Below are 56343 nucleotides of genomic sequence, written 5' to 3'. Positions count from 1 at the left end.
GGCGGACGCGCTGCAGGAGGCCGAGGGCATCCAGCGCAAAGGCGTCGTGCTGACGACGCTGATGCGGCTCAAGCAGATCTGCAACCATCCCTCGCAGTGGCTCGGCGACAACGCCTGGGCCGAGGAGGACAGCGGCAAATGGGCCCGCCTGCGGGAGATCGCTTCGGTGGTGGCAGCCCGCCAGGAGAAGATGCTGGTGTTCACCCAGTTCCGCGAGGTGACGGCGCCGCTGGCGTCGTTCCTGGGCGGGGTGTTCGGGCGACCCGGACTGGTGCTGCACGGCGATACGGCGGTGAAGAACCGCAAGGCGCTGGTCGACACCTTTCAGAAGGACGAGACGATCCCATTCTTCATCCTGTCGCTAAAGGCCGGCGGTTCGGGCCTAACGCTGACGGCGGCATCGCACGTCGTGCATTTCGACCGCTGGTGGAACCCGGCGGTGGAGAACCAGGCGACCGACCGGGCCTTCCGCATTGGCCAAAAGAAGAACGTGCTGGTCCACAAGTTCGTCTGCCAGGGCACGGTCGAGGAGCGGATCGAGGCCTTGATCGAATCGAAGAAGCGGCTGTCGGATGATCTCCTCGCTGGCTCGGACGAGATCGTTCTTACCGAGATGGCAAATGAGGACCTGCTGCGGCTGGTGGCCCTTGATCTGAACGCCGCGACGAGGGAGTGACGCCGATGGGATATGGGTATGGAGGATGGGCGCCGTATGTCCCGGTCGCCGAACGCCGTCGACGGGCGGAGCGCGAGATGGCAAAACTGCGCAAGAAGGGGCATCCGGTTTCACCGGTGCGGATCGAGGGGCGCACCATCGCCCGGACCTTCTGGGGCAAGGCGTGGTGCGATAACCTGGAGAGCTATCGCGACTACGAGAATCGCCTGCTTCGCGGCCGCACCTATGTGCGCAACGGCTCGGTGGTTGATCTGCAGATCGCGCCACGGCAGGTGAAGGCGATGGTCAGCGGCTCGAAGATCTACACGGTCACCATCAGCATCACGACACTGCCGGAAGCCCGGTGGCGGTCACTGTGCCAGGGATGCGCCGGCGGGATCGACACCCTGGTCGAATTGCTCCAGGGGCGGTTTTCCAAAGCGGTGATGGAGCGGATCTGCCGTCAGGAAACTGGGCTGTTCCCCACGCCCTCGGAAATCCGGTTCTCGTGCACTTGCCCTGACGCGGCGTGGATGTGTAAGCACGTCGCGGCGACCCTCTATGGCGTCGGGGCGCGGCTGGATGAAACGCCCGAGCTTTTGTTCCGGCTGCGTGATGTGGACGAGAAGGACCTGCTGGCCAGCGTGGATCCGGCAGTGCCCTTGACCAGCGTCGAGCCTGTGGCTGCGAACATTCTTGCGGATGAGGATCTTTCGGTGCTTTTTGGCCTCGACATGGCTGGAGGGGAAAGCCTGCCACCGCTGGGCGGAGATGCGTCGGCGTCCAAGCCGCGTGCGACGAGGCGGCGCCGGGACAGTGGTGCGCCGGCAATGGCGGTTTCGGACGCGGTGTCACCGCAGGACGCCGCCAAGAAGGTTAGGTCGCGCAGGAAGGCCAAGGAGGTGCCAGCGGCATCGGGGGCACCTGCGGCGCCGCAGGCCGATCAGCGCCCCCGACGCCGCAAACGAGGGGCCGTGTGGGACCCCGCGGACATCTACGAGCCGTGACCGTGGTGTCGAGGCGGCCGGTGGCGGTGCATCCGATGCGATCGCCCATCGCAACAGAGGTGGCACCGCGAGGTTGGCCTCCAGGATCGCTCTAGTGAGCGGACTGGTCGAGGGACCAACCGGCGATCTGGCCCGGGTAGGTTCGCAGGTTCAAGTCTGGGTTGGAATGTCGGCCGCCTTTGTCTCCTACCAAGCGGTGAAATCGTCTGCTTTGCGCCAGAAGCGGACATTCGCATCACCGAATTTGAGTGACCGCGTTGGGTCAGAAGCCGAACTGTCCAAAAATGGTCATCGGCGATCTGGCCTGCATTTTCTCGGGTTCTACCAAAATTTCTTTGTAAGCATCATGGCGTCTGTTGATCCTTAGCATGAATTTATCAAGCTAATGGGGCAAAAAAGGAAGATTACAATGTATATGCTCGGTAATATTCCAATTTATTAGGTCGCCCTCAGTGAGATTAACTCAACGGTTGGCTGAGTAATATTGTGTGCGATAGCTCGAGCGCGATTGAGCAGCCAGTCAAACCCTACAATGCGTATATGGTTTCGGTTATTGTTTGCGTCGCTAAGCGCCTGCTTCTGGCTCTTTTTAAGGGTTCGTTCAAGGCCAATCACAACTAGACAGTCGGGCTCCTGAAATTCTATAAAATGCTTTTCCATTTCTGAGAAATGTTTGATTAGATATCGGCGATAGTCTGCTGCTTGAGATTCGGCATGGGTGACATCAGCAGTGAGGTGCCCGCCAGTTGTGACCAGCCCCTTGGCGGGACATTCAATCTCGACAACCATGTAAGTCCCATCGGCCCTTTGAACTATATAATCGGGCTCCTTGAAGCCGAACAGGTTGGGTTGCGGCCACACCCGAATCGCGAGCGGATCGAGGATCTGGGGATGAGCGGTGAGGAAAACTTGAAACGCTGGCTCGTTGCTCGGATCGTTTTGTATAAGCGCATCGAAGCTGTCGAGAACCGGGGCGCTAACTGTAGGGGCCCGAGATCATCGGCGACCGGACCCGAGATTCTAAGCGATTCCGGGACCGGATTGGCTGAGACGGGACGCAGGCTCAGGCCCACATTCGGTGAGACAGGGCCCGCAGTGTTTGAGACCGACCCGAGATCATGGGCTCCGGCCCACAATCCGTGAGACAAGATCGGTCAGAGCGGAAGTCCGGCCGCCTGCATCTGCTGGGTCAATTCCTGCGCCCGGACACCGCTCAGCTCACCTCGCAGGAACTGACGGATCTCCGCCGGCTTGACGCTGAACTGGTCGGCCAGGGAGCGTACGCTGTAGCCATGGCGGGTCAGCCGCGGTTCCAGATCATCGAGCTGACGTGACAAGATGCTCTCGACCACCTGGGCCGTGACCGGCCGGTCTCCGATCCGGTACGCTTCCTCGAACGCAAGGGTCAGGTGCTGCACGATCTGGAGCGGGGTCTTTAGCCGCTTGGCCAGCAACTCCACGGCCGCCGTCTCGATCAGCTCGTCAATGTCGATGCCCTCGCCGGCACAGCGTGCGAGAAGCCAGCGGATGTAGGCAAGCTGGTTGCCTGCCATGCCGTCGAACTCGAACACCACCGACCGGTAGCCGATCTCCTCCATGGTCGGACGCCGAAGGTCGTTCCGGAGCTTGGGGTGCCCCACCAGCACGACGGAGAGCATGCCGCCGCCATCGGCCACCACCTCCATCAGCCGCTTCAGACCGATCAGTGTCTTGCCGTGCAGATCGTGCGCTTCGTCCACGAACAGGGCCACCGGCTTACGGCCGCGCCGTACGAGTTGTTGCAGTTCGCGCTCCCGCTTCTCGCCCAGGGTCGGGATCTTCGGATCCTTGTCTGGAGAGAGGTCATGGAACAGCGCGGTGATGAGGGTGGGGATGGTGGTGCGGTCCTTGTCCACCGACAGACTCTTCGACACCGTAACGCGCCCGTCGCGGGTCAGTTCGTCCTGAATGCGGCGAAGCAGCACTGTCTTGCCGCTGCCGACGACGCCGGCGACCGCCACCAAGCGTCCCGCCAGGATGGACGCTTTCACGTCCTTGATGAGCTGGCGGTGATGGTCAGTCTCGTAATACCCGGCCATCAGCAGGTCCCGCTCCAATTTGAAATGCTCCATGACTTCCGTCAGCATGCCCCGCCCCCTCCCGTCCGCTGCCTGAAGTACGCCCGCACCTTCGTCAGCACCTCATCCTTGGCCAAGGTCTCCCGCACCAGCGCGTCGATCCAGGTCCGGTCCTCAACCGGCAGCTTCGCCAACGCCAAGCCGATCTCCCCGGCAATCGCGCGCTTGGCCGCGATGATGTCGGGAAAGGTCAAGGTGCGGTAGGGGTCCGGATCGGCGAAGGCCACCTTGGGAGCCGGTGCCGTGACGGGGGGTAGCAGGGGCGAGGTCCCGCCGTCCAGGGCAGCGCGCGGCAGGCCGATGCGCTCCGCCAGTTCAGCCACCCGGTCGGCCCGCTCCTCGGCTCTGGTCTTCTGATGCTTGCGGTACTTGTGCAGCGGGATGGGGCCACAGACCGGGCCGTAGGGCCCATACCGCCGCTCGCCGTGCTCGACATAGAGCTCCTGGTCAAACAACCCCCACCAGAGCACCGCCTCCTCGCCGGCCAAGTCCGGATCGACCTCGTAGACTACCCCTTCAACGGTGATGCGGGTATCGATGCCGACCTTGCGTCGTTCCGGCTCTCGCGCGAAGGCGCAGAACCGATCCCAGGCGCACATCTCGCGGTAGCCCTTCTCCGGCAGGTGCCGCACCCAGTCCTCAATGCGGCTGTGCGGCTCCGACCGGTGATCCTGGGCGTTGTAGCGGACGAGGTAGCGGCGCAGCCACAGATTCGCCTCCGCCTCGTCCTGCGGTTCATGGAAATGGTAGAGCGTCTCATGGACGTCCTTGACGGTGCGGAACGGCCGCTCGACCTTGCCCTTCGACCGGGCGGTGGTGCGCCGGCCGTCGCTCTCTGCCGGCAGGTGGGTCATCACCTTGACGCCCAGGCAGGCCATGACGTTCTGGAACACGCGCGAGCGGGTGACCGGGCCGTTGTCCATGTAGATCGCCTCGGGGATGCCTTGGAAGGGCATGTCCTCCTCTGGCTTGGGCGCCATGGCGTTGTAGAGAAAGCGCAGGGCCGACTCCGCGTCCTCGCCGTAAACGCACCTGTACTCCTGGTAGACGGTGCCGCTGCGATCGTCGGCGACGCTGAACAGCATCAGGGTAGGCGCTCCCCGGCCGGGCTCGATCCAGAGCGGTTGCTTGACGTGTTTCAGGTCCGACGGGCTCATGTCGAACTGCCACAGCTCGTTCGACTGCCGGGCTTGAAACCGCACGGCCGCCGGCGCGCGGGTCACCCTGGCATAGTCCAGTCCCCAAGCACGCAGATATCGGTTGACCGTGGTTTTGTGCAGCGTGCCCGGCGCCGGCTGCACCAAGCCCTCCGGGGCCTCGACCCCATGCTCCTCCATCAGCCGTATCGCCTGCACCGTCGACAGGTGGCGGCCCTTCTTGTTGGTGGTCCGCAGCTTCAGGGCGGCGACGATCTCGCAATAGCGCTCCATCTCCGTGGCAGGCATCTTCCGCGGCTTTCCCCGGTCGGCCCGACGAAGGGCCTTGGGCCGAAGGGATTGTTGAAGAGCCCGGTAAAGGGTGGCGCGGGACACGCCGTAGAGTTCCCTGGCCGACCGCAGGATCTCGGCACGGTCGGGATGACGGGGTGGCAGCGTGTCCAGCCGCCGGCGCAGCTGCACCAGCGCCTCGGCCGGGATCCGCCGCCCGTCACTCACCGGCCATCTCCTCGATGTAGGCGTACAGTGTCGGCTTGGAGATCCCCATGAGCCGGCAAATCTCCATCACCGTGTGCTTGCGTTCCTGATAGAGCTCGACGGCGAGCCGGCGTTTGTCAGGGTCCAGTACCTTGCGGCGCCCGCCCAGCCGGCCACGGGCCCTGGCCGCGCTGAGCCCGGCCTGGGTGCGTTCCCGCACGAGGTTGCGCTCGAACTCAGCGAGGGCCCCGAACATGTGGAAGACCAGCCGTCCACCGCTCGACCCGGTGTCGATGGCGTCGTGTAGGCTGCGCAGCCCGACGCCGGCGGCATCGAGCCGCTCAGCCAGCTCGATGAGGTCCTTCAGGGACCGACCCAGCCGATCGAGCCGCCAGACGACCAGCGTGTCGCCCCGGCGGACCACGTCGAGCGCGGCGGCAAGACCGGGACGGTCAGTCCTGGCACCGCTGCGGCGATCCTCGAAGATCCTCTCGCATCCAGCCGCGCCGAGTGCATCCCGCTGAAGGTGCAGGTTCTGATCGTCGGTCGATACCCGTGCGTAGCCGATCAACATGGGCCAAGCCCCCAGCTGGGCAGGAAACCCGTGGTGCGCGCTCGATACCAGACGATGAAAGACTGACCTGATTTCTTTACCACATCGGCGGCTACACGACGAGGCGCCCGCGACGACGAAGGTGGAGTAAAGCAAACGGCCGTTTGCCTGCCTTAACTCTGCGGTATCAGGGGTGCCCGGACTGATCGAATTCCGGCGACACGAACGGCGGACGAGGTGCATTCCGATCCGGGAGGGGGCTGCTCGCGTCGGGCCCCCTCGTAGGTTCGTCCATCGAACCGGACGGCACAGGAGCCGGAAGCTCCGGACCGCGCCGTGGAATCAAAGGTCATAGAATTCAACGGGCTGCGGGCGGGTCGCGGTCGGTCGGCACTCCAGCCAGTAATCGATAGAAAGCGACGGCGCAATTCACATAGGATCGCTCATGCCCGCCAGCGAGGCGGCCTGCCCCAACCCCGACCCGGAACACCCCGTAATAGGCCCACGTGTCCCATGATCGACGTTCCAAGGAATGGAAGGATTGAAGATCGCTCGGTCCGAACAGGATGATCACGAACAAGGCGATCGGGCTGACATTCTCGACGGTGAACCGGACCGCATCGGGCCCGGCTTCTAGCACACGGATGCGGAAGGTCACGGGGCCGGAGGAGCGGTTGACCGTGTTGTCGCCCGCCCTTGTTCTACTCGGCCTCCGCGTTCCCGGGTGGCTCGACTGAGCCCCGTCGTTGCAGCCATCGGGCAATAGCCCAGCACAGAAGCGCCCAAGCCGCCCCCATGCACCAGCCTGCCAGGACGTCGGTTGGCCAGTGAACACCCAGATAGACCCGACTGATGCCGATGACCAGGGTCAGGCCGACCGCCGCCGCCATGACATACCGCTTGGCCCGGCGACCCAATTGCAGGCGGGTGAGCAGAGCGCCGAGCGTCAGGTAGGTGACGGCCGATAGCATGGCGTGGCCGCTCGGAAAGCTCGCCGTGACGACTTGCGCCAGATGCGGCACCAGGTCGGGTCGGGGGCGTTCGAACATCATCTTCAGGGCACTGCTCACCAGCATGCCGCCGCCGACCGAGGCGGCGAGCAGCACCGCTGCTCCGCGGGCGCGCGCCACAACAAGAAAGCCGATCACCAGCAGCGTGACGACGGTCAGATCCGTAATGCTGCCCAGACTGGTCAGGTCCTGCGCCATTCGTTCGACCCAGCCGGGTCCAATCGGGTCGGCCGGATTGCCCGGAACCCGCATGGACAGCAGTATCGTCCGATCGAAGGCGCGGGTGTCGCCTTCCAAGGCTTCGCCGCCTAGCCAGAGGACGGCGAGGGTGCCACCCGCCACACCCAGCAACGCCAGCAGCAACCTCACCTCGGGTCGGGCGAGACTCTGCCGCAGGCTGGTTGGTATGCCCATGTTGCGCATCGTGGCGGACTAATCTTCGGTGTGATCGCTGGACTGCCGATGCAACAACAACGCACCACCGCGATTGTTGTGCCCGAGCCCCGTTGCGATGACCGCGCCGGTGCCCCATCCGACATTTCCCAAAGATCCAAGCCGATCCTATGATGTTTCTGACCCATGGCCCAATTGCCGATCTCGTAGCGACCTACGGCTACTGGCTGATCGCAGGCATTGTCGCGCTTGAAAGCACAGGACTGCCCGTACCGGGCGAGGCGGTGCTCATCGCCGGAGCCGTTCTCGCTGGAACAGCTGCGCAACTGCAGATCGAGTCCATCAAAGTCGAATGCGCAGATTGTCCGGGATGTCGGAACGCGGCGTGAACGTAGGCTTGGCCGCGCTCAACTTCCTTTACACCACAGATTTCGAACCCGGGATGGCCGTCGATGCGTCGGTGTGATCTCCCCGTCGGCCGCTTCCGAGTTCGTCCAGAACATGTTGGTATTCGCCCGGAGGCAGGGCGCGCGCATCCTCGGCCATGTGCCGTAAGGCAGCGAGGCCGGCCTCGGTAAACCGAGCCCGCAGCCAATGGCCACCGTCATCCCGCAACTCCAGCAGCCCACGGTCCAGCATCCCCTGAATGACCGTTCCCGGCTTTGGCTGCCCCTTGTTCGGCCCGGTGGCCCACCGCTTCACCAGGATGCCGCTCTCCAGCCGCGGTGCCTGCCCAAAGCGCACCATGAATTCGTTGCGGATCAGAGCCCGCTCCCGCGGCGTCAAGGTCGTGTCACTCACCAGCTCATCTCCCTCAGTCCTCTCCCCGCGATACGCGGAACCAGTGCTCAGCATACTGCCGACACAGTTCAGCCTCGACGCCGTCTCCGGTGCGTTCGGCATCGGCCGCGCGGGCAAGCCACTGAGCCTGCTTCTGAAGCGCTGATCCGTTCACACGGGCGGGTGCTGGTCGAACCCCGGTCGAGGTGGCAGTAGGTGGGCGAGGTTTGATGAAATCCGGTCGCGGCACTGGGACGCGGGGCCTGGAGGGTGGCATGAGGCTTACTGACTTCCTTGGATAGAGTGGAGGGTCATTCTTCGGCCTGACAGAGTCTACGCCGCGCAAGGCCACGATGCGCAGGAATTTTCCGGTGTCGCAGTGGCGCCGACGGCTGCCGGCGTGCTGCCTGACATCGGGGAAGCGACCGTTCGGCGGGGCCGGTAGCCAGTAGCCTGATCGGCGCTGTCGGCGCCGGCGAGATGGCCAAACGCCCTTTTCGCGACAGCTGCCGGGCAGCAGGGCCGCTTGGTGTGAAACAGCACGCTGGCAGGCCCCCCAAGGGACCTCATACTTTCAGCAAGTTATTGTGGCGATCGGCGTCGAAACCCCATACTGATACACACTCAACAGCCGCCGTACCCATACTGAGACGGCACCCGTGGAATTCGCCAACAGTGTCAGCAACGGAGCGGAAAACCCAGGTAAGCGGCGCGCTTAGGGCTTGTAGGCGACGAGCAGTGCGCCGGCGGCGATCAGTACGACCCCGGCCCAATTGGGAGTGGACAGCTTCTCGCCGAGGAACAGGACACCGAAGACTGCCACCATCACAACGCTCATCTTATCGATGGGCGCTACTTGGGAGGCGCTGCCAAGCTTCAGGGCGCGGAAGTAGCACAGCCAGGAGCCGCCAGTGGCCAGCCCGGACAACACCAAGAAGGCGTAGGTCCGGGGCGCCACCGAATCCAGCGCCTGAAACTGACCTGTGCCGAGCAGGATCGCGCCGAGGGTGAGCAGGATGACAATGGTGCGGATGAAGGTGGCGAAGTCCGAATTAACGTTCTCGATCCCGATCTTCGCGAAGATCGCCGTCAGGGCCGCGAAGGCGGCGGAAAGCAATGCCCAGAACGACCAAGCCGACAGCAGGGTTTTCATCTGCATAGTCTCCGATTCATGATGGGGAGTCCGACCCCGGTCGGCTCTCGTCCTGCATGTTTTTATCCAGGTCCAGTTCTGTCTGCCCCTGCGGGAAAATCGAAGAGCCGGCCGGCCCCCTGGGGAATGGGAAGACAGCCGGTCGGCCCCCGGTCAGGCGGTGATGTTCAGAGTACGACCGCGGTTGGGATCCGCGGGAAGCGCAGGCGCGCTCGCTGCGCCCTTTTCCGGAGCCCCATTGTCGTAGTCTCCGTCCTTGTCCAGCTTGAGAGACGGACCTTTCGCCGCAACCTGCACCGGCGGCGCCGAAAAAGGAAGCGAGCTTGAACCAATATAGCCAATTGACATGATCTGTTCTCCAGAAATGTCACGCACAGCTGCATGTCCCAGGAACTGTGGTGCTCCGGCTCCTAAAACTTCCATAACTTACAACCCATCGAAACATTAAGTTTTAGTAAGGTGAAAATCCGTTCATGGACGCTTGAATTATTCGCCTTCTCTTACTCCGGGACAGCGAGTTCCAAGCGTCTCTCAGCGAGATTTGTTGCCGGTGTGACGGCCATCCAGGCTGAATTCCACATTCTGAATCATGGCCTTGAACGCATGGACAGCGAACGGCACGGTGGCCGTAAGCCAGCAGAGTTACGCCGTCCTTTCCCGGAAGATTCATTACGAAGTCGTATAGTCAGCCCCGTTGGACCAAAACGCGTTTACTGGCATCTTGCTTCCCAACCGCTCACAGCCCTCCAAGCGGCGGGAAGCAGAATAGCCGCTCGGAACACACCATGAGTGTCTGTCCGCAGAGATCACGCGCTGCCCCCCTGGGGCGCGAGCCTTTGAAAGCGCCGTGCGAGGATCGAGACGAAGTTGATTTCGACGAAGGCGATGAGGTGCGCTTTTGAAGCGTCTGTCAGTGACATCGAGTGCCTGGCTTCGTCGACGCTCCGCAGTTCCCGCAACCGCCACAACCAGAAGCCGATGAATCGGCTCTGATCACTGAACGGCGCATCATTGCCTGCACTTTGGCTGGAACAAGATACCGCCACAAGGTCCAGGCGACGGCACCAGTCACCAAGGGAACGACGATGACCGACTGCCAGACAAAATCAAATCCAACCGCCGGCCGTTCCGCGAAGAGGGCACTTGCCAACCGGTAGGTCGCGAAAGAGGCAGCGTAAGCGAAGACGAGCATGTAGGTGAACATCACGGCAGGCCAGAACCGGGAGTTTGTTTCACGCCGCACCACCGACAAGGTCGACAGGCATTGGGGGGCGAAGACGTACCATGCAAGCAATGACAATGCAGTCGGCAGGCTCCACGAGGTTGCCAGGGTGTCGCCCAAAGTGACCCGCAGCGCGTCACCGGTGGCGCTGAGCGCATAAACGGTGCCGAGCACCCCGACTGCCACCTCCCTCGCCGCCATCCCTGGCACAAGCGCGATGGCGATCTGCCAGTTGAAGCCTATGGGAGCGAGCGCCGGTTCGAGAGCATGGCCGATCATGCCGGCAAAGGAATGTTGGATCGCTGGGCCGGCAGCCCCCTCGGGTGCTCCGGGATAGCTTGCCAGGAACCAGATGACCACCATCAGCAGGAAGATCGTGGTTCCCGCACGGGTCAGGAAGATCTTGGCGCGTTCGGCAAGACCGAGCACGATGTTGCGTGGACGGGGCAACCGGTAGGCGGGCAACTCCATCAGCAGGGGTTCTCGGGCGCCCTGAAACAGGGTCCGTTTCAGAATGAAGGCCACCAGCAACGCCGCGAGAATGCCCGCCGCGTACAGGATGAACATCACCAAGCCCGGCAGACCGATCATGCCTCCGAACACGGGCCGATCTGGAACGAAGGCGGCGATCAGCAGCGCATAGACCGGCAGGCGTGCCGAACAGGTCATCAGTGGTGCGATCATGATCGTCGCCAAACGGTCTGCCCGGTTCTCGATGGTCCGTGTCGCCATGATGCCGGGGACGGCGCAGGCGAAGCTGGAGAGCAACGGGATGAACGCTCGGCCATGCAGACCGACGCCGCCCATCAGCCGATCCAGAAGGAAGGCCGCGCGTGCCATGTAGCCCGAATCCTCCAGAACCTGAATGAACAGGAAAAGCACAAGGATTTGCGGGAGAAAGATGACGACGCTGCCGACACCGGCGATGACGCCGTCGGTCAGAAGACTGTTCAAGGGGCCTGCCGGCATGCCGGAGGCGACGGCGTCCTTCGTCCAGCTCAGCCCGGCGTCGATCAGGTCCATCGGCAGCTTCGCCCATGCGAAGACCGCCTGGAACATCAGGAAAAGGATCAATAGGAGAACGCCGAGTCCGAGCACCGGTTGCAGCAAAACCGCGTCGATGCGCCGCGTTACGGTATGGGGGCTGGACGGAGTGCGCACCGCCTGCGCGAGAATGGCTTCGACGGCGCGGTGATAAGCGCGCAGATCCTGCGAACTCGGCTCGGTCCAGCCTACTGCGCCTTTCTCCAGACCGGCGGAAACATCACTGTCGACAACGCGATCGATCCGATCGATCAGGTCCTGGACGCCGTCCCCGCGGACCGCCACCATGGGCACCACCGGCATGTCGAGCGCCGTGGACAGGGCCTCCACGTCGATGCTGCAGCCGCGCCGCTCGGCCATATCCATCATGTTCAACGCCAGGATCATCGGGCGACCGACCCGCTTCAACTCCAGGACAAGGCGCAAGTTGAGCCGCAGGTTGGTGGCATCGACGACGCAGACCAGAATGTCCGGAACGGCTTCACCGTCCCGGCGCCCAAGCACAACGTCACGGGTCACCTCCTCGTCCGGCGATCGGGCGCGCAATGAATAAGTGCCGGGCAAATCAAGCACTCGCAGGCGTCGCCCGGCACGGCCAACACAGCGGCCCTCCTTCCGCTCGACCGTGACGCCCGGATAGTTGGCAACCTTTTGCCGGCTGCCGGTCAGCGCATTGAACAGAGCGGTTTTGCCGCAGTTGGGGTTCCCGACAAGGGCAACCAGTGGGGCCGCAATGGTCGCGTTGGGCATCACCGCTGGTCTCCATGAATATAGACGAGCACAGCGTTGGCCTCATTGCGACGAAGCGCGATCGTGTGGTCGTTGACACGGATCGCGATGGGATCGCGGGCAGGAAATCCTTCATAGAGGATTTCAATGACCGCACCCTCGACCAGCCCCATTTCGATGAGCCGCCGCTCCAGTTCACCAGCTGGCAGCGTCGTTGCGACCGCTCCCTCATCCAGGCCGGCCACCTCGGCCCGGACGCCTCTGCGCAGACCGCCAAGTGGCCGGCGGAGCAACACCGATCTTTGCATCGTCGACACGATCCCCTGGATTATCCCGCGCGCAGGCAGTCCGCCGTCTCGACACTGACGTTCGGTTTGGTGCGGGCTGTCGGGGCGCAGCATCCTGAAAATGCAAATGATCCGCAATAGCAGATTCGAGCCGTACACCTCCGTCGGCCAAACATTGGGATTTTGTATAGTTCCCGTAAGCTGCCGGTAAGGAAAAGAGACGCCACTCCGTTCTCCCATCTCGAGTCGCATAGCCCCGGCGGCGCCCGCTTCCGACATTGGGATTTTTCAACACCGGGTCCACCACCGCCGAACCTTGCCGACCCTAGGCTTCTTTCGAGCCGCGAAATCACCGCGAACACGCGAAGGAGCCATCCAATGCACGCGACACACGACGCACGGGCATCCGGCACCGGTATGCTGAACAAGGTGCCGGAGGTCACGCTCATCTTCTGGATCATCAAGATCATGTCCACCACGGTGGGCGAAACCGGGGCCGACTATCTGGCCGTCCATGTCGGCCTGGGGACCGGCCTAACCGGCGGGATCATGGCCATGCTGCTGGGCGGCGCGTTGCTGCTGCAACTGCGTGCGCGGGCTTATGTGCCCTGGATCTACTGGTTGACCGTCGTTCTGGTCAGCGTCGTCGGCACCCAGATCACGGATGCGCTGACGGACGGCCTGAACGTCAGTCTCTACGTCAGCACCACGGTGTTCGCGGTGGCCCTGGCGGCGATTTTCGCCACTTGGTATGCGGCTGAACGGACCCTGTCGATCCACACCATCGTCACCAGCCGTCGTGAGATGTTCTACTGGACGGCGATCCTCTTCACTTTCGCTCTGGGCACGGCGGCCGGCGATCTTGCGACCGAGGCGCTCCAACTCGGCTTCCGGCTCGGCGTGCTCGTCTTCGGCGGGCTGATCGCGCTTGTCACGTTGGCCTACTACCGCGGCGCCAACCCGATTCTGACCTTCTGGATCGCTTATGTGCTGACGCGGCCGCTTGGCGCATCGCTGGGCGATTTCCTGTCGCAGGCCCAGCAGTACGGTGGTCTGGGGCTCGGCACGATCATGACCAGCGCCGTCTTCCTGGTCGTCATCGTGGCCCTGGTGGCGATGGTGAGCGTCACCACCGCTCAGCATCGCAATGCATCCGTAGGCGATGAAGCCTGATCATCCTTTCCTTCATGCAAAGCAGAGATCGTCGATGAAACACTCCTGGATCGCACTCACCGCTGTTGCGCTCGTTGCCACGGGTGCCGTGGCAGTCACATATTTCATGCCGGTAGCAGGCGCGGTTTCGCAGGCCGAAGCGTCTGCCGGACTGGGCGACATCTCGGGCTTCCGCAAGATTGTCGTCGATACGGCGGCCCAGGTCGATAAAGGGGACCTTGCGGGCGCGAAGATCCGCATCAAGGATCTTGAAACGTCATGGGACGAGGCGGAAGCGGGCCTGAAGCCCCGAGCACCGAGCCAGTGGCATGCGGTCGACAACGCCATCGACGGGGCACTGTCGGCTTTGCGCGATAGCGCCCCGACGGTGGCCGCGTGCAAGAAGGCATTGACGACCCTGCTCGATACCATGGACAGCAACGGCACACATGGCTGAGTGACCATCGCGCCGATCAGCGTCTGCCGGTTTGACGGGGCTGACGACCCAATAGCCGGACATTCCGAAGGAAAGAGGCGCGGTGGGCATTCCCATCGCGCCTTTTCCATGTGTCGGCGGTGGTTGTGCGGGAGGGGACCGCCGGCATATTCGACATGCCTTCAAGGGCGCTGGAGCCGGTGCCGATCCAAAGAAAATGGCCCGGAAGGAGACTTCCGGGCCAGACACAGACGGCATCAAGATCATTTGGCGTCGTTGTCTTCCTGCTCTTCACCATCGCCCTTTGCGACATGACGCTTCACAACACTGCCGGAGGCTGCGTCCACGACCACAGTCTCGGTCGCCTTGTCCTTGGCGACCTCGACTCCGAACGCCACCTTTCCATTATCCTGCAGGATGTCGGCAGACAGTGCCTTGCCGCCGGTTTCCTGTTCGGCGGCGGTCACCGCCTGCGACAACGAGATCTTCGCCTGCGACAGCGCCGACAGGTCACGGGCGTCTTCATGGGTCTTCTGGGCGGCCTGCGCGCCATAACCGATGCCAGCCACCAGCAGTGCCGCACAGATCGCAGACGCGGGCTTCATGACGGTCTTCATACGAATCGCTCCTGTTGCGGGGCGCCATGCCCCGGTACGGACGATCCTAGGCGGGGCTGGCTTACCGGCCTTTGGCGAGCGCTATACGGTTTGGTAAGATCGAGGCCGCGGCTTCGCCATGACCGGCGGCAGACCCTTTGGATCGGGCAACCAAGACCGGCAACTCGCCAGCGGTACGACCCAATTCGGACCGGAGTGCCGGCAGGCAACGGGGGCGATCAACGGTTCGGCTTTGCCGGAGAGCGCAGTCGCCGCCATAGGAACCAGGCCACCGCCGCCGCCATCACGACGATCACCAGAACGTCGAAGCGATGCATCCAGTCCCTCAGCGTCGGGTCGCTGTTCCAGCGTTCTCCCAGCGCGTAGCCGACATAGGCCAGCCCGAAGCACCAGGGCCAGGAGCCGATAAAGGTGTAGAGATGGAAGCGGAGCCTCGGCATGCCGGCCATTCCGGCGGGAAGGGCGATGAAGGTCCGCACCACCGGCAACATCCGGGCCACCAGCACCGCCGGTCCGCCGAGCCGGGAGAAGAAGCGCTCCGCCAGATCGAGGTCATGCTCGTCGAGCAGGACGTAGCGGCCCCAGCGCCGGATCAGCGGCCGTCCGCCCCGCCGTCCCACCGCATAGGCGATCTCGGATCCCAGGTTGCAGCCGATGGCGCCGACGGTGGCGACCAGCATCAGGTTGAAGTGTCCTGTCGAGACGAGATAGCCGGCGAAGGGCATGATGACCTCCGACGGCAGCGGAATGCAGGCGGATTCCAGCGCCATCAGCATCGCGACGCCGGGATACCCCAGCGTCGCGATGACCGACGCGATGATCGATCCGAGTGCTTCGAGAAGATGCCCCACCACGCCCTCACCCGCGGTCCAGCGGGAACAGGGCAGCGGGCAGATGCAGCAACCGCACGGTTCCCTCGTAAAGCCGGACGATGGCCGGCGTCAGCAGTCGATCAACCAAGGGCCGGGCCGGAACGACCAGCAGCGATGCCGTGGCGGCGACCAGAAGCGCTCCAGCCATGTCCAGCGGGAAGTGAACACCGAGATAGATGCGAGCCCAGGCGACGCCGACGCCGAAGGCCATTATCCCCCAGCCCAGCCGCGGCCAGGAACCGCGCAGCAGCAGGCTGATCCCGATCGTCCACATGAAGGTCGCATGGTCACTGGGGAAGGACGAGTCGGCCGCATGCGGGATCAGCTGGTGCCCCAACCCGATCATGAAGGGGCGCGGATGCTGCCAGAAGGCGCCGATCACCGTGTTGATCAGGGCCGCCGTCAACAGGGCGCAGCCGGCGCCGACCAGGGCAGAACGCCCGTTGTGCCGTCCCCACACCCACAGCACCGCGATCAGCGCCGCCGCCAGCACCACCACGTCATCCGCCAGGAAGCGCGCCAGCAGCAGAAGCATAGCCTGCGGATCGGGCGGAGCGTTCAGCAGGAGGAACAGATGCCGATTCAGAGCTTCCATGAGCGATGTCCACTTGTTTCGATGTGATGACAGCCCCGGCAGACAGATGGGCGGTGCGGGGCGCTTCGCGCGTGACGCCGAAGGCTAGGGTTGGAGCGTTCGGGTGAGTTCGGGAGACTGGCGGTGATCGGCGAAGGCCCGGTCTGCGGCACGCTGCAGGCGTTCTTCATGACGCCGCGCATATCGCCAACCCACGACGGCGGCGACCAGGGCAATGCCGCCGGCACCGACCGCCAGGGGGCCATGATAGCGCTCCAATGCCTGCCCGAAGCTCCAGCCACCCAGACCGAACGCAATGGACCAGAGCAGTCCGCCGCAGGCATTCGCGATCAGGAAGCGCCGCCAGCACATACGATTGGCGCCGGCGAGCAGAGCGGTCAGCACCCGCAGCAGTGCAACGAACCGTCCAAACAGCACGACCTTGCCGCCGTGCCGTTGGAACAGGTATTGGCCAAGCCGAAGCCGCGGTTCGGTCAGCCGCATGAGCGACCCATAGCGCATCAGCAACCGGTAGCCGTAGTGCCGGCCGATCAGGAAGCCGACATTGTCCCCCACCACGGCGCCGGCAGCCGACGCGCCGATCACGAACTCGATCCGGAAATCGGGGGAGGCCGCCGCCAGAATCGATCCGGCGATCAGCGTCGTCTCTCCCGGTAAGGGCAGACCCATGCTCTCCAGCGCAACCACACCGGTGATCAACCAATAACCGTAACCGGTCAGAAGTTGGGGAATCAGGTCGTGGAGCGAGACAGACATTGCGTCACCTCGAATGCTGCGTCGTGACCGGGGGGCATTCCCCAGCCGGCCGGGCCGACGCGCCGTCACGGAGATTGAAGTCAAGCGAGACCCGCAGGCCCGGGCCGTTGTCCGTCACGGACACCGTCGCCTCATGACGGTCCGCGATGGCCTTCACCAGACTGAGACCAAGCCCGCTGCCATCGGTGGTGCGGCTCCGCTCCAGCCGGTAGAAGCGGCGGAAAATGCGCCCGCGCTCTTCCGCCGGCACACCGGGACCGTCGTCGGCGATCGTCAACCGCGCCACCCCTGAACCGACGGTGAGAGCCACCTCGATGCGCGTTCCTGCCGGGGTGTGGCGAATGGCGTTCTCAACGAGATTGACGAGCATTTGGGTCAGCAATTCGCGGTCGCCCGCAACCACCGCCGGGTCGAGCGGAGGACTGACCAGGATCTTGCCCTCCTCTTCGGCCGAGGGCGTGAAGGCCTCGACCACTGTCTCCACAATGGCGTGAAGCTCCACCGGGTCGCGAACCGGCGGTCGAGCGCCGCCTTCGATCTGGGCAATGCGCAGCAGCGCGGCGAAGGTTTCCAGCAGCGTGTCGGTTTCCGCCAGGGCCGCGTCCACTGCGACCGCGTAGTCGTCGGTCGATGCGGCGGTTGTCCGCACCCGCTCCAGACGCTGGCGCAGCCGCGCCAACGGAGTGCGCAAATCGTGGGCGATGTCGTTGGACACCTGCCGCAACCCCTCCATCAGATCGGCAATGCGGCCGAGCATGCGGTTCAGCGTATCCGACAGCCGGTCGAGGTCGTCGCCGGTTCCCCGCACCGGGATGCGGCTGGCCAGGTCGCCGGCGATGATCGCTTCCGCCGTGCGCGAGATGGCATCCACCCGCTGCAGGAAAGCCACGCTCAACAGCGCACCACCGGCAATCCCAAGCCCGAGCGTTACCAGCACCGCAACGGAAAATGCGTGGAAGATCGCTTCGTCGGCATCCTCTATCCATTCAAGATCGTCACCGACCGCCAACAATGTGCCGTCCGGCAGCCGGACCGTCAGGGTGCGGATCCCCACGAGCTCGCTCTCGTCGCTGGGCATCCGGTGCGGTTCGATGGTGCTCCAGCCCGGCTGAGGAACCGTCGTCATATCGCCGGCCAGAATGGCGCCGCCTGCATCGGCGACGAGTTCATGCAGCGCGCCGGGACGGCCAGCGGTGCGCCGCACCTCGGCAGCGAGCTGCGCCCGGCCGCCGGCCTGGAATTCACCACGGAGCCGGTCGAGATCGGCCATGATCCGGCTGTTCATCTGCTGTTCCAACGCCGCGTGGGTGGTCCAATAGACCACTCCCCCCAGGATCAGCGCCGACACCGCGAAGATGAGAGCGAAGGCGGCGGCCAGCCGGAAACTGGCGGTACGGAACAGTCTAGGCAGGGCCGTCATTCAGGGTGTATCCGGCCCCGCGTACCGTGCAGATCAACTCTCTGCTGCGGCCGCGGTCCACTTTGGCCCGCAGGCGGCTGATGTGGGTTTCGACGATGTTGGTCTTGGGGTCGAAGTGGAAGTCCCAGACATGCTCCAGCAGCATCGTGCGGGTCGTCACGCGCCCGGCATTGCGCATCAGATACTCCAGCAGCTGGAACTCGCGCGGTTGCAGATCGATGGATTCGCCTCCTCGGGTCACGGAGCGTTTCAGGAGATCCATTTCGAGGTCGGCCACCCGGAGCACCGTGGGGACGTCGTTCAACGGCGGACGCCGCACCAGCGCATTGAGACGGGCCAGCAACTCGGCAAAGGCGAAGGGCTTGACCAGATAGTCGTCGCCTCCGGCCTCCAGCCCCTCCACCCGGTCGCCGATCCCACCGAGGGCGGTGAGCAACAGCACCGGCGTCTTCACCCCCGCACCGCGCAAGGTTTTCAGCACCGAAAGTCCATCAAGGCCCGGCAGCATCCGATCGACGACCAAGGCGTCGAACGGCTGTCCCGCGGCGAGAAGCAGGCCGTCGCGCCCGTTGCCCACGCATTCAACGCTGTGCCCCTGTTCTCGCAGACCGGTCTGGAGATAACCGGCCGTTTCCGGATCGTCCTCAATGATCAATATTTTCATGATCCAGCCCCCTGAGCTCTCCTCATTATACCCGCCTGCGACGCCCACGAACGATCAACAATGTACTCAAGGGCACGTTAACTGCCGGGTGCTGATTCTATACGGATTTGTAACATGGGCATCTCCGCGAGCAGTTGTAATGAACAGCCTCTCCGCCTCCTTGATCATCTTGCGTAGGACTTCACCAGCCCTTTCAATCATCAGTTCAGAAGACCAATGCATTTGTGGTGATGGTCGCGGCCTCATCGAGATCGAAGACTGCACAGACAAAAGGGATCGCAGAACCTGTTCAAAGCCTTGCTCTAAGCGGCGGTACTCGGGAATGAAACAGGAGTTCGCCGGAGCTTGCGGATCGCTGCCGAGAAGCCACGTCTTCGGCCCAGACATAGTCTCCGGTGAACACGATGTGCTTCCAGCCGAGTGGCGCCACATGTGTCAATAGGTCGGCGATGATGACCGTGGCTTGTCTCACCGAATGTGTGCCGGCGCCCACGATCTCAGGTCCGTCTCAAACAGTGTGAGCTTGATCTCACCGAATGTGAGCCAGAGCCTGTTTCCCGTCTCAGCCAATCCGGTCCCAGATGCGGTCAAAATCTCGGGTCCGACCGCCAATGATCTCGGGCCGCTACAAGTAGGGCTTTGATCATCGCGACCAGGGCGGGCAAGGAATAAGGTTTGCGCAGCACCCTCAGGTGCTCCGGTTCCTCGACTGGAAGATATTCGCTGAAGCCGGTCGTGACGACGATCGGCAGCTCGGGCCGCCGCTGCCGGATAATCCGGATCAGCGCCTCGCCGCCCATCACCGGCATGCGCATGTCGGTGAGCAGGAGGTCAGCCGGATCGGCGGCGTCGGCCTCGATGGCCTCCAGCCCGTTGTGTGTGACGGTGACCCGAAACCCTTCGGACTCCAGAACTTCGGCCACCACAACGGCGACTAAATCCTCGTCTTCGGCGATCAAAACGTGAGGGGAATAGAGCATGACCCACGAGAAACTGACTTTTCAACTATTTCATACTATCGATCTGTTCGTGCAGCGGGCAATAGAAATCACTCTCTTCTTCCTGAAGCAAAATAATTCTCGAGCTTACGATCGATACGGCGGTGCGAAATATTCTTGCCAGATCGCTCGGTGATGGAGTTTCCCTTTGCCGTCGACAGTCTGGTAAGGGGCTCGAACACATCGGATGAGAAAGCGAGTCCCAGCGGTTTCAGAACATGCACATATGCAGCCGGGCACGGGCGCGGGATGATGCCGACCGCCAAAAGCCCCAGCATCGGAGCGCTTTTCGCTCTCATGGGGCAGGATCTGGTTCAGGCTCCGCCCCTGCCCGGCTGGGCCGCCACCCCGATCTCGACGCCGGCGAGAGGGCCGGGCGGCCGCAGACCACACCGCCGAACTGAGCCACCCAGGGACAGACGCCCGTAAAGCAGACACCGGGCGTTATGAAAAGCCGGCCCCGCGGAGGTATGAGCGCGCGTTCTTACGGTGTTCCCATATCCCGGACAATCTGCGCACTTTCGTGTAGTGACCCCTGGAGGCCCGCACTTTGGAGATACGGGCCGTCGTCTGGTCATGACAGCGGCTGCCAGAGCGTTGGGATGATCACTGTCCGACCTATGCGCAATATTACGGCTTTATTAGAAAGTGGAAATTCGTCTGTGCTCATAGGTATCTGTGAAAGCCTGCTCAAAGTAGCAGGCCTCTACCAGATATATGCCAGCTACGTGGAAGGATAAATGGTCTGGAGAAATCGCTGCATATGGGAAAAATACGCATCATATACTATTTCTGTCTCCGGCTAAATCGCCAAAATGACGCGTCTGAGGGCAATTATGTTTAGGTTATGCATTCCGAATGCTGGTTAGGAAGTTCTCCACCTCACGACGCAGCTCGCCTGCTTGACGGGTCAGGCCGGTGGAAGCGTCAAGCACCTGTGACGCCACGTATCCAGTTTGTGCAGCGGCTTCATGGACCTGAGCAATGGTAGTGCTGACCTCTTCCGTGCCATGGGCCGCCTGCTGGACATTCCGAGAAATTTCCGCAGTGGTGGCATTCTGTTCCTCGATGGCCGAGGCAATGGTAGCGGCGATCTCGTTCATGATAGCGATGGTGCTGCCGATCCCTTCGATGGCACTCACCGTGTCGCACGTGGCGCTCTGCACGCTGTTGATTTGACCGGAAATCTCTTCGGTGGCCTTGGCAGTCTGGTTGGCCAGTTGTTTCACCTCGCTCGCCACCACAGCAAAGCCCTTGCCAGCCTCCCCCGCCCGTGCCGCCTCGATGGTCGCGTTCAGCGCCAGCAGGTTGGTCTGGCTGGCGATGTCTTGTATCAGCCTGACCACCTCGCCGATGCGCGCGACTTCACCTGTCAAATTGCGGACGGAACCAGTGGTGTTCTGCGCCTCGCGTACCGCCTGGGCGGCAACGCCATTGGAGCGGGAAACCTGCTCGCCGATCTGGCGGATCGAGGCGGTCATCTCCTCCGTCGCCGATGCCACCGTTTGAACGTTCACCGAGGTCTGTTCTGCTGCCGCGCTGGAGGCAGACGCCCGACGATCGGCGTCCTTCGCCAGCACCGCCATGGCCCCAGCGGTTTCGGTCAACCGTGTGGTGGCGTCGGTCACGCATGTCAGGATGGCCGACACGGAGCGATCAAAGGCCTGGACCATCTGTTCGACGGCAGCCGCACGCTTTTCGCGAGCAATGCGCTGTAAGGCCTGTTCGGTTTCCAGCCTAAGGCGCTCAATGGCACTTTCCTTCAGCACTTGGATCGCCCGAGCCATGGCACCAATTTCATCGGGCTGCTTGGAATGGGCGATGTCCACCTTGAGGTCACCGTCGGCCAGCCGGACAACCGTGGAAGTCAGCGAACTCAAACGCCGTGTCACTTGGCTCGACAACAGGACCAGAACAATGCTGAAGGTAATGCAGACTACTGCCAACACAGCCCCGGCGATGATCAGGCTGACCCAGGCATCAGCGATGCTGTTTTGGTTGCGTTGATGGGCCACAGCAAGGGCGGCATCGCGCATCACCAGGATGTTGTTCAGCATCGGCGTTGTCCAAGGACGCCAATCAGCCAAGGACACCGGTGGCGGCATACCGTTCCGCGCAGCATCTATCACACTACGAAAGCGTTGTTCCCCCTGCGTCATCATTGTGGAGCGCACATGCTCCAGCGCTCGAGACATTTCCGGCGGACTGTCGAGGTTTAGCACCGCCTGCTGCATCATCTGCCATAGCATTGCAACCTTGCCGGTCATCTCCGTCGCTGCCTGCAGCCGGTCTGGTCCAAAAGCCATGCCGCCGACGAAAAGTCCCAGCGTGGCAGATCGGGTGCCGCCGGTGTCGCGCATGTCCTGAGCCAACCGCGCCAGATTGACATGGCCGAACAGGCCAGGGCTATTGACGATGGTGGAACGATAACTGTCGCCGATAGCAGTTCCAACATCCAGGTTGGCTGCGGCGATGGCATCGACTGTGGCCGACGCGATGTTTGGCGGGCGGACGGACTTGGCCTGCTCCGCTGCCTGCCGGGCGGCCGTGCGTGCCGTCGCCAACCTGCTGATTGCGGTGACGATGGGGCCCGAAGACAGGCCGGCCGCCGCGATCTGCTCGCGGGCCTTGGCCAGGACTGCGTCGCTGGCCGCAATGGCATCCTCCAGAGGACGGACTATTGCCGGGTCCAGAGGCTTGTCGCTGTCAAAGGCAACCGCCCATTGACCACGTTCACCAGCCAGTATGGACCCGACCTGCAGCGTCGCCTCGAAGGCCGACAGTGAGCTTTCCGTCCGAAAATGCACGTGCAGGTCGCCAATTGCCTTCCAAGCCATGGCGCCCGCCATGCAGAGTGGAAGAGACGCAATCAGGACGTTGGCGCACACTATTTTCGTGCGGATATTCATCCTATTTCCTCGCGGGATAGTTTTGAGCAACAGCCGTTTGCATAATCTGTATTCTAGTAGGTGCGCGGGTTTATTTGTGTATTCGACAAGTTCTCAATAGCTTGATTCAGCATTGCTTGGAAACGATTGGAAAAATCCACGACAGCGTGGCCGTAATTGCTTTGTATATTTTTAGAATTCAATGAAGTCTTCGGGTGAATTCTAGTGATTTCCTAAATTTCGATACAACATGGTGCAACTTGTGCTATATATTCATGTGAATGATGCGCAGGTTGTTGGTGGTGCCGGCCTGGGCGAAGGGGATGCCGGCGACGACCACCATGGTGCCGGTCCGGCCGGCGAACTCCTCCGCCCGCGCGGTGGCGATGGCACGGTCGACCATCTCCTCGTAGGTGCGGATGTCGTCGGACAGCACGCTGTGGGCACCCCACAGCAGGCAGAGCCGGCGCGACACCGCCGTGTCGGGGGTGATCGCCAGGATCGGCACTTCCGGCCGCTTGCGGGCGATGCGCGCCGCGGTGGTGCCGCTGGAGGTGAAGGCGACTATGGCCGAGGAATGCAGGCTGTCGGCCAGATCGGCGGCGGCGGCGGCCACGGCGTGGGGCGGGCTGTGCTCCTCCCCCGGATGGGTCGCCTGGATCAACGAGCGGTAGAGCTTGTGCTGCTCGGTGGAGCGGATGATGCGGTCCATCATGGTGACCGCTTCGACCGGATACTGGCCCGACGCCGATTCGGCCGACAGCATCACCGCGTCGGCGCCGTCATAGATGGCGGTCGCCACGTCCGACGCCTCGGCCCGCGTCGGGGTCGGGGCGGAGACCATGGAGTCCAGCATCTGGGTGGCGACGATCACCGGCTTCACCGCCAAGCGGCAGGCGCGCACCAGCTCCTTCTGGCGGCCGGGCACATCCTCGTGCGGGATTTCCACGCCGAGGTCGCCGCGCGCCACCATCACCGCGTCGGACAGGCGAATGATGTCGTCGATCCGCTCCAGCGCCTGCGGCTTCTCGATCTTCGCCATGATGCCGGCGCGGTCGCCGATCAGTCCGCGTCCCTCGATGATGTCGCCCGGCTTCTGGACGAAGGACATGGCGACCCAGTCGACGCCCAGTTCCAGCCCGAAGGCGAGGTCGGCGCGGTCCTTGGCAGTCAGCGGCGACAGATCCAGGATGGTGCCCGGCAGGTTGACGCCCTTGCGGTTGGAGATGGTGCCGCCGACGACCACCCGGGCCTCGATCCAGTCGTCGCCCAGCTCGGTCACCTCGACGCGGACGCGGCCGTCGTCGATCAGCAGATGGTGGCCCGGCATGATGGCGGCGAAGATTTCCGGGTGCGGCAGCGGGATGGAGCGCTTGTCGCCGTCGCTGCCCTGCAGGACAAAGCGGATCTGATCGCCGGTGGCGGCGGCGAACTTGCCGTCGCGGATGGTGCCGACGCGGATCTTGGGACCCTGGAGATCCTGCAGGATGCCGATGGGGCGGCCGACCTCGGCCTCCAGCTCGCGGATGGCGCGGTGGACCTTGGCGTGGTCGTCGTGGGTGCCGTGGCTGAAGTTCAGCCGGAAGGTATCGACGCCGGCTAGGAACAGGGTTTTCAGCATCTCGGGCGAGTTGCTGGCCGGTCCGACGGTGGCGACGATCTTGGCGCGGCGATGACGGCGCATGTGGTTCCGGCCGCGGGGGCCGTCCTCTGCAGGAGTTGTGAGGAGAGTTTCTGGAACGAAGCGGGTTAAGATCAGGACGTGACCAGGACGGCCCGGATATCGTTCACATTGGTGAGCGTTGGACCGGTGAGGACGAGATCTCCAATCGCACTGAAATAGCTGTAGCTATCATGCCCGGACAGCACAGTCCGGGCGCTCAGCCCGGCGGTGCGACCACGTTCCAGCGTGTCGGGGAACACGATTGCGCCGGCCGCGTCCTCGGTACCGTCGATGCCGTCGCTGTCACCGGCGATGGCCCAGACTCCGGCTTCACCGGCCATTGCAACCGCAAATCCGAGCAGGAACTCCGTATTGCGTCCCCCGCGACCGGCAGGCCCTTTGCCGATGGTCACCGTCGTCTCGCCGCCCGACAGAATGACGGCCGGGGCGGCGATAGGCAAACTGTGCATCCGGACGGACCGGGCGATGCCCGCCATCACGGTGCCGAGTTCCCGACTTTCGCCTTCCAGTGCGTCGCCCAGGACAAGCGGTACCAAGCCTTCGTGTCTGGCGATCTTGGCCGCTGCCGCCAAGGCCATGTGTGGGGCTGCGATCATGCGGACATCTTCGGCGATCTGGCCGGGCTTGGGGGTCTCGCGTCCTTCCGCCAGAACCGCTTTGGCCGCCGCCGGCAGGTCGATCGCGTAGCGCACGATGATTTCCTGAACATCGGTGAGCGTGCTGGAATCGGCGACGGTGGGTCCCGAGGCGATTCCCGCCGGATCGTCGCCCGGCACGTCGCTGATCACCAGCGTGACGAGCCTCGCCGGCTGGGCCGCCGCGGCGAGGCGGCCGCCCTTGATCAGGGAGAGATGCTTGCGAACCGCATTCATCTCCGTGATCGGTGCGCCGCTGGCCAGCAGCGCCTTGTTGACCGCCTGCTTGTCGGCAAGCGTCATCGAGCCCGCCGGCAGGGTCATAAGTGCCGACCCGCCCCCTGAAATCAGGGCAATGACCAGATCATCGGGACCAAGGCCGCGAACGGCGGCAAGGCAGCGCCTCGCCGCCATTTCGCTGTTGGTATCCGGCACCGGATGGGCCGCTTCGACGATTTCGATCCGTCCGGCTGGAACGGCATGCCCGTAGCGGGTGACGACCACGCCGGAAAGCTCGACATCGGGCCAAGCGGCATCGAGCGCTGCCGCCATCGCGGCCGAAGCCTTTCCGGCTCCCACCACGATGCAGCGGCCTTTGGGCTTTTCAGGCAGATGGCGCAACACCGCGGAGCGTGGATCGGCGCTTGCCACGGCCGCGTCAAAGATCCGCCGCAGGACGGTTCGCGCCCGGTCATCGGTCCAGGTGGAGTTCATCGCCCGTCTCCTGTTCAGACGTTCGAGCTGTGAATGGCGTCGATGACGGCTTCGGTCACCTCCTTGGTCGTGGCCGTCCCGCCCACGTCGGGCGTACAGATGCCGGCGCCGCAGACACGTGCGACCGCACGCATCAAGCGTTCGGACGCCTCTGCTTCGCCGAGGTGATCCAGCATCTGGGCCGCAGTCCAGAAGGAAGCCACCGGGTTGGCGATGCCCTTGCCGGTGATGTCGAAGGCCGAACCGTGGATCGGCTCGAACATCGATGGGAAACGACGCTCCGGATCGATGTTTCCGGTCGGTGCGACACCCAGGCTCCCGGCGAGCGCGCCGGCCAAGTCGGAGAGAATGTCGGCATGCAGGTTGGTGGCGACAATGGTGTCCAAGCTCTGCGGCTTCAGCGTCATGCGCACCGTCATGGCGTCGACCAGCATCTTATCCCACGTGACATCCGGGAACTCCTTGGCCACCTCGGCGGCGATCTCATCCCACATGACCATGCCGTGACGCTGGGCGTTGGACTTCGTCACCACCGTCAGCAGCTTGCGCGGTCGCGACTGCGCAAGCTTGAATGCGTAGCGCATAATGCGGGTGACGCCGACGCGGGTGAAGATCGCAACCTCGGTTCCCACCTCCTCGGGCAGACCGCGGTGAGCGCGTCCGCCGTTGCCGGAATACTCACCCTCGGAATTCTCGCGGACGATGACCCAGTCCAGGTCGCCTGGGCCGACATGGCGCAGCGGCGAGGTGATGCCGGGCAGGATCTTGGTCGGACGAACATTGGCGTATTGGTCGAAGCCTTGGCAGATCGGCAGTCGCAGGCCCCACAGCGTGATGTGGTCCGGCACATCCGGCGCACCAACGGCACCGAAATAGATGGCGTCGAAGGCCTTCAGCGTCTCCAGCCCGTCCGTTGGCATCATAACGCCGTGCTTCTTGTAATAGTCCGAGCCCCAGTCGAAGTTTTGGAAGTTGAACTTCACGTCGTCGATCCGCTCCTGCAAAGCTTCGAGGACAGTGGTGCCAGCGGCGATGACTTCGGGGCCGATGCCGTCGGCAGGGATGGTGGCGATGGCATATTCACGCATGGTTTGGGTCTGCCTTGTGCTGAGAGTCGATGATTGAGTGGAGTTGGGTCAGTGCTGGACTGCGGGATGTGCAGGCGTCTGCCGCCGGCTGGATCGCGCCAGAACGAGGGTCAGGACAGCGGAGAGGATCAGCAGGCCGGCGACGACATAGAGCCCGCCGACGAAACTCCCGGTCATATCCTTGATCCAGCCGATCATGGTCGGTCCGACGAAGCCCCCAAGATTTCCGATGGAATTGATCGTCGCGATGCCAGCGGCGGCGGCCGGACCCGACAGGAACAGGGTGGGCATGCTCCACAGCGGCGGCTTGGCCGAACTGATACCGATGTTGACGAGGGTCAGCGCAGCCAGGACGGCGATGACGGTGGTGGAATAACCGGCGAGGACCAGACCAGCCGAGGCAACCAGGCAGGCGAGGACCACATGCCAAGTCCGTTCGCCGGTGCGATCGGAGTGCCGTGCCCAGAGAACCATTGCGACGACTGCGACAATAGCCGGGATGGCGTTGACGAACCCTACCTGCAGAGACGTCAGACCAAATTCCTTGATGATCTGCGGCGACCAGATACCGAGGGTATAAAGGCCAGCCGAGGTGCCGAAATAGACCATGGACAGGGCGAGAACCCGCACATCCGCAAGACCACGCCAAGCGCTGTGGTTGGCCGTACCGGCCTTTCCAGCCTGCTCGGCATTCATGGCGTTCACCAGCCAGTTGCGCTCGTCGTCGTTCAGCCACTTGGCCTTCTCGGGACGGTCGGTCATGTAGAACAGGACGACAACGCCAAGGATGAGTGCCGGAATGGCTTCGATGACGAACATCCATTGCCAGCCCGCGAAGCCAAGCAGGCCGTGCATCTCAAGGAGCGCACCGGAGAGCGGAGACCCGAGAGCGGTGGACAGCGGTGCGGCGGCCATGAAGAGGGCAGTGACGGCGGCACGGCGGCGAGCCGCGAACCAGTAGCTCAGATAAAGGATGATGCCTGGGAAGAAGCCCGCTTCCGCCACGCCCAGCAGAAACCGCAGGACATAGAAGCTGGTGCTGCCCTGAATAAAAGCCATGGCTCCGGAGATGATGCCCCAGGTGATCATGACACGAGCAATCCAGATTCGTGCCCCAACCTTATGAAGGATCAGGTTGGACGGCACTTCGAACAGGAAATACCCGAGGAAGAAAATTCCGGCGCCAAATCCGAAGATAGCTGGCGAGAACCCCAGATCCTTATTCATCGTCAGCGCGGCAAAGCCGATATTCACACGGTCGATGAAAGCAATAAAATAAAGAAGCATGATGAAAGGAACGATACGCCAAGATATTTTGCGCAGGACGCGCAGTTCGAGCGCGTTTTCCATCGCACGTCTCCTCCGGATGCAGTCGATTGATTGTCTTGGGCGGATTTTGCAGCGCTGCGATCAAATGTTTATCAGTGCGCCGAACATTATAAAACAGCATGCTATTATACAAAAAAATGGTATAATGCGCCGGCTGGAGGGCTCTGGTATGGATTTGCATCAGCTGCGTTGTTTTGTTGCGGTGGCGGAGGAGCTGCATTTCGGACGTGCCGCCCAGCGGATCGGCATGTTGCCGTCGGCCCTAGGGCGTCACGTCCGGATGCTCGAAGACGACCTTGGAACGCGGCTGCTGACGCGGACCACCCGGATTGTTGCTCTAACCAGTGATGGTGCGTGCCTGTTGGATGAGGCGCGCGCTCTGCTCCTGCAGGCCGATGATTTGGCCACCCGCTTCCGGTCGCGCGGCCGCACGCAGGCGGCAACGCTGCGGGTCGGCGCCATTGACAGTGCCGCGGCCGGGTTGCTGCCCATGCTTCTCCATGATTTTCGCGAACAGCACCCTCAGGTCACCGTCCAACTCGTCGAAGACAAGACCATTCGACTGCTGCCCCGCCTGCTGTCAGGTCGGCTTGATCTCGCGTTTGTCCGTCCGCCGGAAAGCCCGGACAAGAGCTTGGAGTTCCTGTTTCTGTTCCATGAGACGGTTGTGGTGGCCGTTCCTGCCAGCCACCCGCTGGCAGGACGGGACCGGGTGAGGATTGAGGATTTGGCCGACGAGCCTGTGATCGTGCCGGAGCGCCGGTCGCGGCCTCACAGCCACGATCTGACGATCAAGCTGTTCGCGGAAGCAGGGCTGCAGGCGCGCATCGCCCAGATCGCCGAGGAGAAGCAGACAATCGTGAATCTGGTCAAGGCGGGGCTGGGCGTGGCGATCGTTCCACGCTGGACCTCCAGTATGGTGACTGCGTCGGTACGCTTCATTCCATTGGAAACCCATGCCGCCAGAGGTCTCGACAAACTGCCGTTAGCGGCGGCCTGGGTTCATGATTCGCGTGACGAGGTGCGGGATTCCATGCTCACCACACTGCGCGAAAGGTTGGCGTCATACGCCGAACAAGCCTGAGAAAAGCAAAAAAAGCCCCGATGAATTGACATCATCGGGGCCAGTTTCAGGAGGACGCGCGGACGCAGCAGCTACCGGATAAAACCAACCTGACTCTTGATCTTTTCAATGATCGGGCCTTTCCGCTCATTAAAGCGTGCTTTGTTCTGTTCGAACAGATTGTTCCCCTTGGTGTCGATGGAGATGATCAACGGGCCGAACTCGTTGACCTTGTTGATCCACATCGTTTCCGGCATACCGAGATCCTGCCATTCGGCCCCCTCGATCTTCTCGACCTTGGTAGCGGCGAGCACGGCGCAGCCGCCGGGGAACACCGCATGCACAGCCTTGTGCTCGGCGCACCCGGCGGCGGTTTCCGGTCCCATGCCACCCTTGCCGATGACCAGCTTGACCCCAGTCTGCTTGATGAATTCCTTCTCGAACTTTTCCATGCGCATGCTGGTAGTCGGGCCGATTGAGACCATCTCGAACTCGCCCGCATCGTTCTTCTTCACGATCGGTCCGGCGTGGAAGATGGCGCCGCCCTTCAGGTCCACCGGGAGCTCGCGCTTTTGATCGATCAGCCGACGGTGGGCGACATCGCGGCAGGTCACCAAACGGCCGGTCAGGTAGACGATGTCACCGACATTCAGATCGGCGAGATCTTCGTCCTTGATGGGAGTCGTCAGAACCTTCTTCACAGCACCACCCCCTCGTGGGACAGGATCTCATGGGACAGATCGGCGTTGAACCGGATGCGACCACGGCGATGCGCCCAGCAGCCAGTGGAGACGGCGACGCCGATGGTGGAGGGATGGCGTGCCGAGGATTCAATGTTCACGCCCATGACGCTGCTGTTGCCGGTCAGCCCCTGCGGTCCGATGCCGAGTTCGTTCAGACCCTCTTCCAGCAGCGTCTCCATCTTCGCGGCATTCGCGTTCGGATGTTGCGAGTCGACCGGACGCAGGATCGCCTTCTTCGATAGGCGTGCCGCAGTTTCCGCCGAGGTGGACACCCCGACGCCGACCAGCAGCGGTGGGCAGGCGTTGATGCCGCGCGAGGTGACGACATCGAAGACGAAGTCCACCACTCCTTCGTAGCCCTGGCCGGGCATCAGCACTGTGGATGCGCCCGGCAGAGTGCAGCCGCCACCGGCCATGTAGACCTCAATGGTGACGCCGTCGTCCTCGGGCACGATCTCCCAATCCAGCCATGGGATGCGCGAACCTGTGTTGGTGCCAGTGTTCTTCTCGTCGAACGCCTCGACCGCATTGTGGCGCAGCGGGCCGAGCTTGGTCGCCCCCAGGGTGGCGTTGCGGAGGATGTCCTCCAGTTCCCCGAGCAGGGGGAACTTGGCGCCGGCGGTGATGAAATATTGAATAACGCCGGTATCCTGGCAGCTCGGACGATCCAGCTTGTCCGCCGCTTCCTGGTTGTCGGCCATGGAGTCGAACAGAACGTTGGCCATCTCATTCGTTTCTTTACGCCTGAGATCGGCCAGCTTTCCCTTGACGTCCGACGGCAGACGCTTGCCGATATAGGCGGTGAACTTGGTCATGACGTCTGTCATGGCCGCAACGGATTCCTGGGTGGCCACGGTCTTTGCTCCCTTTGCTTTCCAACCGCCGCGCCGCTTCTGCGCATTTGGTTGAGTGGAAAACTAACCGTTGGTGTGGCCCACCATAAACCGCAGCTGATTATACAAAAATATGGTACAATCCTGTCTTTGAGCCAGTGCGTTGTGTCAGCGCCCCCAAGCAAGTCACCACATCGACCGTGCGCGTTTGAGCGGCTCACGCATCCGACTGGTTAAAAAGCTGCAGCCGTTCTCCGGAGCGATAGTCGGCATTGGCGCATGCTCCGGTCAAAATTATTGAGATCATGTTCGTGACTCAGTTTGAGTTATGGGGATCAGCTCAACATTATTACTGTCGACATAGGTGCTTGTATGTTGTTATTCTGCGCATTATGTTGCATTGCACGCGGATTTCGGCCCAGGATCGCCGGACAAGCCGTGCCAGGATCACTGGACTTGCACCGGGATCGGTTGACACGTTTCGCTCCTCAGACCGGTTTCGTTGCAAAGTTTGCCGGCGGGCGGAGATCGGCTAAAACCCAACCCTTTCGGCGTTGAGGTGACACGGTGATGCGGAGCACGAAGAGCCCGTTCAAGGGCGGGCAGTTCACGGCAGCCGTCATCCTGTGGGCGGTGCGCTGGTATCTGCAGGTCCCGATCAGCTACCGTGACCTCGACGCATGCTCGCCGACCGGGGTGTACCGGTCGATCACACGACGCTCACCCGCTGGATCCAGGCCTACGCGCCGGAAGTGGACAAGCGCATCCGCCCGCACCTGCGGATGACCACCGGCTCTTGGCGGGTGGACGAGACCTACGTGAAGGTGAAGGGGCGCTGGATGTATCTGTACCGCGCCGTCGATGCGCGCGGGCAGACCATCGACTTCCTGCTCAGCGTCAAGCGCGATGCAGCGGCCGCCCGGCGCTTCTTCCGCAAGGCGTTGAAGCAGGCGCACACGGTGAACCCGCGCACCCTCACCGTGGACAAGAACGCTGCCTACCCGAGTGCGGCTAAAGCGATGAAGAGGGACGGTGAGCTGTGGCGGTTCACCAAGCTCCGGCAAGTCAAGTACCTCAATAATATCGTTGAACAGGATCACCGCCGCATCAAACGCTTGGTGCGGCCGGGGCTCGGGTTCCAAGGCTTCCACACCGCGCGCCGAACGATCGCCGGCTACGAGATCCTGGCGATGGTGCGCAAGGGGCAGGTCGCCTCCATGCCCGCCAACGACATGCCCGCCCAGGCGACCTTCATAGCCAATCTGTTCGGTGTTGCTGCCTGACGATGCCGCCGCCGCGGCACTCCGCGTCTACTGGCAAACTTCGCAACGGCACCTTCGGGTTTGCTCTGCGGCATGACCGCCACCGTGACGATGTTCTGTATCGACATCGTCCGGTGATCCTGGACATCAATCCAGTCATCCTGGTTTATTTTCCACTGATCCTGGGAAACGCGGAGGATTTGAAATAGCTTGAACCTGAGTCCAGCGATCCTGGAAAATCGACACCACGCTCGGCGACGCTAGGATGGCGCCATGCTCCCAGACCACCCGCTGACGGCCTCAGACGCCGCCATTCCCTTCTCTCTGGTCCCGACCCTGACGTCCGCCGAGGTCGAGCGCTTGCGCACCGCCTTCGCCACCCGGACGATGGCGGCGTCCACCCGACGCGCCCTGCTCGGCGACGGGCGTCTGTTCGTGAGTTGGTGCGGACAGACCAGGCACCAAGCCATGCCGGCCAGCCGCGAGACGGTGGACGCTTTCCTTGCCGCGGCTGCGGCCGATGGCCGGTCGGCCGCCACCCTGAGGCGCTACCGCAGCTCGCTCGCCTGGTGGCACGCCGCCGGCGGCTTCGCCAATCCGTGCGCCGGGTCGGCCGTGGCGGTGCCGGTGCCCGCGCCCACCCTCACCGATGCCGCCATGGCCGCGCTGCTTGCCTTCATGGACGTTGCCCAGCGCGGTTACGCCCCCGCGACGCTGCGCGCCACCGAAGCCGACGCCCGCCGGTTCGCAGCCTGGTGCGGGCAGCAGCGGCTGTCCTGGCTGCCGGCCGATCCGGAAACGGTGCGGCGCTACATCCGGGAGATCGGCAAGGCCCGCAAGCCGACGACCGTGGCGCGCTACCTCGCGTCAATCGCCTTGCTGCACCGGGCCGCCGGCCACGAGAACCCGTGCCGGCACTGGCGTGTCGACTTGGAACGCCGTGGCCATGCCCGCTTGCCGCATGGCCAGCGGCGGCAGGCGGCCGCCTTGACCGATGCGGTGCTGGCGCCGATCCTCGACCGGCTCGATCCAGAACAACCGGGCCGGCCGAAACCGCTGAAACCGATCGATCTCCGCGACCGCGCCCTGCTGCTGGTCGGTCGCGACACCCTGGCCCGCGCCGACGAGCTGGTGGCGCTGCGCTGGGACGACCTGCACCCGGTCGATCTTGCCTTGAACCCGGATGCGCAGCCGGGCGAGGCGACCATCCGCATCCGGCGGTCCAAGACCGATCAGGAGGGGCAGGGCGCCGAGGCCTGGCTCTCGGCCGAAACCGTCGCGGCGCTCACGGCCTGGCGGGCGGTGGCGCCGCGGTGGCCGGCCGATCCGGGAGATGAGGGGCCGCACACCCGGGAAGGCGCATTCCTGTTCTGCCATCTGTCGCGCAGCGGCGCCGGCGAACGGATGAGCCCGGCGGCGGTGCGCCGCGTGGTGGAGCGGCGGACCGGCGAAGCGAACCCGCTTGCCGTCGGCTTCAGCGGCCACAGCTTGCGCGTCGGCGCCGCCCAGGACCTGCTGGCCGCCGGCGTCGACCTGCCCGGGCTGATGCAGGCGGGGCGCTGGTCCTCGCCGGTGATGCCGGCCCGCTACACCGAGCGCCTACGGGCAACACGGGGCGCTGTGGCAAAGGTCCGGCGTGGAAAGGATGGGAGGAAGCCGCTGTAACGATCCGGGATCATTGACGATCGGGCCTGGGCAATCGGGCTTGGGCGATCGGACTTGAAATTCGATTGAACAGCGCTTCACTCCTTGGCGTGCTCCTGCGGTTGCGCACCACCGTCGTCGTCCCAGCCAGGAAGCCGGGCACCACGCTCCAGCCGGCGTTGCCGCTCATCGGCAATGTTCACGGCAACCGGGAGCGCCGAAGCGGTCTGAATGAACATTTTCCCGCGCAGAAAATGGACCGACGACAAATGCTTGCTCGGGTGCTTGCTCGGGTGGGTGGCTTGCATGACGGCCTCTCCTCTCCGGTGCGGTCCAATAAGACCTGGACTGACTGCACCGCTCTCGTGTGTTCCTCGCCGTGTCAGTCATCCCGGCATGAAGGCACCCAACCGGTCCTGACCCGATTTCACGTGCCCTGCGAACCATGCCCCTGCGAACCGTACCCCTACGAACCGTATCGGGGTTCCGCTTCCGCCGATGCCAGGATCTTGTCCAGTTCATCCGGATCGATGAGCGCTGTCTGCGCCATACCCATCCCTCCATTGGAGCGTCCATCGGCATGCGGCAGATGGATCCAGGTCGCAGTGCGCCGGTACACAGGGAAAGAGAGCGAGTCGATCAGTTCCTCGTCGGTTTCCACGACGTAGCTCCCCGCCGGCTGCATTCCGTCCATGCCGTTCAATTCGAGGGGACGGGTGAACGTCACGGTCCTGGTGGTTGTGCGGGTGAATGCGGTGCTCATCGAAAGATGCTCCCGTGCGTGTCCGGCGGTTTCTGAAGGTGCTCTCCGGGTCAGGTCGCCGGTTGGACGAATGACCTGGTCATCGCATTTTGATGGCGAGGGAGGTGTCCGTTCGACGTGACGGGCTTGCGGCGGATGGCGTCCTGCGGATGCTCTTCGGGTGGTCGGGCGCAGCCGTCGTCTTTGCAGGACGTTCATCTTGCAGCAGACACGCTATCCGCTGAAGCCCGAGAACGCCAACCCTGCGAGAAAGCCGACTGACATGCCAAGTGTCAGATAGGCCATGATTTTCCATTTCGGCGCGGACAAAGCCCAGGCTGCACGCTCTGAAGCGGTCCACTCTGATAGCGTCGTATTCCTGAGCGTCATCGCAGCCTCCCGGTACGGTCTTCATAATCAATATGGTGTCAATAATTTACATAACAATAATCGTCTCCAAATATTTATACCCAAACTCATTTGATATGAAATCACATACACTTTGACTGTCTTAATCAATATACGATTTCCCCCTCAATTTGGAGTGCGATCCTTTCCTCCGCTCCATCGGGGCAGGTCGCGGCGACGCCGTTGCGATGCCCGGCTCAAGACGCCATGAACCGGACCGCCTCGACCGATTGCCAGATGGTGAAAGTCGCAACGAAGAGAACGGCGGCGGCGGCGGCCAGGGACAGCGCCAGCAACACCCCGTCCTCCTCGAGGTAAGCCAGGGCGATCAGCATGATCGTCACGGCCGGCACGATGTTGCTCAGCGGGATCGGGACGAAGAAGACGCTTGTCAGCGCGAGAACGACCAGCCCGACAACGCGCGTCGTCGCGTCGAACGGCGTCTTCCAGCGCGGGTGTATGACCGTCTCCATGCGCCTCAACACCGGCACGGCACGATCGACCAGCCGGACCAGGCGCCGTGTCGAAAAGCGCCGGGACGCGATCATCCGGGGAAACACCGGACTCTCGCGCGCCAGGATCATCTGGAGAGCGGGAATGGTCAGCAGCAGCCCGACGGCCGGCGACGTTCCCGGCGCCAGCCCGATCAGCGCCAGCAGCAGCAGAACGATGCCGAAGGAGCGCTTGTGGAGTTTTTCAAGCAGCCAGCCGAGCGTGACGCAGTCGGCCGGAGCCTCGTCCAGCAAGCCACGCAGAACCTCGGATGTTGGGATATGCCGTGTCATGGCCGCCTCGCTCCGGCCGTTTGGACCCGTCGCCATCGGGCGGTCACGCCGGGATCTCGGACGGTCACGCCGGGATCGACACCATGACGGTGGTGCCGGGGCCGGACCTGACGGTCACGCCGCCCTCGATCTGCTTGGCCAGCAACTCCATCAGGGTGAGGCCGAGCGAGCCGGTCCGCCGTTCGTCGGGCATGCCGACGCCGTTGTCACCGATGGTCATGCACAGAAGGCTGCGCGAGCTGTGGCGGAACGAGACGGCGATGCGGCCGGGGCGTCCATCGGGGAAGGCGTATTTCAGCGCATTGATCATCGCTTCGTTGGCGATGAGGGCCAGCGGGATGGCCTGGTCCGGCTTCAGAAAGGCCTCGTCGGCGTCGACGTCCAGCACGATGTTCGGGCTGGGTGCGGCCCCGAAGGACGCCAGCAGGTCACGGCACAGCATCCCCAGATACCCGCCGAACTCGATCTCCTGCAGCCCCTGCGCCCGGTAGAGCTTCTCGTGGATCTCGGCCATGCGGTCCAGCCGCTCTACCGCGCTGCGCAGCGCCTCCTGCACGGCCGTTTCCTGGCTCTGAGCGATGCTCAGCTGGATGCGCAGAAAGGACGAGCCCATCTGCAAGGTGTTCTTGACGCGGTGGTTCACCTCCCGCATCAGGTCGTCCTTGTCGCGCAGAAGCAAATCCTTGTCGTGCAGTGTGTTGCGCAGCACCCGTTCCACTTCGATGCGGCGCTCGACTTCATTGGCGAGCTGGCGGTTGAGTTGGTCCAGCCGCTCGGTCCGAGACGAGACACGGCGGTCGAGTTCCTCGTTGAGCTGCCACAATTGGTCTTCCGCCGCCTTGCGCTCGGTGATGTCGACAAAGGAGGCGAAGTGGTAACGGATGCGCCCCTCCTCGAAGACGGGGGCGACATGCTGGAGCACCCACAGGAGCTTTCCGTCCTTCCGGTAAAGCTGCACCCCGCGCACGATGGCCTCCCCGGCACGCACGGTCAGATCGATGGCGCGCGCCACCTCCGGGTCTGTGTCGGCGCCGGACAGGAGGTGATAGCTCCTGCCCAGCACCTCCTCGCGCGCGTAGCCGCTCAGCTTGATGAACGCGGCGTTGACGAAGACGACCGGCACATCCGGCAGGGTCGGATCGGCGATCAGCATCGGCATCAAAGTCGATTCCGCGGCCACCACAAAGGGACCGCCACGCGCCGCCTCCGCATTGACCATCTTCTCTGCGTCCTTCTGGTCGCGGGGATCACCGGGCATGCAAAGCTCCCTGCGTTCGGTCATTTCTTTAAAAAAGATACAGGTGCGGATCACAGGCTCATTATACGCAAAAGTGGCGCCGACACATCGCCGGATGCCCGATCGAACAAAGCAAACATATTAATTGCCCAGAAAAAATAACTTCCTCGAAATCACGAATTTGAAAAATACCGATCACATGTATTCAAATACCCTCTCCTTTTAACTTACGATTTATAGTGAATTCCTCATAATTATATTTTTGTGCCGATTGAATTTTTGCAGCGCAGCATAATATTTGCCTAAGTCATTCAGGTCGAGCCCGGCGCTCCCTGCCAGCACCCGACCACCATCCCGAACAGTCATGGAGACGATATGGACGACGGCACGCACCCGACTCCCGCCACCCGCCCCACCATTCACAGCGCCAGCGACGAGGCCGCGGCAAGTGCCGAGGCATCCAAGCGGCCCAACATCCGCCCCAGCATCCGCAGCGCCAGTGAAGAGCAGGCGCCGAAAGCCGGCGCGGCGGCAGCGCAGGCCTCCCGCGGTCTTGGCCAGCAGCCGAGGCCCTGGCCGCCGACTCTGTCCGGCAGCGGCAGTATGGGTGGTCTTCCGGATGCCGGACAGACGACGGAATCCGACAATGCTCCGGCAGCGGGATATGGGGGGGTCTTCTCGGAGACCGTCACCTTCATGAACCAGGCGGTCGACCGCCAGAACGAGATGATGAGCAGCATGCTCCGGGCCCGTGGCCCGCAGGACGTCATGATGGCGGGCAGCCGCTATCTGCTCGGCGGCTGGCTGGCCTTCTTCGAGGCCAATGCCCGCATCTCTCAGGCTGCATCCCGCTTTTCGGAAGACGCCAAGTACAACCCGACACGGCCCGGCCTCTGACCCCGCTGGAATCCAACCGCCTCTTTCCAGCTTCCCGGTCCCGCGGAACCGCGGAACCAGAACCGCAGGGGGACCTCCGTTGACCAGTTCGGAAAACGGGCCGCAGACGCTTCTCGCCGTCGAAGAGCGGGTGAGCGTGCGCAAACATACCGAGGTGACCGGGACCGTCCGCGCCCACACCCTCAGCCACGAACACGAGTCGCCTGTCGAAGCCGACCTGTCGGTGGAGACGCTGGAGGTCGAGCGGATCCCCATCGGACGCTTCGTCGACGGCCCGATCCCCGACCGCCGGGACGGCGACACCACCGTCATCTCGGTGATCGAGGAGGTGGCGGTCGTGGAGGTCCGCCTGAAGCTGGTGGAAGAGGTCCGGATCACCCGCCGCACCACGAGCCGCAAGATGACCGACCACGTCACGGTGCGCCGTCAGGAGGTGGTCATCGACCAGGACCCGTCTGTGGACGCCCCCGTGACCTGAGCGGCCCGACTTACCTCAAGAAACTGAAATACTTTAAATCCTACTGGAGAATATCATGAGCACGATCATCGTTGGACTTTACAAGGAAAGCGGTTCCGCCAAGAAGGCCTTCCAGGCCTTGGTCGCGGCGGGCTGCCAGGAAGCGGACATCGAGACCTTCGGCGGCGCCGACAGCGCCGACAAGGCCGCCCAGGGTCTGCTGGGACACGGCTTCGACAAGGAACTGGCCGAGCAGTATGGTGCAGCCATCCGGGAGGGCCACACCCTGGTGGCGGCCGACATCGCCGACCAGGACGCCGACGCGGCGGAAGCCATCCTCGATGAAAACGGGTCCATTGACCTGCCCGAGCCCCCGGCGGTGAAGAAGGCGGGCAACGGCGGCAGCGTCGAGCAGGAAACCCTCCAGTCGGTGAGGGAGAAGGTCGAGATCGGCAAGCGCCGGGTCGCCAAGGGCGGGGTGAAGGCCACGTCGGAGGTCACCGAGACGCCGGTCCGGGAAACCGTGACGCTGCGCGACGAGGCGGTGGACGTGGAGCATCGCACGGTCGACCGGCCCCTGAGCGCCGGCGAGGAGAAGGCCGCCTTCGGCGAGAAGACCATCGAGCTGACGGCGACCTCCGAAAAGCCGGAGATCACCAAGGAGGCCCGCGTCGTCGAAGAGGTCGTGCTGTCCAAGACGGCGTCTGAACAGGAAAAGACCGTGGAGGCCGTCGCCCGCCGCACAGACGTCAAGGTGGAGCCGGTCGGCGGCAAGGCGGGCAACAAGCGCTGATTTGAAAAGCGCATGAAGACTGCGGACCTGAACCGCACATGAGGACGACAAGACAGCCTTCGCCTCGGCCGCAACCATCTCGGTTGCGGCCGAGGCGAAGGCTGATCTGCCGAATGCCTCCAGAGGAACGCCGGCTCTTGCAAGTTCTGGAAAGATGCCGGACGACGGGGACGGTGCGATCCGCTCTTGCAGGTTGCCAGGTCTCCAAGAGCTATCTTTAATATCAATTGAAAAGTCTTTGTTCAATCACCAGATAATTTCTTCTGAGGCCACTCCAGGCTCTCTTCTTCATGCTGATGGTTCCAGGTCTGAAGCTCTTCCTGGCGTGACTCGATCCAGACGGCATGATCGCCGCCGTCTTTGCCGACAGACCGGCCCAGATCGGAGAGCACCCATGGATGCCAGGACAAGGCTCGCCTTCTTCATCTTGAAAACGCATTCCGGCTGGATCGTCCGGGCGGACGGCTTCGTCTATCCGCCCTGCACAACCCAAGCCGATGCGTTCGCCAAAGCCGTTCGCGAAGCCAGAGCAGCGGAACGCCTCGGCTTCGCCAGCCTCGTGCTGGCACAATCGGCGGCGGGGGAACCCTGTTCTGTCCGCTGGTCCTGTGCCGGCGCCGCCGGAGTTCCAAGGGCAGACACCGAAACTCCGCAATCGGCAATTCCGCCCATGCCGGGCATCCCGCTGTTCGCACACCGACCGGAGGAACGCCCATGACCACCCTGTTCCACTCCATCGACGGGCGATACCCCCAAGGCGCCGACGTGCTGCGTGAACAGCTGCGCTGGGGGGACGCCGAACGCCGTTGGCATCCGGCACCCCACAACGATCCATCCGGCCGGCTGCCCCCTGGCTACCCACCGCCGGGCCACGCCTGCCTGCTGCAGGGCGCCCTACTGACCCGTCTCACCACGGCCTGTGCCGCGGTCGGCGCGACCGCCACGAAGAAAGAGTGACCCCATGAGCCTTTCGGCCCATTACATCGTGTCATGCCAAGCGGATGGCTGGTTCATCATGCTTGAAGGGGAGCGCTACGGCCCCTTTCTCGACGGTCAGGTCGGCGCCCTCATCGCCGCGGTGCAGGCCGCCAACCATGCCGGAAAGGATGGGCACGACGCCCGTGTGCTGCTGCACACGAAGGACGGAGGCGTCTCCACCGCCTGGATCTTCGGCACCGACAGCTACCCGTCACCCTGGGTGGAGGAACTGCATCGGATCGCCTTGCTGCCGCGCCGGGAGCGTGTCCGCGCGTCTGTCCCTCCGGGTCCCTCGATGACGCTGGATGTTGCGGTCGCCGGTCAGGCGTGACCGGACGGCGATGCCCACAGGCGGAGGGGGTGGGGAATCAGGTGGCCACCTCATCCATCCAGACCTGGAACGCCGTCAGCGTGTTGGGGCCGAAGGTGTGGGTGAGCGGCACGTCGGCCGCGTCGCGCCCCTGCGCGATCAGGATGCGCCCGATCCGGGGGGCATTGTTCCGCGGGTCGAAGACATGCCAGCGGCCGCCCAGATACACCTCCATCCAGGCCGCGAAATCCATCGGCGCATAAGGCGGCGGCAGACCGATGTCGCTGATGTAGCCGGTGCAGTAACGCGCGGGAATGTTCATCGCGCGGCAGAAGGCGATGGCGAGATGGGCGTAGTCGCGGCAGACCCCGCGCTTCTCGGCATAGGTCTGGGCGGCAGTCCTCGTCGGACGCGAATGCTCGTAGCCGAAGGTCACATGGCTGTGGACGAAGTCGCAGATCGCCTGAACCCGTGCCCAGCCCGGCGCGGTGCCCGAGAACAGCCGCCAAGCCTCATCCGACAGGACATCGGTCTCGCAATAGCGGCTGCCCAGCAGGAACAGCAGGGTGTCGGCCGGCAATTCATCGACACGGTGCTGCACGGCGCCGGGCTCGGCCGGATCCGGCACTCCACTGTCGCGGATGATGCTGTCGGCTCCGATGGTGACCGGGCCGGCGGGCGCCACCAGCCGGCTGCACCAGTTACCGAAACTGTCGCGGTAGCCCTGGATCGGCACCGGGACGCTGGTGACGATATGGTCGGGACGCTCCAGGTCGCCGACCCGCGTGTAATGCACGTTCAGCATCACGATCATCGGCGTGGGGGCGGGAAAGCTGAAGTTCAATTGATAACCCAAGCGTATGCGCATGATGGCCTTCCGATGAAAAGACGTGCCGGTGACATACCGGTGCGTGTCGGCGCCGACCGGTGGCAGCAGGGCGCCGGTGCAGAAACCCAGCTTTATAAGGGCGGACGTCCGGCCCCAGTCCCGGGATCGAAGGTTGACGCTGGGAGGTGACGGTTTCGCAACCTGAGCGACCGACCGTCATGGTATCGAGTACAAGAGCGCGTTGAACCACCGTTTGCCTTCCGGCTGTCAAGACAGAACTGGTCTGCATCGTCGCGCCCGGCACATTCAAGGCCCTTTGATTCAAGGCCCTTTGACCGTGCTTGGTGATGGCTTCCGAAAGGTACGCCTGGGTCATCGCGCGGTTCCTGGTTTTTCATCGATCAGTTGTCGTCTCCCGGCGGGGCAGGAGAGATCTGACGTGATGAACCAATGTGGAAAGACTGTAGGGCTTGCGCAGGACGATCAGCCGTCCCGGCACCTCCTGCGGAATATATTCGCTGTAGCCGGTCATGATGATGACCGGCAACTCGGCATTCCGACGCCGGATCATCCGGATCAGAGCCTCGCCGCCCATGACAGGCATCCGCATGTCGGTCAACAGAATGGCAGCAGGATCCTTTTCGTCAACCTCCAGCGCCTGCACCCCATTTTGAGTGAGGGTGACCCGGTAGCCTTCAGCCTCGAGGAACTCTGCCAACGCTGTCGCCGTAAGATTTTCATCTTCGGCGATGAGAAGGTGAGGATGATTGAGCATGCTTCGATACCAACACATCCGGAATGATTTGGACAGCCATCGATGCTCATGCGCCGCTCTCAGAGCGGAAACCTGCATGGTTCTTTTGCTCCAGGAGCGCTTTATTGCAGCGGCAATGACGACAGCGTTGTCTTAACGCGACCGGTGTGAAGAGATTGTTTCAAACGACCTGCCGTAATATCATCCAACGGCAGGCCGTCACCGCGTCGCAAGACACTCCCTGGCCGCTGGACTGACCACCGCCACGAAGACCGAGGAGTGCGCCGTTCCCGATCCAGGAAATGGCGATGCACCGCAGGGCAGGTTCCCTCCATGCAGCGGCACTTCCATACGCTTCGAAAGACGTATCGCACATGATTTCCATCACCCGGACGGAAATCGCTCCATCATCACTTCGGAACGCTTGAAATATTGACCGTCCCAGATCGGCTTGAACACAATGCCGGAGAAGCCACTCATCTGCCGATTTTCGGTGAAACTCAACGGAGAGTTTCATACGGTCACGGCCTCTATTCATCTCGACGTCCCTACATTCGTGAGATTTGAGATGAATGCTCCATCAGGCAATTCCCCATCCATGGTTGTGGCCATGTGGGGTGACGGGCAATGGAATGTCTTTGAGGGTGATCAAAGTGCCGACCCACGGCACCTGCTGGCCATCACCCTGGCCTTCGGCACAATGACCTTTGGTCCTCCTGGCAGTGATTGGCTGCTTGTTCGGGATCTCCTGATCAACCTCACCCAGTCGGCTGTGGTTCATTACCGCTGACGGGCGCCGGTGGCGATGCCAGGACTGCGCACCCCGAGCATCAGGCTCATAAGCTCGTGGGTCGCCGGTTTGCAATTGAAAGGTTTCTCCAAGGAAAACCCTTCTTATTACAGTGACATAAGAATGAAACCCGATCGACTCAGCCTGACCAGGGCACCTATTTTGACGCCCAAACCTTGCAAAGAAAATTTTCAAAAGAAAGCGACACACCGCCTCCAGCCGCACCCAGTGCTGCCAGGCGGGCAGCAGCGGATGGCCGTCGAGGGTGGCGTCGAGGCGGGCGACCGCCAGGGTGGCGCGCTCGAGGGCGGCGGCGCGGACGGCGGGGTCGGCTTTATCGAGGGCGGAAAACTCGAGCATAGACAATTCTTTCGCAGCGGCTACGGCCTCTCAGATAGAAGTAAAATAGCATTTCACTTCAAGGTGGTGAATTTCCTCTGTGAAGCCAGAAGGCCGCGGGCGCAGGGCGGCGGTCGAGGGCATGACCGTCCTGGAAATCCTTGGCTTTGCCGGCGTCGTCCCGTGCCGTCGGCCGCGGCCGGCCGGGACGCTGCGGCGTTGGCGCCGACGCTGGCGGATTGCGTCCGACAAGCGCGGTTGTCGGTCTTGAAAAACGAGTGTGAGACGCCGTATCCTCTCTCCAAAGGAGAAGCCGCCCCGATGCCGCCAAGCCTGCCCGCCGCCGATGACCGTGTCTTCGACCTCGTCCGCTCCGTCGCCGTCAAAGCCGCCCCCGACGACACGGGTGTGGTGATCAAATCCGATCTCCTCCAGCCCCTCATCCTGCCCGGCGCCCACACGCCCGAGCAGATCGTCGAGATCGAACGCCTCGCCAAGGCCGCCGCCCGCACCGTCGCCGCCCGCTACAGCCGCAACACCGAACGCGCCTACCGCACCGCCTGGGCCGGCTACCAGACCTGGGCAACCAGCCTCGGCCTGCCGCCGCTCGGCGCCGACCCGCGGGTGGTCGGCATGTACCTCGCCAAGGCCTCCGAAACCCGCGCCCTGCCCACCCTCAAGGTCCACCTCTCCGCCATCCTGCTCGCCCACCGCCTTGCCGGCCGCTCGCTCGACGCCAAACACCCGCTGATCGCCGACCAGCTCGCCGGCGTCGCCGCCCTGCAGGCCCGGCGCAAGGTCAAGCAGGCCGCGCCGATCCTGCCGGATCTGCTGCGCCGGCTCGTCGCCGCCCAGCCCGACAGCGCCGCCGGCCGCCGCAACGCCCTCCTGCTGCTGCTCGGCTTCGGCGCCGCCACCCGGCGCAGCGAGCTGGTCGGGCTGGACGTCGGCGATGTGGTGGTGGTGCCGGGGCGTGGGCTCGAGGTGACGATCCGCGGCGGCAAGACCAAGCGCGGCCGCACCGCCGCCATCTGGGCCGCCGACGACCCGGCGGTCTGTCCGGTCGAGGCGCTGCGCCTCTGGCGCGCCGTCTACGCCGTCGAAGACGCCGACGCGCCGCTGTTCGTGTCGGTGGGGAAGGGCGGGGCGTTCGGCGGCCGGCTCTCCGACCGCAGCGTGGACCGGGTGGTGCGCGAGACCAGTCAGGCCATCGGCGAAACCGACGCCGATCTGATCCGCTGGACCCAGGGGCCGGAGGTGGCACAGCGCCTGAGCACCCGCCTGTCCGCCCATTCGCTGCGCAGCGGCTTCGCCACCGCTGCGGCCGAGGACGCGGCGAGCCTGAAGAAGATCATGGAGCAGACCGGGCACCAGAGCAGCGACGTCGCGCTGCGCTACATCCGCCACGCCGACCGCTGGCGCGACAACCCCACCGAGCGCTTGTTCCGCCGCAAGCCAGACGCGGACTGACCGTGAGAAGCTGCAGAACGTGGAGCGATGGACGGCAGGATTTTCCGTTGAAAACACACGTTTGTTCTGATGGGGGGCACGCCATAGGACGGACCCGAATATACGCCGCCATTATCAACCAAAGACAGCTACGGCCGAGCGGATGCTGATCCCTCCGTCCTTGGTCCGCCGGAGTTGGCGCCCGACAGCGTAACGAAAGACGGCTGGAAGCTGGAGAGCTGGGGGAACACGGGACCAGAGGGTTTGGATTACTGTTCGCCCTTTGCGGGTCCGGCGTTGAGCTTGACCTGACACCGTGCGCTGGGACCAGCGGAAGCCGATCTCGCCAAAATATAGTTCGGCGTGGTCGGGGCTGATGTGGTGGAAGACGCCGGCGATCGTGCGCCGGACACGATCGTTGATCTGAGCATGTCGCCTTCAGCGGGCGACATGGCGGCCTGTTCGAACCACAGGTGCTGGCGCAGACGGGCCAAGGCATCGGCGAATGTGGGCGCTGGTTTCGGATACCAGATGGCGCGCCGGGGCGACAGAGCGAGGCGGCCGGCATTCTGATGGACGTACAGCGTGATCAACGAGTAAAGCCCGAACAGCAGTGGGGCGGTGCGGAAGACGGCCAGGTCCGCCCACTGCCGCCGGGTTTCGATGCCGAGATGAGCCCGGCTCTCCTCGTATGTCGTCTCCATCGCCCAGCGGCGGTTGAACCATTCCAGGACGGTGCGTGGTGGCACCGACAGGTCAGTGCACAGAAAGGCTTCCGGATCGCGCCGGCCATCGGGATAGCGCACCATCACCCAGAGGATGGGCACGATCGGCTTGCCCTGGTGGTGCCACAGCGCCGTTCCGGAGGCATAGTCGATCCAGCCGCCGGGGCGCCACCGGGTTCGGCTTGGTTGAGCCGCCCGGTGCCAGACGGTAACCTTGTCGGTCAGACGGGCCCGCAAGCTAGGTTGGCGGGCGCCTTTCATTATCTGCCGCAAGGTCAAGGGCGGGTCTGGTGGCGGATCGAACAGGCGGGCATCCAGGCGCAGCCGGGTGATCGCGACCATGTGTGGGCTGACGGCGTCGAGTAGCGTCAGCACGGCGAATTCGCCATCCATGACGGCGACCAGCAGGCGATCCGGCAGCCAGCGGTGCAGGCGCAGCAGGATGGCCCGGGCCCAGGTGGTGGTCGGCCGGTAATGCCGGCCCTGCGCCTCACACCAGGCGCGGCTCGGCACCAGCGCGCTCAGTACCGGCAGTCCCCAGATACGGCCGGCGAACGGAACCTCGACCAGCAGCATGGCGGTCATCCAGCGCAATCCGCGGCTGGTGACCGTCTGCTCCGTCGAGGACCGGACGGAGTCGAAGCAATGGCCGGCTGGGCGAACGTGAGGTCCCCGACGCCTTTCAAGGGTGTGATCGATACCGATGACGATCGGGCCGTCCGGGACGAAGGCGCTGACCAGGGCGTTCAGCAGGGTGCGCGCGAGCTTCAGCCCCGACCAGCGGTTGCGGTTGAGCACGCGGTGAAAGGCGGCGAAGCCTGGTTCGCCGGCCAGACCGAGGGTGCGCAGCAGGTTGGCGACGGTGCGGGGACCAACCGCCAGCACCGCTCCGACTGCGAGCGCCGCAGCCGTGGAGCGGATGCGCCCCGAGAAGGTATCCAGATAGGGCCACAACCAAGCGACGAAGGTTTGGGGAAGGGAGACAGGGGGATGTGCCATGGGGCACCTGTGGTGTGGTCAGACGGTGACCAGCCAACAGCCTTTCGCCGACGGTATTGCGACGCCCGCGCATGACAGGACAAGCATTCCAAAATGCGGAAAGTCGAATGGGCGCTATGGCCCCTCTCTGACGAGAAGTCCGTCCTGAATGTCCAGAGTCGGGATGCCGGTTGTGCTGGAGGCGCGCCGGGCAAGTTCCGCCAGAAACTGGCCTTTATTGGCGGCGCCAAGGAAGGCAACACTCCTATCAGAGGGAAACAACGTGAAGAGGTCCATCTCGACACCTTGGTTGTTTGCTTGCGACGCAGGTCGGTTTCAGTTCGGCGGGCGCAGCCGGTAGCCGACCCCCGTCTCGGTCAGGATGTGGTGGGGCCGTTCCGGATCGGGTTCGATCTTCTGCCGCAGTTGACGGACGTAGATTCGCAGATACTGGATGTCGGTTTCACCGCCCCACACCTCCTTGAGGATGAAGCGGTGGGTCAGCACCTTGCCGGCATGTGCCACCAGGATCCGAAGCAGATCATACTCGCGCGGCGACAGCTTCACCTCTTCTCCACGCACGGTGACGACGCGGCGGACCAGATCGACGGTCAGGTCGCCGCTGCGGAACAGCGGCCGCTCCCCCTGCTGCTGCAGCTTGTGGCGCATGGCCGTGCGGATGCGGGCCAGCAGTTCCTCGACCCCGAAGGGTTTGGTCACATAGTCGTCGGCCCCAAGATCGAGCGCTTCGACCTTGCCGGCCTCGTCCACCCGGCTGGACAGCACGATGATCGGCAGGGACACGCCGCTGCCGCGCAGGCGCCGGATGACCTCCAGCCCATCGATGCCCGGCAATCCGAGATCGAGGACCAGAAGATCGGGAGAGCGCCGGCGCACCTCCTCCAGGGCCTTGCTCCCGTCTTCCGCCTCGATGATGTCATATCCCTGGGCAGCCAGACTGGTGCGCAGAAAGCGACGGATGGGCGGTTCGTCATCAACGACGAGCACGCGCAACGGAATGGAGTCCGATTTCATGCGGCTGCTTCCTCTTCGTATCCGGACATTTCGGCGGCCTTGGGGAGGGTCAGGGTGAAGACAGCGCCACTCCGGTCGCGACGGTTGCCGGCCGTGACCGACCCTCCCATCGCCTCGACAAAGCCCCGGCAGATCGCCAGCCCCAGCCCGGTGCCGGCGCGTTGCCGGTCCTGGGCGTGGACACGATAGAACTTGTCGAAGATCCGCTCCACGTCCTCCGGTGGAATGCCGCCGCCCTCATCCAGCACCTCGATGCGGACAAGATCGCCGCCCTGCCGTCCCCGAACCGTGATCAGCGATCCGGCCGGCGCATATTTGCCGGCATTGTCCAGCAGATTGAACAGCGCCTGCTCGATCAGCACCGCATCGATGTCCACCATCGGCAGGCCGGCGGGAAGATCGACCTCCACCCGATGGCCTGCGAGAATCCGGGACACCCGCTCCAACGCACTACCGACCACCTCCGACAGGTCGACCGCCCCGGTGCGCGGTCGGATGGCCCCCGATTCCAACCGCGTCATATCCAGCAGGTTGGCGATGAAGCGGTTGAGACGTTCCGCCTCCTCCTGGATCGTCGCGGCCAGGTCGCGCCGGCCATCCTCGTCCATCTTCGGTCCATAGCTGACGAGGCTGGTCGCCGAGCCGAGGATTGAAGCCAGCGGCGTGCGCAGGTCGTGCGAGATCGAGGTGAGCAGGGCCGAGCGCAAGCGCTCGGTTTCAGCCGCCAGCTTGGTCCGGTCGACATCCTCGGCCAGCGTCACCCGCTCGATCGCCAGGGCCGCCTGATCGATCAGGGCGTCGAGAAGCCGCCGTTGGTCGGGTGTCAGGAAGCCACTCGCCCGTCCCTTCCCACCGCCGGTATCGATACCGACCACCCCGACGACGCCCCGCCCGGTGCGCATTGGCAGGAACAGCCACTTGGCGCCGGGCAGTGTATCGGCCCCCTTGCCGGTGGGCCGGTTGTTCTCCCAGGCCCAGACCGCGGCGGCCAGATCGGCATCCTCAATGACATCCTCCGGTGGGTAGCCGGCCCGAACCGCAACGCTACCTGCCTCGGGCAGCAGCAGCACCACATGGACCTTCAGCATGGCGGCGATCTGATAGGCGGTGGCCCACAGCAGGTCGTCCATGGTCACCACGCCGGCCAGCTTGCGGCTGAATTGGTAGAGGTCTTCCGTCGTCTTGGCGCGCAACCTTGCGGTCACCGCCTGGGCGCGGACGCGGGCGGTCAGGTTGCTGGCGATCACCGAGACGACAGCAAAGACCAGCAATGCCACGATGTTTTCCGGATCGGAAATCGTGAAGGTGTAAAGCGGCGGCAGGAAGAAGTAGTTGAAGGCCAGAACGCTGATCACGCTGGCATAGAGCGACGGCGCCAGCCCGCCGGTGACGGCGCTCGCCAGCACGGCGGTCAGGAAGACCAGCGCCAGGTTGTTGAGGGCCAGCACCCGATGCAGCACATGCCCGGCGCCCAGCGCCGCCGCGACATAGCCCGTGCTCGCGACATAAGGCCACCAGGCAAAGGCCCGTTGCCGGGCCGCTTCGGTCCTGACCGTCTTGGCGGGAACCGGGGCACTGGAGTTGGCGGCGATGACATGCACGCTGATGTCGCCGGCCCGACGGATCAAACTGTGCGCCACGGAGCCGTGCAGCAGCTCGGACCAGCGCGAACGCCTGGATTTGGCGATGACGATGTGCGTAACGTTGTTGGCCCGTGCGTAGTCGACCACGGTGTCGGCGACATCGCTGCCGGGCACAGTGACCGCTTCGCCGCCCAGCCTCTCCACCAGACGCAGCGTGTCGGCGATGCGGTCGCGCTCGGCCTCGCTCAGGCGCAGCGCCCGGCTCGTTTCGACATGGATGGCGCTCCAGCGGGCGCGCAGCCTCTCGGCTTGGCGCCGTGCGTAGCGCACCAGGCCGGCGCCGCTGGCGTCCTCGTTGATGCAGACCAGCAGGCGCTCACCGGCCGCCCAGGGCCCGGAGATCGCGTGCGCCTGCATGTGCGTCAGCAGCTGCTCATCGACGCGGTCGGCGGTGCGCCGCAGCGCCAGCTCACGGAGCGCGGTCAGGTTGCCGGGAGAGAAATAATGCCGAATCGCACGCTCGGCGGTGCGCGGGACATAGACCTTTCCTTGCTGGAGGCGCTGGATCAGGTCGTCGGGCGCGATGTCGATGACCTCAATGTCGTCGGCCCGGTCGAGGATGGAATCCGGCACCGTCTCGCGGACCCGGACGCGGGTGATCTTGGCGACGACGTCGTTCAGGCTTTCGACATGCTGGATGTTCAGGGTGGTGTAGACGTCGATGCCGGCGGCCAGTAACTCCTCGACGTCGAGATAGCGTTTGGGGTGGCGGCCGCCGGGGGCGTTGGTGTGGGCCAACTCGTCGACCAGCACGATCTTCGGGCGGCGGGCGAGGATGGCGTCCAGGTCCATTTCGGCCAGGGCATGACCCTTGTGCTCGATCTTGCGGCGCGGAACGACCTCCAGTCCGGCCACCAGCGCCTCGGTCTCGCGCCGGCCGTGGGTCTCCACCACCCCGACGATGATGTCGACGCCATCGCGGCGCTTGGCCTGGGCGGTCTGCAGCATCTCGAAGGTCTTTCCGACGCCGGGGGCCGCGCCGAGAAAGATTTTGAGCCGTCCCTGCGCCTCCTTCGCCGCCTGGCGCAGCAGCGCGTCGGGAGAGGGCCGTCCGGTGCGATCGCCATGGTTGCGGTCGGCTTGTTCGTCGCTCATGGCATCGTCCTCTTCCACTCACCGGTTGCGGCTTTTTCCATCGGCATTTCTAACCGATAGCCGATTCCCGGCTCCGTCATAATGTGATGTGGCCGCTGCGGATCGACTTCGATCTTCCGGCGCAGGGCGCGGATGGCGACACGCAGATAGGAAAGCCGGTCAATACGCTCTGCTCCCCAGACTGTATCCAGAAGTTGCCGGTGGCTCACGGTAGCCCCATCGGCCTGAACCAGTCGGCGCAGCACCGCGAATTCGATCTTCGACAAACGGACCATCCGCCCTTGCGCCCGGATTACCCGATCCAAGAGATCGATCTCCAGATCAGCGGAGCGGACAGCGACCGCCTCGCCTTGGCCTGCCGCTGTCCGCCGCAGGATGATGCGTATGCGGGCCAGCAGTTCGCGCAAAGCGAAAGGCTTGCGGACGACGTCGTCCGCTCCATGCTCCAGCGCTCGGGCGGCGAGCTCTCCGTCGGTGGCGGCCGACAGGCCGATGACCGGCAAGAGTGAGAGGCGGCGTATTGCATCGATCAGGGTGAGGCTCTCCGTCTCCCGAGCATCGAGGTCGAGAAGCAGAAGGGACGGCGGTGCTTGGACCACCGTGCGCAACACCGAGCCGCCATCGGCGGTGGACGTGACGGCATAGCCCGCGGCGACCAGACTCCGTCTGAGATGGAGTCTGATACCGGGATCGCCATCGACCACCAGGATATGGGGATCGGTGTCGCGCATGCGGTCATCCACCCTCCTACCGGCCCGCCGTGGCCTTGCCGGCCGCCTGATCCAAGGCGAGGTTTAGGGCCAGGACGTTGACGGTCGATTCACCGAGGAAACCCAGCGGGCGCGGGGCAACAGTATCGGCGACCAGCTTGCGCACGGCATCTTCTGAAAGGCCGCGCGCCTTAGCGACGCGCGGCACCTGGAAGTCGGCGGCGGCCGGCGACAGGTCGGGGTCGAGGCCGCTGCCCGAGGTGGTCACCAGCTCCACCGGGACCGGGGTGCCAGGGTTCTCCGCCTTCAGCCTTTCGGCGGCGGCCTGCACACGGTCGATCAGCGCCTTGCTCGTCGGGCCGAGGTTGGAGCCGCTGGAGCTTGCGGCGTTGTAGGGTGCCGCGGCCGATTTGGACAGGTCCGCCGGGTCGGGCCCGGTGGTCGCCGACGGGCGGGGATGGAAGTAGCGGTCGGCGGCGAAATTCTGACCGATCAGCTCGGAGCCGATCACAGTGCCGTTCCGCTCGATCAGGCTGCCGTTGGCCTGACGCGGGAAGAGGCTTTGTGCGATGCCGGTGACGGCCAGCGGATAGGCGAGCCCGGTGATGACGGTCAGTGCGGCGGTCATCACCAGGGCGGGACGCAGTTCCTTCAGCATGGGAGGTTCCTCAAATCAGGCCGAGGGCGGTGACGATCAGGTCGATCGCCTTGATGCCGACGAAGGGCACCACCAGCCCGCCCAGGCCGTAGATCAGCAGGTTGCGGCGCAGCAACGACGCCGCCCCCACCGCGCGGTAGCGTACGCCGCGCAGCGCCAGCGGGATCAGCGCCACGATGATCAGCGCGTTGAAGATGATCGCCGACAGGATGGCGCTTTCCGGGCTGTGCAGCCCCATCACGTTCAGCGACTGGAGCTGCGGGTAGAAGGCAAGGAACATCGCCGGGATGATGGCGAAATACTTCGCCACGTCGTTGGCGATGGAGAAGGTGGTCAAGGCGCCGCGGGTCATCAGCAGCTGTTTGCCGATCTCGACGATCTCGATCAGCTTGGTCGGGTCGCTGTCGAGATCGACCATGTTGCCGGCCTCGCGCGCCGCCACCGTACCGGTGTTCATCGCCACGCCGACGTCGGCCTGGGCCAGTGCCGGCGCGTCGTTGGTGCCGTCGCCGCACATGGCGACCAGCTTGCCCTTCGCCTGCTCGTCGCGGATCAGCTGCAACTTGGCTTCCGGCGTCGCCTGGGAGAGGAAATCATCCACCCCGGCCTCGGCGGCGATGGCGGCGGCGGTCATCGGGTTGTCGCCGGTGATCATCACCGTGCGGATGCCCATCTGGCGCAGTGCGGCGAAACGTTCGCGGATCCCGCCTTTGACGATGTCCTTCAGGTGGATGACGCCGAGCAGCCGGCCATCACGCGCCACCGCCAGCGGCGTGCCGCCGGCCTTCGCCACCCGTTCGGATATCGCGAGGATATCGCGTTCCGTCGCACTGGCGGCCGGATGCAGGGCGGTCACGCCGCGCCCGCCGGCCACGGCGACGCGCTGCGCCCCGTTGATGTGGGCCAGCACCGCGTCCACCGCGCCCTTGCGGATCACCGTGCCGCCGGTGTCGATGCCACTGATGCGGGTCTGGGCGGTGAAGGGAACGAAGTGGGCGTGCATCTCCTCCATCCTGCGGGCGCGGATGCCGTACTCCTCCTTGGCGAGCACGACGATGGAGCGGCCTTCCGGCGTCTCGTCGGCCAGCGAGGCGAGCTGGGCGGCGTCGGCCAGTTCCTCCTCGCCGACGCCGGCGACCGGCAGGAACTCTGCTGCTTGGCGATTGCCCAGCGTGATGGTGCCGGTCTTGTCGAGCAGCAGCGTGTCGACGTCGCCCGCCGCCTCCACCGCCCGGCCGGACATGGCGAGCACGTTGAAGCGGACCAGACGGTCCATGCCGGCGATGCCGATGGCGGACAGCAGCGCACCGATGGTGGTGGGGATCAGCGTCACGAACAGCGCCACCAGCACCAGCACGCCCACCGAGCCGCCGGCATAGGCGGCGAAGCTGGGAATCGTCGCCACCGCGATGACGAAGACGATGGTCAGCCCGGCCAGCAGGATGTTCAGCGCGATCTCGTTGGGGGTCTTCTGGCGCTGGGCGCCCTCCACCAGCGAGATCATGCGGTCGAGGAAGGTCGAGCCGGGGGCGGCGGTGATCCGCACCTTGATGTGGTCGGAGAGCACCTGGGTGCCGCCGGTGACGGCCGACCGGTCGCCACCGCTCTCACGGATCACGGGAGCGGATTCGCCGGTGATGGCGGCCTCGTTGACCGAGGCGACGCCCTCCACCACCTCGCCGTCGGACGGGATGATGTCGCCCGCCTCCACCAGCACCAGATCGCCTGGTTTCAGCGCGGTGGCGGGCACCGTGCGGACGGTGCCGTTCTCCAGCTTCTTGGCGCTGGTCTCCGTGCGCGTTTTGCGCAGGCTGGCGGCCTGGGCCTTGCCGCGCCCCTCCGCCACCGCCTCGGCGAAGTTGGCGAAGATCAGCGTGAACCACAGCCAGACGACGATCTGCACCGCGAAACCGGAGACCCCGGCCCCCGTGACCGCGTCGCGCAGGACCAGCAGGGTGGTGAGCGCCGCCACCACCTCGACACAGAACATCACCGGGTTGCGGATCATCTGGCGCGGGTCGAGCTTGGCGAGCGAACCGCTGATGGCCGGCACCAGGATGGCGGGATCCAGCAGGGTGCTCGCCGAAGGCCGGCCGGACCGTTTGCTTTTGGCATGCATGGGAGCGTTCCGGATCAGAAGAGGGTGCCGGCGCTCATCGCCAGATGCTCGACCACCGGGCCGAGGGCGAGAGCCGGGAAGAAGGTGAGGCCGCCGACGATCAGGATGACGCCGACCAGAAGCCCGACGAACAGCCCGTCATGGGTGGGAAAGGTGCCGGCCGAGACGGGCGCCCGACGCTTGGCCGCCAGCGATCCGGCGATCGCCATCATCGGCACGATGACCAGGAAGCGGCCGACCAGCATGGCGATGGCGATGGTGACGTTGTACCAGGGCGTGTTGCCGGTCAGGCCGCCGAACGCGCTGCCGTTGTTGGCGGCACCCGAGACATAGGCGTAGAGGGCTTCGGAGAAGCCGTGCGGCCCAGCATTGGCCATCGACGCGGTGCCGGTGTCGAGCACGACGGCGGCGGCGGTGAAGCCCAGCATCATCAGCGGCAGGCAGAGGATGGCGAGCATGGTCATCTTGACCTCCGTCGCCTCCAGCTTCTTGCCGAGATATTCCGGCGTGCGGCCGACCATCAGCCCGGCGACGAACAGTGCGACGATGGCGAAAAGCAGCATGCCGTAGAGGCCAGCCCCGACGCCGCCGACGATGATCTCGCCCAGCATCATGTTGATCATCGGCACCATGCCACCCAGCGGCATGAAGCTGTCATGCATGGCGTTCACCGCACCGCAGGAGGCGGCGGTGGTGATGGTGGCGAACAGCGCGGAGGCGGCGACACCGAAGCGGGTCTCCTTGCCCTCCATGTTGCCGGCGGCGCCGTCGATGCCGAAGGCGGCGAAGGCCGGGTTGCCCTGTGCCTCGGCCCAATAGGCGATGGTCACGCCGGCGACGAAGAGCAGGCCCATGGCGGCGAGGATCGCCCAGCCCTGGCGCTCGTCGCCGACCATCCGGCCGAACAGGTTGGTCAGCCCGGCGCCCAGCGCGAAGATCGACAGCATCTGGACGAGGTTGGTCAGCGCGTTGGGGTTCTCGAAGGGATGGGCGGAGTTGGCGTTGAAGAATCCGCCGCCGTTGGTGCCCAGCATCTTGATCGCCTCCTGCGAGGCAACGGGGCCGAGCGAGAGGGTCTGCCTGGCGCCCTCCAGCGTAGTGGCGTCGACGGCGCCCGCCAGCGTCTGCGGCACGCCCTGCCAGACCAGGAACAGTGCATAGACGATGCACAGCGGCAGCAGGACGTAGAGGGTGCAGCGGGTCAGGTCGACCCAGAAATTGCCCACCGTGCGGGCAGAGGCGCGGGCGAAGCCGCGGACCAGCGCCACCGCCAGTGCGATGCCGGTGGCGGCGGAGACGTAGTTGTGGAAGGTCAGACCAGCCATCTGCACCAGATGGCCCATGGTGGTCTCGCCGCCGTAATTCTGCCAGTTGGTGTTGGTGGTGAAGCTGGCGGCGGTGTTGAAGGCGAGGTCGGCCGGCACTGCCGCCATGCCCAGTGGGTTCAGCGGCAGCACGTCCTGCAGCCGCTGCAGGGCATAGAGCAGCAGCATTCCGGCGGCGCTGAACAGCAGCATCGACACGGCATAGGTCACCCAGTGCTGCTCGCTGCGCTCGTCGACGCCGGCCAGCCGGTAGAGGCCGCGCTCGACCGGACCGAGGATGGGGGAGAGCAGCGTACGCTCGCCGGTGAAGACGCGCGTCATGAAGCCGCCCAGGGGCCGCGTCATCGCGACGACCAGGGCAATGAAGACCAGAATCTGGATCCAGCCGTAGACGGTCATGGGATGGTCCTCCTCAGAACCGTTCGGGGCGGATCAGGGCATAGACCAGATAGGCCAGCAGCCCGGCGGTCACGAGGCCTGCCAAGGCGTAGTCGAAGGTCATGGCGCCGCCCCCCTCACAGCCGGTCGCAGGCATGGACATAGGCGACCGAAGCGGCGAAGAAGCCGACGGTGAGCGCCAGGAACAGGATGTCGAGCATGGTTCGGGTCTCCGGAGTTGCCTTCCCTTTGGCCTCGATCATCGCGCCGGCTGGGAACTGGCGGGATAACCTGGGTCAAGCAGGACAGGGCCGGACCTCTCCCGCGCGGTTGTCGGATAGGGGAGGTCCAGCCCTGCAAGGGTGCGCCGGAGCCGCGTATAAATTCGATGGGGGGCGTCGATGCCGGAAAATATACGCACCATATATGGCGCCGGGCTGCCGTCAGCCTCTCGGGCGATGCGCCGACCGGCGGCCCTGGCGCTCGCGTGGCGGCCACGCAATCCTCATGCGGTGGCCGATATAGGCACAAGCCGACAGAAACAGGATCACAGCCAGGACCTAATCGACGATCATGGGACGTTTCCAAATTCCATCTGCCGAGGGCATCGCATCCGCCATGCCCTTGCGTGCCTTCGCCGGGGTCATGCGCCGATCCATACGACCAGCATTTGCAGCGCCAGTGCGATCAGCAGGAAGGCGGCGATGGTGAACGCCGCCTCGCCCAACACTGCGCGCGGAGAGGGAAACACCTCATGAGAGGTGTCGGCCGATGCCTGCGGATCGCGCCCATCCATTTGCGCCGGGGGTAGGGCAGTCCGATCAAGCAGCGCGTGAGGCGATTTTCCTTGCATGACAGCCTCGCTATCCAAAGGGTGGCCATTGGCCGGCATCCTCTTGAGAAGAAGGCTGTCCCGCGTATAAATGCGATGG

General features: G+C 64.0%; 57 protein-coding genes and 3 pseudogenes (1 of these 60 only partly in view). 16 read left to right on the top strand and 44 right to left on the bottom strand.

Going from position 1 to position 56343, the window contains the following annotated elements; translation table 11 throughout:
- From ACCD06_RS19205 to ACCD06_RS19195, 3 genes are all read left to right on the top strand, one after another.
- A protein-coding gene (locus tag ACCD06_RS19205) for a DEAD/DEAH box helicase (protein WP_413342654.1) crosses the window boundary here: on the top strand, positions 1–676 show its 3' end. It extends 2024 nt beyond the left edge of the window; the window shows 676 of its 2700 coding nt (coding positions 2025–2700); the start codon falls outside the window, past its left edge; it ends in the stop codon at positions 674–676.
- Positions 677–753: 77 nt separating this feature from the next.
- Positions 754–1662: a hypothetical protein gene (locus ACCD06_RS19200; protein ID WP_413342652.1), complete on the top strand. Its 909-nt coding sequence runs from the start codon at positions 754–756 to the stop codon at positions 1660–1662.
- A gap of 94 nt (positions 1663–1756) precedes the next feature.
- Complete coding sequence (locus ACCD06_RS19195) at positions 1757–2029, top strand: hypothetical protein (RefSeq protein WP_413342650.1); 273 nt, start codon at positions 1757–1759, stop codon at positions 2027–2029.
- Between the two features lie 71 nt (positions 2030–2100).
- Here the strand turns inward: ACCD06_RS19195 and ACCD06_RS19190 are convergent, their stop codons facing one another.
- The 5 genes from ACCD06_RS19190 to ACCD06_RS19170 form a co-directional block, all read right to left on the bottom strand.
- Entirely contained in the window at positions 2101–2607 is a 507-nt protein-coding gene (locus ACCD06_RS19190) for a Shedu anti-phage system protein SduA domain-containing protein (protein WP_413342903.1), read from the bottom strand.
- Between the two features lie 209 nt (positions 2608–2816).
- Positions 2817–3788, bottom strand: coding sequence for an ExeA family protein (locus ACCD06_RS19185; protein WP_413342646.1), 972 nt, complete (start codon positions 3786–3788; stop codon positions 2817–2819).
- Positions 3782–5416 (bottom strand): IS481 family transposase, encoded by a 1635-nt coding sequence (locus ACCD06_RS19180; RefSeq protein ID WP_413342901.1) that lies wholly within the window; start codon positions 5414–5416, stop codon positions 3782–3784. Before ACCD06_RS19180 ends, ACCD06_RS19185 begins: the two co-directional genes overlap by 7 nt.
- Positions 5417–5426: 10 nt before the next feature.
- Complete coding sequence (locus ACCD06_RS19175; protein ID WP_413342644.1) at positions 5427–5987, bottom strand: recombinase family protein; 561 nt, start codon at positions 5985–5987, stop codon at positions 5427–5429.
- 680 nt (positions 5988–6667) lie between these two features.
- Positions 6668–7399, bottom strand: a complete 732-nt coding sequence (locus tag ACCD06_RS19170; RefSeq protein ID WP_413342642.1) for a phosphatase PAP2 family protein — start codon at positions 7397–7399, stop codon at positions 6668–6670.
- 140 nt (positions 7400–7539) lie between these two features.
- Between ACCD06_RS19170 and ACCD06_RS19165 the strand changes: the two genes are divergently transcribed.
- Complete coding sequence (locus ACCD06_RS19165; RefSeq protein ID WP_413342640.1) at positions 7540–7758, top strand: DedA family protein; 219 nt, start codon at positions 7540–7542, stop codon at positions 7756–7758.
- 28 nt (positions 7759–7786) lie between these two features.
- Here the strand turns inward: ACCD06_RS19165 and ACCD06_RS19160 are convergent, their stop codons facing one another.
- From ACCD06_RS19160 to ACCD06_RS19135, 6 genes are all read right to left on the bottom strand, one after another.
- Entirely contained in the window at positions 7787–8170 is a 384-nt protein-coding gene (locus ACCD06_RS19160; protein ID WP_413342638.1) for a hypothetical protein, read from the bottom strand.
- A gap of 13 nt (positions 8171–8183) precedes the next feature.
- On the bottom strand, positions 8184–8426 hold the full coding sequence (locus ACCD06_RS19155) for a DUF4167 domain-containing protein (protein ID WP_109074831.1): 243 nt from the start codon (positions 8424–8426) through the stop codon (positions 8184–8186).
- A 438-nt stretch (positions 8427–8864) separates the two neighbouring features.
- Complete coding sequence (locus ACCD06_RS19150) at positions 8865–9302, bottom strand: EamA family transporter (protein WP_109049277.1); 438 nt, start codon at positions 9300–9302, stop codon at positions 8865–8867.
- A 153-nt stretch (positions 9303–9455) separates the two neighbouring features.
- The gene (locus ACCD06_RS19145) at positions 9456–9650 is read right to left on the bottom strand and encodes a hypothetical protein (RefSeq protein ID WP_413342635.1); all 195 of its coding nucleotides are present in this window, start codon (positions 9648–9650) and stop codon (positions 9456–9458) included.
- Positions 9651–10212: 562 nt separating this feature from the next.
- Entirely contained in the window at positions 10213–12318 is a 2106-nt protein-coding gene (feoB, locus tag ACCD06_RS19140; protein ID WP_413342633.1) for a ferrous iron transport protein B, read from the bottom strand.
- Positions 12318–12698: a FeoA family protein gene (locus ACCD06_RS19135; protein ID WP_413342631.1), complete on the bottom strand. Its 381-nt coding sequence runs from the start codon at positions 12696–12698 to the stop codon at positions 12318–12320. The genes feoB and ACCD06_RS19135 overlap by 1 nt, the downstream gene beginning before the upstream one ends.
- Before the next feature lie 264 nt (positions 12699–12962).
- On the opposite strand from ACCD06_RS19135, the gene ACCD06_RS19130 reads away from it, so the two are divergent.
- Together ACCD06_RS19130 and ACCD06_RS19125 are read left to right on the top strand one after the other, a co-directional pair.
- Positions 12963–13757: a hypothetical protein gene (locus tag ACCD06_RS19130; protein WP_413342629.1), complete on the top strand. Its 795-nt coding sequence runs from the start codon at positions 12963–12965 to the stop codon at positions 13755–13757.
- Between the two features lie 34 nt (positions 13758–13791).
- Positions 13792–14193 (top strand): hypothetical protein, encoded by a 402-nt coding sequence (locus ACCD06_RS19125; protein WP_413342627.1) that lies wholly within the window; start codon positions 13792–13794, stop codon positions 14191–14193.
- A 242-nt stretch (positions 14194–14435) separates the two neighbouring features.
- On the opposite strand, the gene ACCD06_RS19120 is transcribed toward ACCD06_RS19125, so the two are convergent.
- From ACCD06_RS19120 to ACCD06_RS19065, 12 genes are all read right to left on the bottom strand, one after another.
- On the bottom strand, positions 14436–14789 hold the full coding sequence (locus ACCD06_RS19120) for a PepSY domain-containing protein (protein ID WP_413342625.1): 354 nt from the start codon (positions 14787–14789) through the stop codon (positions 14436–14438).
- Positions 14790–15007: 218 nt separating this feature from the next.
- Positions 15008–15640, bottom strand: coding sequence for a DedA family protein (locus ACCD06_RS19115; RefSeq protein WP_413342623.1), 633 nt, complete (start codon positions 15638–15640; stop codon positions 15008–15010).
- Positions 15641–15647: 7 nt separating this feature from the next.
- Positions 15648–16256: an undecaprenyl-diphosphatase gene (locus tag ACCD06_RS19110; RefSeq protein ID WP_413342621.1), complete on the bottom strand. Its 609-nt coding sequence runs from the start codon at positions 16254–16256 to the stop codon at positions 15648–15650.
- 84 nt (positions 16257–16340) lie between these two features.
- Positions 16341–17012, bottom strand: coding sequence for a DedA family protein (locus ACCD06_RS19105; protein ID WP_413342619.1), 672 nt, complete (start codon positions 17010–17012; stop codon positions 16341–16343).
- Between the two features lie 4 nt (positions 17013–17016).
- Positions 17017–18432 (bottom strand): sensor histidine kinase, encoded by a 1416-nt coding sequence (locus ACCD06_RS19100; RefSeq protein WP_413342617.1) that lies wholly within the window; start codon positions 18430–18432, stop codon positions 17017–17019.
- The gene (locus tag ACCD06_RS19095; protein ID WP_413342615.1) at positions 18416–19096 is read right to left on the bottom strand and encodes a winged helix-turn-helix domain-containing protein; all 681 of its coding nucleotides are present in this window, start codon (positions 19094–19096) and stop codon (positions 18416–18418) included. Before ACCD06_RS19095 ends, ACCD06_RS19100 begins: the two co-directional genes overlap by 17 nt.
- A gap of 587 nt (positions 19097–19683) precedes the next feature.
- Positions 19684–20076, bottom strand: a complete 393-nt coding sequence (locus tag ACCD06_RS19090) for a response regulator (RefSeq protein ID WP_413342613.1) — start codon at positions 20074–20076, stop codon at positions 19684–19686.
- An 863-nt stretch (positions 20077–20939) separates the two neighbouring features.
- A complete protein-coding gene (locus ACCD06_RS19085) occupies positions 20940–23003 on the bottom strand; it encodes a methyl-accepting chemotaxis protein (protein WP_413342611.1) in 2064 nt (687 codons plus the stop codon).
- A 244-nt stretch (positions 23004–23247) separates the two neighbouring features.
- Complete coding sequence (gene pyk / locus ACCD06_RS19080) at positions 23248–24666, bottom strand: pyruvate kinase (RefSeq protein WP_413342609.1); 1419 nt, start codon at positions 24664–24666, stop codon at positions 23248–23250.
- Positions 24667–24737: 71 nt separating this feature from the next.
- A complete protein-coding gene (locus ACCD06_RS19075; RefSeq protein WP_413342607.1) occupies positions 24738–26015 on the bottom strand; it encodes a glycerate kinase in 1278 nt (425 codons plus the stop codon).
- A 14-nt stretch (positions 26016–26029) separates the two neighbouring features.
- On the bottom strand, positions 26030–27103 hold the full coding sequence (locus tag ACCD06_RS19070; protein WP_413342605.1) for a tartrate dehydrogenase: 1074 nt from the start codon (positions 27101–27103) through the stop codon (positions 26030–26032).
- A gap of 48 nt (positions 27104–27151) precedes the next feature.
- On the bottom strand, positions 27152–28453 hold the full coding sequence (locus tag ACCD06_RS19065; protein WP_413342603.1) for an MFS transporter: 1302 nt from the start codon (positions 28451–28453) through the stop codon (positions 27152–27154).
- A gap of 148 nt (positions 28454–28601) precedes the next feature.
- Between ACCD06_RS19065 and ACCD06_RS19060 the strand changes: the two genes are divergently transcribed.
- On the top strand, positions 28602–29516 hold the full coding sequence (locus tag ACCD06_RS19060) for a LysR family transcriptional regulator (RefSeq protein ID WP_413342601.1): 915 nt from the start codon (positions 28602–28604) through the stop codon (positions 29514–29516).
- 71 nt (positions 29517–29587) lie between these two features.
- Here ACCD06_RS19060 and ttdB read toward each other — a convergent pair whose 3' ends face one another.
- Together ttdB and ttdA are read right to left on the bottom strand one after the other, a co-directional pair.
- Positions 29588–30196 (bottom strand): L(+)-tartrate dehydratase subunit beta, encoded by a 609-nt coding sequence (gene ttdB, locus ACCD06_RS19055; RefSeq protein WP_413342599.1) that lies wholly within the window; start codon positions 30194–30196, stop codon positions 29588–29590.
- Positions 30193–31092, bottom strand: coding sequence for a L(+)-tartrate dehydratase subunit alpha (ttdA, locus tag ACCD06_RS19050; RefSeq protein ID WP_413342597.1), 900 nt, complete (start codon positions 31090–31092; stop codon positions 30193–30195). The genes ttdB and ttdA overlap by 4 nt, the downstream gene beginning before the upstream one ends.
- A gap of 549 nt (positions 31093–31641) precedes the next feature.
- Here ttdA and ACCD06_RS19045 point away from each other — a divergent pair.
- A pseudogene (locus ACCD06_RS19045) lies at positions 31642–32354 on the top strand (IS6 family transposase).
- A 252-nt stretch (positions 32355–32606) separates the two neighbouring features.
- Complete coding sequence (locus ACCD06_RS19040) at positions 32607–33998, top strand: tyrosine-type recombinase/integrase (RefSeq protein WP_413342595.1); 1392 nt, start codon at positions 32607–32609, stop codon at positions 33996–33998.
- 77 nt (positions 33999–34075) lie between these two features.
- Here ACCD06_RS19040 and ACCD06_RS19035 read toward each other — a convergent pair whose 3' ends face one another.
- From ACCD06_RS19035 to ACCD06_RS19020, 4 genes are all read right to left on the bottom strand, one after another.
- Positions 34076–34285, bottom strand: a complete 210-nt coding sequence (locus ACCD06_RS19035) for a hypothetical protein (protein ID WP_413342593.1) — start codon at positions 34283–34285, stop codon at positions 34076–34078.
- A 158-nt stretch (positions 34286–34443) separates the two neighbouring features.
- Entirely contained in the window at positions 34444–34740 is a 297-nt protein-coding gene (locus ACCD06_RS19030) for a hypothetical protein (RefSeq protein WP_413342591.1), read from the bottom strand.
- A gap of 584 nt (positions 34741–35324) precedes the next feature.
- Positions 35325–35912 (bottom strand): exopolysaccharide biosynthesis protein, encoded by a 588-nt coding sequence (locus ACCD06_RS19025; protein WP_413342589.1) that lies wholly within the window; start codon positions 35910–35912, stop codon positions 35325–35327.
- Between the two features lie 64 nt (positions 35913–35976).
- Entirely contained in the window at positions 35977–37170 is a 1194-nt protein-coding gene (locus ACCD06_RS19020) for a sensor histidine kinase (RefSeq protein ID WP_413342587.1), read from the bottom strand.
- Positions 37171–37524: 354 nt separating this feature from the next.
- On the opposite strand from ACCD06_RS19020, the gene ACCD06_RS19015 reads away from it, so the two are divergent.
- From ACCD06_RS19015 to ACCD06_RS19005, 3 genes are all read left to right on the top strand, one after another.
- Positions 37525–38046 (top strand): hypothetical protein, encoded by a 522-nt coding sequence (locus ACCD06_RS19015; RefSeq protein WP_413342585.1) that lies wholly within the window; start codon positions 37525–37527, stop codon positions 38044–38046.
- Between the two features lie 79 nt (positions 38047–38125).
- Positions 38126–38524: a DUF2382 domain-containing protein gene (locus tag ACCD06_RS19010; protein ID WP_413342583.1), complete on the top strand. Its 399-nt coding sequence runs from the start codon at positions 38126–38128 to the stop codon at positions 38522–38524.
- Between the two features lie 55 nt (positions 38525–38579).
- A complete protein-coding gene (locus ACCD06_RS19005; protein ID WP_413342581.1) occupies positions 38580–39296 on the top strand; it encodes a YsnF/AvaK domain-containing protein in 717 nt (238 codons plus the stop codon).
- Between the two features lie 242 nt (positions 39297–39538).
- Here ACCD06_RS19005 and ACCD06_RS19000 read toward each other — a convergent pair whose 3' ends face one another.
- The gene (locus ACCD06_RS19000; protein WP_413342579.1) at positions 39539–39688 is read right to left on the bottom strand and encodes a hypothetical protein; all 150 of its coding nucleotides are present in this window, start codon (positions 39686–39688) and stop codon (positions 39539–39541) included.
- A gap of 2 nt (positions 39689–39690) precedes the next feature.
- Between ACCD06_RS19000 and ACCD06_RS18995 the strand changes: the two genes are divergently transcribed.
- The 3 genes from ACCD06_RS18995 to ACCD06_RS18985 are packed head-to-tail and all read left to right on the top strand — an operon-like array spanning position 39691 to position 40605.
- Positions 39691–40014, top strand: coding sequence for a hypothetical protein (locus ACCD06_RS18995; RefSeq protein WP_413342577.1), 324 nt, complete (start codon positions 39691–39693; stop codon positions 40012–40014).
- Complete coding sequence (locus tag ACCD06_RS18990) at positions 40011–40253, top strand: hypothetical protein (protein WP_413342575.1); 243 nt, start codon at positions 40011–40013, stop codon at positions 40251–40253. Before ACCD06_RS18995 ends, ACCD06_RS18990 begins: the two co-directional genes overlap by 4 nt.
- A gap of 4 nt (positions 40254–40257) precedes the next feature.
- On the top strand, positions 40258–40605 hold the full coding sequence (locus tag ACCD06_RS18985; RefSeq protein ID WP_413342573.1) for a hypothetical protein: 348 nt from the start codon (positions 40258–40260) through the stop codon (positions 40603–40605).
- Positions 40606–40642: 37 nt separating this feature from the next.
- Here the strand turns inward: ACCD06_RS18985 and ACCD06_RS18980 are convergent, their stop codons facing one another.
- The 3 genes from ACCD06_RS18980 to ACCD06_RS18970 form a co-directional block, all read right to left on the bottom strand.
- Positions 40643–41452 carry a transglutaminase-like domain-containing protein gene (locus ACCD06_RS18980; protein WP_413342571.1) on the bottom strand — a complete coding sequence of 270 codons (810 nt, stop codon included), beginning with the start codon at positions 41450–41452 and terminating at the stop codon, positions 40643–40645.
- A gap of 355 nt (positions 41453–41807) precedes the next feature.
- Complete coding sequence (locus ACCD06_RS18975) at positions 41808–42266, bottom strand: response regulator (protein WP_413342569.1); 459 nt, start codon at positions 42264–42266, stop codon at positions 41808–41810.
- A gap of 481 nt (positions 42267–42747) precedes the next feature.
- Entirely contained in the window at positions 42748–43317 is a 570-nt protein-coding gene (locus ACCD06_RS18970; protein WP_413342567.1) for a hypothetical protein, read from the bottom strand.
- 300 nt (positions 43318–43617) lie between these two features.
- Between ACCD06_RS18970 and ACCD06_RS18965 the strand changes: the two genes are divergently transcribed.
- Positions 43618–44766: a tyrosine-type recombinase/integrase gene (locus ACCD06_RS18965; RefSeq protein WP_413342565.1), complete on the top strand. Its 1149-nt coding sequence runs from the start codon at positions 43618–43620 to the stop codon at positions 44764–44766.
- Positions 44767–44880: 114 nt separating this feature from the next.
- On the opposite strand, the pseudogene ACCD06_RS18960 reads toward ACCD06_RS18965, so the two are convergent.
- From ACCD06_RS18960 to ACCD06_RS18910, 11 genes and pseudogenes are all read right to left on the bottom strand, one after another.
- Positions 44881–45165: pseudogene (locus ACCD06_RS18960) on the bottom strand (IS1595 family transposase); the annotation flags it as partial.
- A 509-nt stretch (positions 45166–45674) separates the two neighbouring features.
- Positions 45675–46469, bottom strand: a pseudogene (locus ACCD06_RS18955) (transposase); the annotation flags it as partial.
- Between the two features lie 315 nt (positions 46470–46784).
- Positions 46785–47483 (bottom strand): response regulator, encoded by a 699-nt coding sequence (locus ACCD06_RS18950; RefSeq protein WP_413342563.1) that lies wholly within the window; start codon positions 47481–47483, stop codon positions 46785–46787.
- A complete protein-coding gene (locus ACCD06_RS18945) occupies positions 47480–50221 on the bottom strand; it encodes a DUF4118 domain-containing protein (protein ID WP_413342561.1) in 2742 nt (913 codons plus the stop codon). Before ACCD06_RS18945 ends, ACCD06_RS18950 begins: the two co-directional genes overlap by 4 nt.
- On the bottom strand, positions 50218–50952 hold the full coding sequence (locus tag ACCD06_RS18940) for a winged helix-turn-helix domain-containing protein (RefSeq protein WP_413342559.1): 735 nt from the start codon (positions 50950–50952) through the stop codon (positions 50218–50220). Before ACCD06_RS18940 ends, ACCD06_RS18945 begins: the two co-directional genes overlap by 4 nt.
- A 16-nt stretch (positions 50953–50968) precedes the next feature.
- Positions 50969–51589: a K(+)-transporting ATPase subunit C gene (locus ACCD06_RS18935; protein ID WP_413342557.1), complete on the bottom strand. Its 621-nt coding sequence runs from the start codon at positions 51587–51589 to the stop codon at positions 50969–50971.
- A gap of 10 nt (positions 51590–51599) precedes the next feature.
- Positions 51600–53708 carry a potassium-transporting ATPase subunit KdpB gene (kdpB, locus tag ACCD06_RS18930; RefSeq protein WP_413342555.1) on the bottom strand — a complete coding sequence of 703 codons (2109 nt, stop codon included), beginning with the start codon at positions 53706–53708 and terminating at the stop codon, positions 51600–51602.
- Between the two features lie 14 nt (positions 53709–53722).
- Complete coding sequence (gene kdpA, locus ACCD06_RS18925; RefSeq protein WP_413342553.1) at positions 53723–55432, bottom strand: potassium-transporting ATPase subunit KdpA; 1710 nt, start codon at positions 55430–55432, stop codon at positions 53723–53725.
- A 13-nt stretch (positions 55433–55445) separates the two neighbouring features.
- Positions 55446–55535, bottom strand: a complete 90-nt coding sequence (locus tag ACCD06_RS18920; protein ID WP_413342551.1) for a K(+)-transporting ATPase subunit F — start codon at positions 55533–55535, stop codon at positions 55446–55448.
- A gap of 13 nt (positions 55536–55548) precedes the next feature.
- The gene (locus tag ACCD06_RS18915) at positions 55549–55674 is read right to left on the bottom strand and encodes a hypothetical protein (RefSeq protein ID WP_413342549.1); all 126 of its coding nucleotides are present in this window, start codon (positions 55672–55674) and stop codon (positions 55549–55551) included.
- Positions 55675–56054: 380 nt separating this feature from the next.
- Positions 56055–56343, bottom strand: a 289-nt coding sequence (locus tag ACCD06_RS18910; RefSeq protein ID WP_413342547.1) for a hypothetical protein, incomplete at its 5' end; no start/stop codon positions are given.

It is taken from the genome of Azospirillum sp. CT11-132, from assembly GCF_047302835.1.
In the GTDB taxonomy this organism is placed as follows: Bacteria; Pseudomonadota; Alphaproteobacteria; order Azospirillales; family Azospirillaceae; genus Azospirillum.
The sequence above is the reverse complement of the archived record's forward strand: the minus strand, read 5'-3'. Positions and strand labels throughout refer to the sequence as shown.

Excerpts from the sequence above, each read along its gene's own strand:
- ACCD06_RS18990 (WP_413342575.1), top strand. The coding sequence starts at position 40,011 with ATGACCACCCTGTTCCACTCCATCGACGGGCGATACCCCCAAGGCGCC.
- pyk (WP_413342609.1), bottom strand. The coding sequence starts at position 24,666 with ATGCGCCGTCATCGCCGCGCCAAGATCGTCGCCACCGTCGGACCGGCC.
- ACCD06_RS19070 (WP_413342605.1), bottom strand. The coding sequence starts at position 27,103 with ATGCGTGAATATGCCATCGCCACCATCCCTGCCGACGGCATCGGCCCC.
- ACCD06_RS19110 (WP_413342621.1), bottom strand. The coding sequence starts at position 16,256 with ATGGAAGCTCTGAATCGGCATCTGTTCCTCCTGCTGAACGCTCCGCCC.
- ACCD06_RS19035 (WP_413342593.1), bottom strand. The coding sequence starts at position 34,285 with ATGCAAGCCACCCACCCGAGCAAGCACCCGAGCAAGCATTTGTCGTCG.
- ACCD06_RS19185 (WP_413342646.1), bottom strand. The coding sequence starts at position 3,788 with ATGCTGACGGAAGTCATGGAGCATTTCAAATTGGAGCGGGACCTGCTG.
- ACCD06_RS19165 (WP_413342640.1), top strand. The coding sequence starts at position 7,540 with ATGATGTTTCTGACCCATGGCCCAATTGCCGATCTCGTAGCGACCTAC.
- ACCD06_RS18945 (WP_413342561.1), bottom strand. The coding sequence starts at position 50,221 with ATGAGCGACGAACAAGCCGACCGCAACCATGGCGATCGCACCGGACGG.
- ACCD06_RS18980 (WP_413342571.1), bottom strand. The coding sequence starts at position 41,452 with ATGCGCATACGCTTGGGTTATCAATTGAACTTCAGCTTTCCCGCCCCC.
- ACCD06_RS18970 (WP_413342567.1), bottom strand. The coding sequence starts at position 43,317 with ATGCTCGAGTTTTCCGCCCTCGATAAAGCCGACCCCGCCGTCCGCGCC.
- ACCD06_RS19130 (WP_413342629.1), top strand. The coding sequence starts at position 12,963 with ATGCACGCGACACACGACGCACGGGCATCCGGCACCGGTATGCTGAAC.
- ACCD06_RS19005 (WP_413342581.1), top strand. The coding sequence starts at position 38,580 with ATGAGCACGATCATCGTTGGACTTTACAAGGAAAGCGGTTCCGCCAAG.
- ACCD06_RS19060 (WP_413342601.1), top strand. The coding sequence starts at position 28,602 with ATGGATTTGCATCAGCTGCGTTGTTTTGTTGCGGTGGCGGAGGAGCTG.
- ACCD06_RS19135 (WP_413342631.1), bottom strand. The coding sequence starts at position 12,698 with ATGCTGCGCCCCGACAGCCCGCACCAAACCGAACGTCAGTGTCGAGAC.
- ACCD06_RS19095 (WP_413342615.1), bottom strand. The coding sequence starts at position 19,096 with ATGAAAATATTGATCATTGAGGACGATCCGGAAACGGCCGGTTATCTC.
- ACCD06_RS18965 (WP_413342565.1), top strand. The coding sequence starts at position 43,618 with ATGCCGCCAAGCCTGCCCGCCGCCGATGACCGTGTCTTCGACCTCGTC.
- ACCD06_RS19170 (WP_413342642.1), bottom strand. The coding sequence starts at position 7,399 with ATGCGCAACATGGGCATACCAACCAGCCTGCGGCAGAGTCTCGCCCGA.
- ACCD06_RS19155 (WP_109074831.1), bottom strand. The coding sequence starts at position 8,426 with ATGCCACCCTCCAGGCCCCGCGTCCCAGTGCCGCGACCGGATTTCATC.
- kdpB (WP_413342555.1), bottom strand. The coding sequence starts at position 53,708 with ATGCATGCCAAAAGCAAACGGTCCGGCCGGCCTTCGGCGAGCACCCTG.
- ACCD06_RS19200 (WP_413342652.1), top strand. The coding sequence starts at position 754 with ATGGCAAAACTGCGCAAGAAGGGGCATCCGGTTTCACCGGTGCGGATC.
- ACCD06_RS18995 (WP_413342577.1), top strand. The coding sequence starts at position 39,691 with ATGGATGCCAGGACAAGGCTCGCCTTCTTCATCTTGAAAACGCATTCC.
- ACCD06_RS19145 (WP_413342635.1), bottom strand. The coding sequence starts at position 9,650 with ATGTCAATTGGCTATATTGGTTCAAGCTCGCTTCCTTTTTCGGCGCCG.
- ACCD06_RS19040 (WP_413342595.1), top strand. The coding sequence starts at position 32,607 with ATGCTCCCAGACCACCCGCTGACGGCCTCAGACGCCGCCATTCCCTTC.
- ACCD06_RS18915 (WP_413342549.1), bottom strand. The coding sequence starts at position 55,674 with ATGATCGAGGCCAAAGGGAAGGCAACTCCGGAGACCCGAACCATGCTC.
- ACCD06_RS19085 (WP_413342611.1), bottom strand. The coding sequence starts at position 23,003 with ATGAATATCCGCACGAAAATAGTGTGCGCCAACGTCCTGATTGCGTCT.
- ACCD06_RS19175 (WP_413342644.1), bottom strand. The coding sequence starts at position 5,987 with ATGTTGATCGGCTACGCACGGGTATCGACCGACGATCAGAACCTGCAC.
- ACCD06_RS19120 (WP_413342625.1), bottom strand. The coding sequence starts at position 14,789 with ATGAAGACCGTCATGAAGCCCGCGTCTGCGATCTGTGCGGCACTGCTG.
- ACCD06_RS19105 (WP_413342619.1), bottom strand. The coding sequence starts at position 17,012 with ATGTCTGTCTCGCTCCACGACCTGATTCCCCAACTTCTGACCGGTTAC.
- ACCD06_RS19015 (WP_413342585.1), top strand. The coding sequence starts at position 37,525 with ATGGACGACGGCACGCACCCGACTCCCGCCACCCGCCCCACCATTCAC.
- ACCD06_RS19075 (WP_413342607.1), bottom strand. The coding sequence starts at position 26,015 with ATGAACTCCACCTGGACCGATGACCGGGCGCGAACCGTCCTGCGGCGG.
- ACCD06_RS19100 (WP_413342617.1), bottom strand. The coding sequence starts at position 18,432 with ATGACGGCCCTGCCTAGACTGTTCCGTACCGCCAGTTTCCGGCTGGCC.
- ACCD06_RS19065 (WP_413342603.1), bottom strand. The coding sequence starts at position 28,453 with ATGGAAAACGCGCTCGAACTGCGCGTCCTGCGCAAAATATCTTGGCGT.
- ACCD06_RS19125 (WP_413342627.1), top strand. The coding sequence starts at position 13,792 with ATGAAACACTCCTGGATCGCACTCACCGCTGTTGCGCTCGTTGCCACG.
- ACCD06_RS18935 (WP_413342557.1), bottom strand. The coding sequence starts at position 51,589 with ATGCTGAAGGAACTGCGTCCCGCCCTGGTGATGACCGCCGCACTGACC.
- ACCD06_RS18985 (WP_413342573.1), top strand. The coding sequence starts at position 40,258 with ATGAGCCTTTCGGCCCATTACATCGTGTCATGCCAAGCGGATGGCTGG.
- ACCD06_RS19090 (WP_413342613.1), bottom strand. The coding sequence starts at position 20,076 with ATGCTCTATTCCCCTCACGTTTTGATCGCCGAAGACGAGGATTTAGTC.
- ACCD06_RS19030 (WP_413342591.1), bottom strand. The coding sequence starts at position 34,740 with ATGAGCACCGCATTCACCCGCACAACCACCAGGACCGTGACGTTCACC.
- ACCD06_RS19025 (WP_413342589.1), bottom strand. The coding sequence starts at position 35,912 with ATGACACGGCATATCCCAACATCCGAGGTTCTGCGTGGCTTGCTGGAC.
- ACCD06_RS18950 (WP_413342563.1), bottom strand. The coding sequence starts at position 47,483 with ATGAAATCGGACTCCATTCCGTTGCGCGTGCTCGTCGTTGATGACGAA.
- feoB (WP_413342633.1), bottom strand. The coding sequence starts at position 12,318 with ATGCCCAACGCGACCATTGCGGCCCCACTGGTTGCCCTTGTCGGGAAC.
- ACCD06_RS19150 (WP_109049277.1), bottom strand. The coding sequence starts at position 9,302 with ATGAAAACCCTGCTGTCGGCTTGGTCGTTCTGGGCATTGCTTTCCGCC.
- kdpA (WP_413342553.1), bottom strand. The coding sequence starts at position 55,432 with ATGACCGTCTACGGCTGGATCCAGATTCTGGTCTTCATTGCCCTGGTC.
- ACCD06_RS18940 (WP_413342559.1), bottom strand. The coding sequence starts at position 50,952 with ATGCGCGACACCGATCCCCATATCCTGGTGGTCGATGGCGATCCCGGT.
- ACCD06_RS18975 (WP_413342569.1), bottom strand. The coding sequence starts at position 42,266 with ATGCAGGTTTCCGCTCTGAGAGCGGCGCATGAGCATCGATGGCTGTCC.
- ACCD06_RS18920 (WP_413342551.1), bottom strand. The coding sequence starts at position 55,535 with ATGACCTTCGACTACGCCTTGGCAGGCCTCGTGACCGCCGGGCTGCTG.
- ACCD06_RS19020 (WP_413342587.1), bottom strand. The coding sequence starts at position 37,170 with ATGCCCGGTGATCCCCGCGACCAGAAGGACGCAGAGAAGATGGTCAAT.